The organism is Thiohalophilus sp., from assembly GCF_046483665.1.
Lineage (GTDB): Bacteria > Pseudomonadota > Gammaproteobacteria > UBA6429 > Thiohalophilaceae > Thiohalophilus.
In genome coordinates this window covers 1-41,630 of record NZ_JAWOCR010000031.1, presented here as the reverse complement: position 1 = coordinate 41,630, position 41,630 = coordinate 1, and the positions used below count along the sequence as shown (strand labels likewise).

Sequence of the window (41,630 nt, the reverse complement as noted above, 5' to 3'; positions counted from 1 at the left end):
TTTATTAATTCAAAATTTAACATTCAAAATTCAACATTGTCATACCCTCTGGGTTCCTTCCACTACTCTATCTAAGGATTCCGCGCTGGGAGCGGTTGAGGAAGTCGAGCATGGGTTGTACTTCGGGGTGTTGTTCGGTCAGGGGTTTGAGGTATTGCCGGGCTTCGTCGCTGGTATGGCCGGAGCGGTAGATAATTTTGTACGCATCCTTGATCGCCCTGATCGCTTCCTTACTGTATTCGTGGCGCTTGAGCCCTTCGCTGTTAATACCATAGGGACTGGCCGGGTTGCCGCTGACCATCACATAAGGGGGGATATCCTTGCTGATGGTACTACCCATACCACAGAAGGCATGATTACCTATCTTGGTAAACTGGTGAACCAGGGTAAAGCCACCGAGAATAACGTTGTCATCCACTTCCACATGACCTGCGAGCGAAGCACCGTTAGCGAAGATCGTGTTATTTTCCACCAGGCAATCATGCGCAATGTGGATATAAGCCATTAACCAGTTGTCGTTACCGATGCGGGTAACGCCGCCACCATCGTCGGTTCCACGATTGATCGTGACAAATTCACGGATGGTGTTGCCGTCACCAATCTCCAGGCGGGAGTTCTCACCGTGATATTTTTTATCCTGGGGTATCTCGCCGATGGAACTGAACTGAAAAAAATGATTATTACGCCCGATACGGGTGGGGCCATTGATGATCACATGCGGTCCGATTACCGTACCGGCTCCTATCTGGACATCCGGCCCGATAATACTGAACGCACCAATACTGACGTCATCGGCAATCCGTGCGGCAGGATCGACAATAGCGCGTTGATCAATACTCATTCTATCTCACGTTCAGCACACATCAGTTCCGCGCTACATACCACCTTGTCGTCAACTTTCGCGCGACCGTCAAACTTCCAGATACCGCGCATCTGGCGAGTGTATTCCACTTCAAGACGCAATTGATCGCCGGGAATAACCGGCTGTTTGAAACGGGCATTATCAATGCCAACAAAATAATAGAGCGAGGTACCATCGGGTTTACGACCGACCGTCTGGAAAGCCAGAATACCCGTTGCCTGGGCCAGTGCCTCAAGAATCAACACACCCGGCATAATCGGCCGGGTCGGGAAATGTCCGATAAAGTACGGCTCATTATGAGTGACGTTTTTAATGCCCACCAGGGACTTTCCCGGTTCACATTCCAGCACCTTGTCGATCAGCAAAAAGGGATAGCGATGCGGCAAATGCTCAAGAATTTCGTAGATGTTCAGCGCGACCAAAATTCAATCCTCAATAAACGGTGTCTTATTTTCCCTGCCGGGATTCCAATGATTTAATACGCCTTGCCATCTCATCCAACTGCTTGAATCTGACAGCATTTTTTCGCCATAGTCTGTTAGGTTCCAGTGTCGTGCCGGAAGAATAGATACCCGGCTCCCGGATGGAATGTGACACAATTGACATTGCCGTAACAGTGACATTGTCAGCAATTTCTATGTGACCGGCAATACCTACCATCCCGGCAATTGTGCAGTGCTTCCCTATTCGGGCACTTCCGGCAATGCCTGTACCGGAAGCCACAACCGTATGCGCTCCAAGGCGCACATTATGCGCTACCTGAATCAGATTATCGAGTTTCACGTTGTCGCCGATAATTGTATCTTCAATAGCTCCCCGGTCGATCGTGGTATTGGCGCCGATTTCGACATCATCCCCGATAATGACGCGCCCGATCTGAGGAATTTTCAGCCACACACCCTGATCGCTGGCCTGCCCGAAACCATCCCCGCCGATGACGACCCCGGGATGAATCACTGCCTTCTGACCTATCTGACACTCATGCAAAACAGTAACATTCGCTGCAAGACGACTGTTTGACCCGATATGAACTCCGGCTTCAATAATGCAGCCGGCTCCAATCGAAACCCCTTCTCCCAGACGTACCTCAGGTCCGACATAGCAATTGACACCTATAGACACTGATTGAGGAACCGTGGCGGAGTCCTCTACGACGGCCGAGGGATGGATTCCAGGTGGAGGGGTTACAGGCGGGTATAACAATGAGGCAATCCGGGCATAGGCTGCATGCGGATTATCGACAACCAGTGCGTTAACCGGGCAGTAGCTCACATCGACTTCTTGGAGAATCACTGCTGAAGCCGAGGTGTTTGCCAGATACTGGCGATAGGTGGCATTGGTTAAAAAAGAGATTGCACCGGAATCGGCACGTGTCAGGGTCGCGACACGTTCTATAACTGTTTGCGGATCACCAACAATCTGCCCACCTGTGTAATCAGCCAGTTCTTGCAAAGTATACTTCACAATCTCGTCCGTCAGTTCTGGGCATTGCCTGAATTCGGTTTATATTGCGAATCTAACCGCTCCAGGACCTGTTGACTCAAATCCACCGACTCCGCAGCATAGATAACATTATCGCCCACGACAAGGTCGTAATCTTTATCTTTAGCCAGTGTAACGATCGTGTCATAGACCAGTTTTTGCAGCCTGTTGAGTTCGTCGTTACGGCGGATATTAAGATCCTCATTAAATTCTTCCCGGGTCCGCTCTATTTCACGTTTCTCGAGTACAATTTGACGCTCTTTTTTCTTGCGAACCTCATCGCTCATAATATCTGCGTCTCTGGCCAGTTCCTCTTCGAGTTGTTTGAGTTTTTTCTGCATGGCGACGATTTTCTCATCACGGGGAGCAAACTCATTTTCCAGCTTCTTGCGCGCGGCATCCGCCTGAGGGGCATTTTTTAGGACCAGTGAAATATTAACAAAACCTATCCGCGTTTCTGCCTGTACTGCAGATACAACGAATAAAAGCATCGAAACCAGTAAGACATAATGTATCCAGGTTTTATGCAATGTAATCACCCCGAGTCTTATCATCAAGCTAGAAGGCCGAACCCATGGTGAACTGGAAGTTTTGCACATCATCACCCGGTTCGTCGTTCAGCGGAACAGCATAACTGAACCGCAATGTACCAATCGGCGCCAGCCACATAAATGCCAGACCTGCCGAAGTGCGCAATTCATTCATATCCACGCTCTGATCGGTGGCGAAAACATTCCCGGCGTCAAAAAAGGCCGCGATGCGAGTGGAATTGCTCTGCTCGGCAAAGATGTTCGGCAAAATCAGTTCCAGGCTACCGATGACTCGTTTACTGCCCCCGAGCGGATCATTAGTACAGTCTGACCTGATCACACCATTTTCATCGGGGTCACAATCATTCGGACCCAGGCTGTTGCTGTCATAACCGCGTACCGTTCGGCTACCACCGGCATAATAGCGCATATAGGGCGGCAGGCCTTCAAAGCCGGTATCCCCGAAACTGTCACCATAGCCAAGGTTCAGTTCGGTGGACAGGGTAATGTTCTCGGTCAGAGCGAAATATTTCTGGAACCGTGTATCAATTTTATAATATTCAAGATTGCTGCCCGGAATCGCCGAGGTCAGATTCACGGAAGTTACCGAACCGGAATCCGCCAGAATCGCCCGGTTACGACTGTCCCGACGCCAGCCCAGCGAGAGCTCGTAATTATCGTAGACACTACCATTTTCATCAATAAAATCAAGTATTTCCTGTGCCACATTAGCGCCGGGAATAATCTCGGTATTCTCATAACCAAGACTCAAATTCGCCCGGCTGATTTCCGACAGGGGCAGCCCGTAATTAATTGAAGCCCCTTTCGTATTGGTTGTAAACCGGGTCAATTGCGCTTCTTCGGCATCGACTTCCCGCCAGAAAACATTAAATCCCCGACTGACGCCGTCATCCGTGTAATAGGGGTTCGTGTAGCTCAGATTATAAAATTTGGTAACATCACTGTTATTCAGGTTCAGGCCCAGCCGTTTGCCAGTGCCAAGAAAGTTTTCCTGGCTGAGGCCAAAATTAATTAACGCACCCTGGGTGTCCGAGTAACCGATGCCCGCAGTTAGAGAGCCGGTCGGACGCTCCTTGACGTTGAAATTCACATCCACCTGATCGCTGGTGCCACTGACTGCCGGCGTTTCCACCGAGACCTGCTCGAAGAAACCCAGTCGATCAAGACGGGTACGGGACAGCGAGACTTTCTCCGTAGAAAGCCAGTCGCCTTCGTGTTGGCGCAATTCACGACGAATCACTTCGTCCCGGGTTTTGGTATTGCCGGTAATATTGATTCGACGCACATAGACACGCCGACCAGGATCCACCGACAGGGTCAGGGCAACGGTGCGGGAGTCCTTATCCAGCTCGGGGATCAGGTTCACATTGGCAAAGGCATAGCCTCTGGCCGCGAGCTTGTCACTGATGTTATTGGTGGTTTCTACACTCTTCTTATGCGAGTAAATTTCATCCACCTCAAGCGTAATCAGTTCCTTAACCTCTTCCAGCGGAATGATCGTATCACCGGTTACTTTTATATCGCTGACCGTATACTGTTCGCCTTCCGTGATATTTATCGTGATATAAACTTCCTGTTTGTCCGGTGTCAACGAAACCTGGCTAGAATCCGTATTGAAATTGATATAGCCGCGATCAAGGTAATAAGAACGCAATGCCTCGAGATCACCGCTGAATACCTGGCGTGAGTATTTCTCTCTGCCAAACATTGAGCTGTCGGCGAGAGAGATAGTCTTGAGCAGCTCCTCATCTTCAAAGGCCTTGTTGCCGACAATATTGACCGAGAAAATCTCGGCAGCCACACCTTCGGCAATCTTGATTTCAATATCAACACGGTTACGTTCAAGCGGCGTGGTAACAGTTTCAATTTCCACGCCGTATTTACCCTGCCCGTAATACTGTCGTTGCAGTTCCTGTGTAACTTTGTCCAGGGTTGAACGATCCAGAACCTGACCACGCACAAGTCCGATTTGTTGCAATGAAGACTCGAGTTGCTCATCGGGGATACTGTCGTTACCCTCAATACGAATATCGGCGATCGCCGCGCGTTCGGCAACGAAGACGACAAGAACATCGCCTTCACGTTCAAGCTCGACATCCTTGAAAAACCCGGTTTGGTAAAGTTCATGGATGGCACGGCTACTCAGCTCGGGATCCAGCCTGTCCCCTGCTTTGAGAGGCAGGTAATTGAAAACGGTACCGGCGGAAATACGCTGCAAGCCCTCCAGCCGGATATCTTTTATCTCAAATGGCTCGAATGCCTGTACAGGCAAGGCCATGCAGATCAAAATAAGTACAATAAAACTTTTTGTTTTCAAAAACATCATACAGATCTAGTTCCCAACAAATCGCATTATGTCGTTATAAAATGCCAGCCCCATAAGCATGATAAGCAGAAATATGCCAATCATACGCCCGGTTATCTCGGTCTGCTCAGATACGGGGCTGCCCTTGAATATTTCGACAAAATAAAACAGCAAATGGCCGCCATCGAGCATCGGGATCGGCAACAGGTTCAATATTCCCAGACTGATACTGACAATTGCCAGAAAGTTCAAAAACCGGTTTATGCCGGCACTTGCCGAGAGTCCGGCATGTCGAGCAATATTAATCGGCCCGCTGAGATTTTTGACAGAGATATCTCCGGTGACCAGCTTGCCCAGCATCTTGAGAGTTAACAGGGTCATATCACCGGTTTGCGTTATCGCCTTGCCAACCGCGCCGGGCACGGAGTAATCATAATAGACAACCATATCGTCCGGAATGTTTCCGGGATTCAGGGCGCCGATGCCGAGCTGACCAACTGATTTACCTTCATGTTCCACCATGCGCGGTGTTATGGTCAGGTTCAGAACCGAATCGCCACGGGCAATCCTGAATTCCAGCGGTACTCCAGGCCTTTGTCGTACATACTCCGACATATCGGTGAATAGCTCGATTTGTTGCTCATCGATTGCCAGAATCCGATCGCCTTTTTGCAAACCGGCCCGCTCTGCCGGAGACCCTTCCAGAATCTGGCCAACCTGTGCCTCGACCCGAGGTCGCCACGGTTCAAAACCGATCAATTCAAACAGATTATCCGGATCCAGTTCCCCATCGATTTGATCAAGCGGTAATTGATGCTGTGACACTGAACCGGAAGGGCTACGTAATGTCAGGCGAATCGATTCTCGATCAACGACCGCCGGTAACAGTCGCCCCATAGCCACTTCCCAGACCGGGGTCGGTTCATCATTAATTGCGATAATTTCATGTTCGGATTGCAGACCGGCAACCGCCGCAGGGGAGTTTTTCGCCACCTCGCCGATCACCGGTTTCAGTGCATTGGTACCGATAACGAACATCAGCCAGAATGCCACTATTGCAAACAGAAAGTTGAATGCCGGTCCGGCAGCCACAATAGAAAAACGCTTCCATACCGGTTGTCGATTAAACGCACGAGGTTTCTCCGCTTCTTTAACCTCGCCGTCCTTTTCATCCAGCATCTGAACATAACCGCCCAGAGGCAAAGCTGCGATAACATATTCTGTTCTGTCCGGACCGCGCACCGTGCGCCAGATGGGTCGCCCGAAACCAAGCGAATAGCGCAAAACCTTGACGCCGAGCTTTTTGGCTACCCAAAAATGACCAAACTCATGCACGGCGATCAAAATGCTGATCGCCACCAGAAAGGCCAGAGTGAAATAGGCAAACTCCAGCATTATTGCACCTTGCTGCGAGTCTGGTCGATGAACTCTCGCGCCTGCAGGCGGGCCTGTTCATCATCGTCGAGAATGGTCGCCAGATTCTCAGCACAACGGCCGGACATAACTCCCAGTACCGATTCGACGACTTCGGCGATTCCTGGAAAACCCAGTTCTTTATTCAGAAAAGCCTGCACGGCAACTTCATTAGCCGCGTTAAGAATCGCTGGTGTTGTGCCGCCCTCGCGTGCCGCCTGTTCTGCCAGTTGCAGACAAGGAAAACGTTCATAATCCGGCGGTACAAAATCCAGGTGCGCGACATCAAACAGATTCAGGCGTGCCACGCCCGAATCCATCCGTTTCGGCCAGGCCAGGGCATGGGCTATCGGGGTACGCATATCAGGTTGCCCCATCTGTGCCAGCACAGACCCATCGTCATATTCGACCATGGAGTGCACTACACTTTGCGGATGGACTACGATCTGGATGAAGTCGGGCGTGGTATCGAATAACCAGCAGGCTTCGATCAGCTCCAGGCCCTTGTTCATCATGGTGGCCGAATCAACCGAAATCTTCTGTCCCATATCCCAGTTAGGATGGGCCACCGCCTGTTCGGGGGTCACCGTTTGTAACCGGCTTAACGGCATTTGTCGAAACGGTCCGCCGGAACCGGTCAGTAAAATACGTTTGACACCCAGGTCGTGGATATTATCAGTTGGCTGACCTGGAAGGCATTGAAAAATAGCATTGTGTTCGCTATCGATCGGCAAAAGCTCCGCATCATTCTGCTTGATCGCATCCATGAACAGTTTACCGGACATCACCAGTGCTTCCTTGTTCGCCAACAGCACCCGCTTGCCTGCGCGGGCGGCTGCCAGCGTCGGTTGAAGACCGGCCGCACCGACGATAGCAGCCATCACGTAATCGGTATGAGCATGTGAGGCAACGTTAATCAACCCTTCAAGACCTGCAAGGACCCGGGTCTCAAGACCGTCCTGTTGCAGTTTGTTTTGCAGTTGTTCAGCCGCCTGGGCGTCAAACATCACGGCATAGACAGGTTGATATTGCCGGCATTGCTGATAGAGGCGCTCTACCTGGGTATTGGCTGTCAGGGCAAACACGGCAAATTGATCCTGATGACGAGCAAGCACATCCAGTGTACTCAGGCCGATTGAACCTGTAGCTCCCAGAATGGTGACCTGTTTCATGCGAACAGCCCCGCCAGATACAGACCACTGGCAAATACGGGGGCAGCAGCCGTCAGACTATCGATACGATCCAGTATGCCACCATGACCCGGCAGGATATGACCACTGTCTTTCATTCCCGCCTGACGTTTGAACAAGCTTTCAACCAGGTCACCTGCCACTGAAAACAACACAACAACCAGGCTGACAGCAACAAACCATATATAGTGTGTCATGCTCAGCTCAAACCACCAGCCGGCAACCACTGACAGTACCAGGCATCCCAACAGGCCACCCGCCACACCCTCCCAGCTTTTACCGGGGCTGACGTTATACAGGAGCTTATGCCTGCCAAAGGCGCGCCCGGCAAAATAGGCTGCACTATCCGCCAACCAGATCAGCAGCAGCAGATACATTACCCATTGCGGGCCAAAAGGTTCACGATGACGCAATACCAGTAACGCGACGAAAGGTCCGAGGATAATACCGATGCCTGCGAGTAATTTGAACAGGTTAAAACCGGAACGCTTCACCTCGTGATGCTGGTAATAAAAAAGCCCCGGCAAAGTAAGCAGCCACAATCCGCCTATAGCAAGATAGAGAATATCGATCAGCAATGGATGAGAGGCAAAAGCAAAACCGGTCACCCCCATCACCACAAACAGGATAACAACATAGAACAAACGGGATCCGGGTTGTGTCAGGCCAGACAAGCGACTCCACTCCCATGCAGCGATACTGAAAACGGTCAGCAGCAATACCACAAAGCCTGATTCAGGCAGGGAAAAAATCGCCCAGATTAACAGCGGCGCAAGGATCAGAGCGGTGATCATCCGCTGCTTAAGCATGTTTGAGCTGCTCCACCTGTTCACCGGTACGACCGAAACGACGCTGGCGACTGGCAAAAGAATCCAGTGCTTTTTCCAGCTCATTACGATCGAAATCCGGCCACAGAACATCGGTGAAATACAGTTCGGTATAAGCCAGTTGCCAGATAAGAAAGTTACTGATGCGTTGTTCGCCGCCGGTGCGGATAAACAGATCCGGCTCGGGCAAATCTTTCATGCTGAGATGCGCAGCAATATGCTGATCATTAATTTGCTCGGGAGTCAGTTCGCCCTGCTGAACCTTATTCGCAAGTTGCTGCACCGCCTGTGTGATATCCCATTTACCGCCATAATTGGCAGCGATATTCAACACCAGTTGATGATTATCGGCGGTAAGTGTTTCGGCCTGCTCAATACGTTTGCAAATTTTATCGGGAAAAGCGCTGGTATCGCCAATAATGCGCAATTGCACTTCGTTCTTGTGTAATTTTTTAATCTCGTGCTCAAGCGCCGTGAGAAACAAGTCCATCAATAATCCGACTTCTTTCTGCGGACGTCGCCAGTTTTCACTGGAGAAAGCAAACAGGGTCAGTATCTGAACACCCTTTTCACCACAACTTTTGACAACTTCTCGCACAGCCTCGACACCGGCTTTATGGCCGGCAAAACGCGGGAGATGCCGTTTCCGGGCCCAGCGGCCATTCCCATCCATAATGATGGCTACATGGCGGGGTATACCAACGTAACCATCCCGTTCTTCTCTGCTGATGTCCTGGGCTGTACTGCTCATAGAATTATAAAACTCCGCTGATCTTGACGATCGGCTCAGCCTCAAATCTCCATCAGGTCCTTTTCCTTGGCTTCCAGTGCCTCATCGACTTTCGCGATATATTTGTTAGTGAGCTTTTGCATATCTTCTTCAGCCTTATGTTCTTCGTCCTCGGTAATTTCCTTTTCCTTCAGCAGGCCTTTGAAATCACTAATGGCGTCGCGGCGAATATTACGAATTGCCACCTTGGCATTCTCTCCTTCCTGGCGTACAAGTTTAATCATATCCTTGCGACGTTCTTCGGTCAGCGCCGGTAGCGGCACCCTGATGATTTCGCCGGCAGTAGCCGGGTTCAATCCCAGATCAGACTCCAGAATCGCTTTCTCGACTTTTTGGACCATCGGTTTTTCCCAGGGTTGCACTGTGAGGGTTCGTGCATCTGCAACGGAAATATTGGCCACTTGATTCAGAGGTACCTGGGAACCGTAATATTCAACCATGACGTGATCAAGCAGACTGGTATGGGCCCGCCCGGTGCGCAATTTGGTCAGATCGGTTTTCAAGGATTCAACACTCTTGCCCATACGGGATTCAGCGTCTTTTTTAATATCATTAATCATTGATCATGCTCCCTATTCCACCAGCGTGCCTTCATTTTCACCCATTACCAGCCGCATCAACGCACCCTGTTTGGTCATGTTAAACACACGTATCGGGATATGATTATCCCGGCACAGAACGATTGCGGTGGTATCCATGACCGCCAGCTTCTGCTCAATAACCTGGTCATAGTCCAGTTTTTCAAAAAGTTTGGCCGACGGATCCTTGACCGGATCAGAGGAATACACCCCATCAACCTTGGTACCCTTGACTACAACATCAGCACCAATCTCGATACCGCGCAGACTGGCCGCCGTATCGGTCGTAAAAAACGGGTTACCGGTTCCGGCTGCGAATACCACGACACGCTGTTTTTCCAGGTGGCGAACCGCACGCAGGCGAATGTAATCCTCGCATACGGTATGGATTGGCAGGGCCGACATAACACGCACAAGTAATCCCTGGCTTTTTATCGCATCCTGCAAAGCCAGTGCGTTGATAACAGTTGCGAGCATGCCCATGTGATCGGCAGTAACCCGGTCCATCCCTTCCGAGGCAAGATTAACGCCCCGGAAGATATTCCCGCCGCCGATAACCATGGCCACCTGCACACCGGCCTGATTGAGTTCCTTGACATCAGCCGCAATCGAACTGATTACCGCCGGATCGATGCCATATTCATGATCGCCCATCAGGGCTTCACCGCTCAGCTTGAGCAGTATGCGTTTATATATAGGTGTCTTGGCCATACGTTATCGTTTTTATGTTGATGGTAAAAATCAGCTTTTGGCCTGAGCCATAACCTCCTCGGCGAAGTTCTCCTGTTTCTTCTCAATCCCTTCGCCAACTTCATAGCGAACAAACTGGTGAACGGTCGCGCCTGCGGACTTGAGCAGTTGCTCAACCGTCTGGTCCGGATCCTTAACAAAAGGCTGTCCCAGAAGAGTTACTTCCTTCATGAATTTTTTGATCCGGCCCTCGACCATTTTCTCGATGATTTCGGCCGGTTTGCCACTTTCAGCGGCCTGGGCGGAAAAGATATCTTTTTCCTTCTGGATAACATCACTCGGAACATGTTCTTCGGAAACACAGACCGGACGGCTGGCGGCAATATGCATAGCCAGGTCCTTGCCAAGCTGCTCATCGCCACCTTCAATATCAATCAACACACCGATACGGCTACCGTGCATGTAATGACTCAGCTTACCCCTGGCTTCGATGACTTCAAAACGACGAACCGCCATGTTTTCACCGATTTTCGCGATCAGGGTCTTGCGTGTATCTTCAATCGAGGTGTTGTCAGTGTCACTGATGGGCAGGGCCATCAACGTATCCAGATCGGCAGGCTTGTCTTTCAAAACGCGATTGGCCACGTTATCTACCAGCGTCTGAAAGTCTTCACCCTTGGTGACAAAGTCGGTTTCACAATTCACTTCAACAATGGCACCGGTTTTGCCATCGGGAGTCACTTTAATTGCCACCAGACCTTCGGCGGCGGTACGGCCGGCTTTCTTGTCGGCCTTGGCCATACCGGATTTGCGCATCTGCTCGATAGCCGCGTCGATATCACCATCGGTTTCCACCAATGTTTTTTTGCATTCCATCATGCCTGCGCCGGTACGTTCGCGCAGTTCCTTGACCAATGCTGCTGTAATTGCCATGAGTCTTGCCCTCTAATCAGTTCTTTAATCGATCATACTAAATCAGTTTGTAAAATCCGAAAAAGGGGGCAACGCCCCCTTTTTCGTTTTGCTTTTAACAGGTTGGCTAAAGCTCGTACCTTACTCGGAATCCGCCTCAGCCGAAGCGACTTCCGTTACTGTAGATTCGGCCACTGTGGACTCTGCCTCGTCTGTACCACTCGCCTCTGAACTCTTTGTCGCGGTTTTCTTTTTCGCAACTGTTTTCTTCTTGGCAGCGGTTTTCTTCTTGGCAGCGGTTTTCTTCCTGGCCGTTTTCTTCTTGCTGGCCGTATTCACTTCGCCTTCTTCGTTGAGTTCGACGAAATCATCGCCGGCGCCTTCACCGATGTGAGCGGAGGAAGCCTTGCCTTCAAGTACTGCCGCTGAGACGCCCTGGGTATAGAGCGTAATCGCGCGAATCGCATCATCATTTCCCGGAATGACGTAATCGATATTATCCGGACTATTATTGGTATCCACGACACCAATCACCGGAATCCCCAGCTTGACTGCTTCGGCGATCGCGATTTTTTCGTGTCCCACGTCGATGACGAACAGCGCATCTGGCAGGCCATTCATGTTCTTGATACCACCGAGACTGCGTTCCAGTTTTTCCTGTTCACGGCTCAGGCTGAGGACCTCGCGTTTGTTCAGGCCTTCGGTGGCGCCGCTTTCCATCATCGATTCAAGCTCCTTGAGGCGCTTGATGGACTGTTTGACAGTCTTGTAGTTGGTCAGCATACCGCCGAGCCAGCGATGATTCACAAATGGCATACCACAGCGTTCGGCTTCCTCACGGACCAGTTTCTGAGCAGCGCGCTTGGTGCCCACGAACATAATGGTGCCTTTGTTGGCCGCCAGCGAACTGATGAAATTCATCGCCTCGTTGTAGAGCGGCAGGCTCTTTTCCAGATTAATAATGTGGATTTTATTGCGGTCCCCGAAGATATAGGGGGCCATTTTAGGGTTCCAGAATCGGGTCTGATGCCCGAAATGCACGCCAGCCTCAAGCATCTGGCGCATCGTTACGTCAGCCATTATAGTATCTCCTGTATCGGGTTAGGCCTCCATGCATCCCATCTGCCAACCCGCCGGAGCGGGCACCCGGACAGATGTGCCGATGCATGTGTGTCAATTTTGACCGGGGCAAACCGCCGGCCGTTGGATTTGCTAAACAAGCGCGCGATTTATACCATAAAGCGCGCTTAACGACAACGAAACGGCCCGGTTTGTGCGCACAAAAACCCGTCCCAGGCCCTGACCGGGCACCATTCACGAATTTTTGCGACAGGAGCACCCTCACGCCTGTGGCGTGGAGAAAAATCAATGAGCGTCAGTATCAAAACAGCCGAACAGATTGAAAAAATGCGAGTCGCCGGACGTCTCGGCGCCGAAGTGCTGGAGATGATCGAACCCCATGTTCAGCCGGGCGTGACTACTGCCGAGCTGGACCGGATCTGCCACGATTATATCGTCAACGAGCAGCAGGCCGTACCTGCCCCGCTCAATTATCACGGCTTTCCCAAATCGGTCTGCACCTCGGTCAACCACGTGGTCTGCCACGGTATTCCGAATGAAAAACGCCTGAAAAAGGGGGATGTGATCAACATCGATGTGACCGTTATCAAGGACGGTTTTCACGGCGACACCAGCAAGATGTTCTTTGTCGGTGAACCCTCGATTCAGGCCCGCAGGCTGGCCAAAACCGCCTACGAATGTCTGCTTATCGGTATCGATCTGGTCGAACCGGGTCGGCCGCTGCGCGATATCGGACGCGCTATCCAGCAACATGCCGAGAAAAACAATTACAGCGTGGTGCGCGAATACTGCGGCCACGGTATCGGGGAGAATTTCCACGAGGAGCCCCAGGTCCTGCACTACGACGATGCCCGTACCTCGCTGAAGCTGGAAACGGGTATGACCTTTACCATCGAACCGATGGTCAACGCCGGCAAGCGGCAGACCAAGCTGCTCAAGGACGGCTGGACGGTGGTTACCAAGGACCATGCCCTCTCCGCCCAGTGGGAACATACCATCCTGGTCACAGACGACGGTCACGACGTACTGACCCGCCGCCGCGAGGAAAATTTCGGGCAATGAGCGTCTCACTGGTCCCGGTTGATGCGGACCTGTTCAACGCAGGGCAATTCGATACCGCGCTGCAGCAAGGCGAGCCCCCGCTGCCCCTGTTCAGGGACACGCTGAGCGCAGCCCACAAGGAACTGGCACGCCGTTTTTACGCCGGCCGTGCCGCCACTGAACTGGTCGCCTCCCGGGCCGGTCTGATCGACGCCCTGCTGCTACGGGCCTGGCGCCTGTACTTCGAGCCCGGGGATCCCGGTATCGCTCTGCTGGCCGTAGGTGGTTACGGTCGCGGAGAACTGCATCCGGCCTCGGATGTGGACCTGATGCTGTTACTGGCCGAAGCCCCGACGCCCTACCACAGTGCCATCGAAGGCTTTTTAACTTTCCTGTGGGATATCGGTCTGGAAGTCGGCCAGAGCGTGCGCACCCTCAGTGAATGCCAACAGGAGGCTGTACGCGACATCACTGTCGCCACCAATCTGCAGGAAGCCCGTTTACTGATCGGTCCGCCGTCACTGTTTGAACAACAGCGGCAACTGTGTGGACCTGAACAGATCTGGCCCAGTCGCAAGTTTTTCGAAGCCAAGCTGCAGGAACAGCAAAAACGGCATGAAAAATTTCATGACACTGCCTACAACCTCGAGCCCAATATCAAGGACGGCCCGGGCGGACTGCGTGATATTCAAATTATCGGTTGGGTTGCCAAACGCCACTATAATGCCGGGACCCTGTATCAGCTGGTTGACCACGGCTTTTTGACCAAAAACGAATACCGCACCCTGCATGAGGGTCAGGCCTTTCTCTGGCAAGTGCGTTTCGGCCTGCACCTGATCGCCGGCCGGCGCGAGGATCGTCTGTTGTTCGATCACCAGCGAGAACTGGCGCGTCATTTTGGCTATCGCGATAATTTCAAGGGACTCGCGGTAGAACAGTTCATGAAGCAGTATTATCGCACTATCACGGAACTGGGGCGGCTGAATGAAATGTTGCTGCAGCTGTTCAAGGAAGAGATTTTACTGGCCGAAGAGCAAGCCGAACCCATTTCTCTGAACAAACGCTTTCAGGCCCGCAAGGGTTATCTGGAAGTCAAGGACGACAATATCTTTGTTCATTACCCGTTTGCCTTGCTCGAAGTATTCCTGATCTTAATGCAGCATCCGCAACTCAATGGTGTACGTGCCAACACCATTCGCCTGATTCGCGATCACACCTGGCTGATTGACGGCAGCTTCCGGGCGGATCTGCGTAATCGCTCGCTGTTTATGGAAATCGTTCGTTACGGCCACGGTTTCACGCATGCCCTGCGACGCATGCATCGTTACGGGGTACTGGCAGCTTATCTGCCGCTTTTCGGGCGCATTGTCGGCCAGATGCAGCACGACCTGTTTCATGTCTATAGCGTCGACGAACACACCCTGATGGTGATACGCAACCTGCGGCGTTTTACGGTGCCGGAATATTTTCACGAATTCCCGCTATGCAGTGAGATCATGCAACGTATTCCCAAGCAGGAATTGTTACTGCTGGCCGCTCTGTTTCACGATATCGCCAAGGGCCGGGGGGGCGATCACTCCACCCTGGGTGCCAGCGATGCCCGTGAGTTTTCTCGCAACCACGGCCTGAGCCGTTATGACACCAATCTGGTCGTGTGGCTGGTAAAAAATCACCTGTTAATGTCTTCCACCGCGCAGCGCAAGGATATCAGCGATCCGGATATCGTGCATGAGTTCGCCGAGCAGGTTGGCGATATGGTGCACCTGAATTATCTCTATTTGCTGACCGTTGCCGATATTCGCGGTACCAGTGAGCATGTCTGGAACTCCTGGAAAGATGCACTACTCCAGGAACTGTATCATGCCAGCGTCCGTGCCCTGCGCCGGGGGTTGAAAAATCCCCTGGTCCAATCCGAGCTGGTCGCCGAACGCCGGGCAGCCGCTTCCGAACTGCTGGAATCAGACGACGAACACAATGTACTGATCAACCAGTTATGGGATAATCTTGGCGATGAATACTTCTTGCGTTACTTTCCCGACGAGATCGTCTGGCATACACAGGCCATCCTCAATACCGACCTGGAAGACCTGCCCGTCATCCTGTTTCGAGAACAGAGCCGTCGCGGCGGTACCGAGATATTTATTTATACAAGGGACCATCCAAACCTGTTTTCACTAATCACGTCTGTTCTGAGCCAGGCAGGCATGACCGTGGTGGATGCGCGCATCCTTGCCTCGCGCGACGGTTATACACTCGACACACTTCAGTACCTCGACAGTAGTGGCGAACCAGTAGTCGATTCCCAGCGTAACAGTGAGATTCGCAACAAACTCTATCATTTATTGCGCAACCCGGGACAGGAAGCGCCGGAGATAACCCGTCGCTTGCCACGTCAGGCCAAGCACTTCAAGATTCCGACCGTTATCTTTTTCGAAGATGATAGCGAACGAACTGTCATGCATGTTAAAACCTATGACAGACCGGGTCTGCTATCTAGTCTCGGTACCGCCTTTTACCAACACCACGTCCAGCTGTATAACGCCAAGATCGCCACTTTCGGGGAACGGGTCGAGGATATTTTCGAAATCACGACGCAGGATGATCAGCCACTCGATCCCGAGTTGAAGGAAACCCTGCGTCTCAGTGCGCTGGAGCAACTGGAAGATTAGAGATACAGCAATCTGCCGTTCAAACAGCCTCGATACATTCCATGGTATTACCATCAGGGTCGCGACAGAACAATGCCCGACGCCCTGATAGGCTGAGTGTAAAATCAATCCCCTGCTGTTCAAGCCTGGCACTCAATGCGTCCAGTGACTTTACGCTAACAGCCAGGTGTCGATCACGACCACCATGGGCCGGTCTGTCCGTCACCGGATCCGGATTGGGCAGTTCCAGTAAATGCAATTGCTGGTCACCAATTCGTAACCAGGCACCAGGATAGCCGAGATCGGGTCGTGTCTCATCGACAGGTAAACCCAGTACGTTCTTATAAAAATCGAGCGCGCGCGATGTATCACTGATAATCACGCTGACATGGTGAATTGATATTATATTGCTCATACGATCAGGTCTTTGTCGGGGTTTTGCAATTGCCGGCGTGCCGATAACCAGGCAGCAATAACTATTAATATCCCGCCGATCCATTCCTTGGGCAGAATGATTTCCTCGGTCAGCCATTGCGAAGAGGCTGCTCCAGCTACCAGCTCAAACAATAAAATTACCGAGGAACGATGAACCGGCATGTGGGTAACACCATAGACCACGCTAAATGTCATAATCACCATCATCAGGGCACCGATTAACCAGGCATAACCCACCACCTGAAAAGAAACCTCCGGCAAGCCCATATCGCTGAACACAATCAATGCGCCTGAAACCAGTATGGCTCCGAACCAGGTAACCGATGTTTTGACCGGTATCGATACCCTGTCGGTAAACCGCACCAGGGAGTTGAGAATCGCAAAGCTGACTCCAGCCACCAGTGCCAGCCAGTCACCTTTGCCGGCGGGCCAGGGATACCCCATGCCCGGATGCCAGAGCATGACGACGGCGCCGCCGATTGCCACAATCAATACCCCGATCGATAATATATGCAACTCTTCCTTGAGAAACAGCCAGCCAATCAGGGTTGCCCACAGGGGCGAGAGATAAAACAGCAACAATACCCGCATCACCTCACCTTCGAGCATTGCCAGAATAAAGGAGGTATTGCACACACCACTGGCCAGCACCATGAATAACAACGGCCAGGGCGCGAGCCGCAGCTCCCTGAAAAAATTCATTCCCTGGCGCCAGAGAAGTATAATGACCACCCAGAGGGTGCCAGTATAGATAAAAAAAGTTTGCCATAAACCGCTCAGGCCAGACTCTTCCAGCCAGCGCAATGGAAACCAGAACACCCCCCACAGGGTAGCGGCCAGTAACAAACCGAATACCGGTGTGGCTGCATGCAATTTGGCGGTCCGGTCTGAATCCCCTATACTACCCATCTTTCGTTCCTGCTGATGTCAATCCAACCCGTTTTACAGCCCACAGTATGAATCCGGACCTCGATAAATTACACCCCTATCCATTTGAAAAGCTCGCGCAGCTTAAAAACGGCGTAATACCGCCGGCAAATCTGGAACATATCGCCCTGTCCATCGGTGAACCCAAACACACTGCCCCGCAATTTGTGCTGGACGTGCTCCGCGATGCCCTGCCGACGCTGGCCAGCTACCCCCAGACGCGCGGTAGCGTGGCACTACGCGAAGCGATTGTCGGTTGGCTTAACAAACGCTTTGAGGTACCGGAGGGCAGCCTGGATGTGGAACGGCATATTCTCCCGGTCAATGGTACCCGCGAGGCACTGTTTGCCTTCGCCCAGGCAATGGTGGATCGCACACGTGACCCGCTGGTACTCATGCCCAATCCCTTTTACCAGATATACGAAGGAGCGGCTGTATTAGCCGGGGCCGAACCCGGTTATCTCAACTGCGAGGCCGCCAACGGTTTTATGCCCGACTTTGACTCTGTCAGTCAGCAAACCTGGCAACGCTGTCAGTTGCTGTATTTGTGTTCACCAGGTAATCCGACCGGTGCGGTACTGGATCTACCGACACTGACCCGCCTGATGGAACTGGCCGAACGTCATGATTTCATCATCGCGGCTGATGAATGTTATTCGGAAATCTATTTCGATGAATCAGCGCCGCCCGTTGGCCTGCTGCAAGCTGCGGCCGCGGCCGGCAATGATCAATTCAAACGCTGCGTGGTGTTCCATAGCCTGTCCAAGCGCTCCAACCTGCCCGGTCTGCGTTCCGGCTTTGTCGCCGGCGATGCAGCGATTCTTGACAGATTCCACCGTTATCGCACCTATCACGGCTGTGCCATGCCTCCTCATCACCAGCTGGCCAGCATGGCCGCCTGGGCCGATGAACAGCATGTGGAACAAAACCGGGAACTGTACCGGCAGAAATTCGATGCAGTGCTGTCCATTCTGCAGCCGGTCATGAGTGTCGAACGCCCCGCCGCCGGTTTCTACCTGTGGCCGCTAACACCGGCTGATGATACGAATTTCGCCCGTCGCCTGTACGGCGAACAAAATGTCACGGTGCTGCCGGGGCAATACCTGTCACGCGACAGCGAACAGCGGAATCCCGGGCGCAACCGGGTGCGTATGGCACTGGTGGCCGGGCCGGACGAATGCGTAGAGGCCGCCGGACGTATAAAAAACCTTATCGAACAGTGGTGAAAAGCTGCGTGAACGGGTTCGGCCCGGTATAATCGCCCCCAGTTGTGGCCAGGCGGCCACCCGGCGAATCAAGAATGCGGAGAATTTCATGAGTGACATTATCAATATCATCGACAACGCCTTCGAAAACCGTGCCGATATTACCCCGCGCAGCGTGGATACGATCGTCAAGGAAGCGGTCAGCGAGGCCCTTGCCATGCTCGATAAGGGCGAAGCCCGGGTTGCAGAAAAAGAAAATGGCGACTGGGTGGTGAATGAATGGCTGAAAAAAGCCGTCCTGCTCTCGTTCCGCATCCACGACAATGAATTTATGAAGGGTGGCTTTACCAATTATTTTGACAAGGTGCCGGCCAAATACAACGAATACAACTCACGCGACTTTCGCGCCGACGGTGTGCGCGTGGTTCCACCGGCCACCGTGCGCCGTGGCGCCTATATTGCCCCCAGCGTGGTGCTGATGCCTTCGTATGTCAATATCGGCGCTTATGTGGACTCCGGAACAATGGTCGACACCTGGGCCACGGTCGGTTCCTGTGCCCAGATTGGCAAGAACGTGCATCTGTCCGGCGGCGTCGGGATCGGGGGTGTACTGGAACCGCTGCAGGCTGCACCGACCATCATCGAGGACAACTGTTTTATCGGCGCCCGCTCCGAGGTAGTCGAAGGCGTAATCGTCGAAGAGGGTTCGGTTATCTCCATGGGCGTTTACCTGGGACAGAGTACCCGAATCTACAACCGCATGACCGATGAAATCACCTACGGGCGTATCCCGGCCGGTTCGGTGGTGGTCTCCGGCAACCTGCCATCCGGGGACGGAAAGTACAGCCTTTATTGTGCGGTTATTGTCAAACAGGTCGATGAGAAGACCCGGGGCAAGGTCGGTCTCAACGAACTTCTGCGCGATATCTGAATCGTCCGATGCTGTTCCTGTACGGCATCAAAAACTGCGATACGGTCAAAAAGGCGCGTCGCTGGCTGGAAGAACATGAACTTGAGTATACCTTTCATGACTTCCGCCAGGACGGTCTGGATTATGACCGACTCAACGACTGGGCCGGGCAGCTCGGCTGGGAAGCCCTGCTCAACCGGCGCAGTACTACCTGGCGCCAGCTTGACGAAAGCCAGCGATCCAATCTTGACCAATCAGCCGCCCTCTCTCTGATGAAGGCCCACCCCACACTGATTCGCCGACCGGTGCTGGATACCAGCTCACAGCTTGTTATTGGTTTTTCCAAAAATGACTACCTGAGATTGCTTAAATAAATAACCTCTGATACAAGAAGGTTAATTTCATACGGATTCTGCCGATATAGACTTCATCGCGACGGGAAAATAAACAGAACAACACTAACCGTAGTAACTGGACAAATGCCAAAATCTTCAACCGTGTTGTCACCTACACTTTGCCGAGCATTTCTTTTCCTGCTGATACTGGCAAGCGGGCTGCTGTCCGGATGTGAGCGCGACTCGGCCCCGATCTATAAACCAGAATACAGCAAAAAAGCTCCGGACAAGGATCCTGTTTACCTGTTTGGCGTTCACCCCCTGCACAATCCAAATCGACTTTATCTCACATTCGGACCACTGGTGGATTACCTCAACCAGCATATAGAGGGTATACGTTTCAAACTGGAAGCGTCACGCAATTATGCGGCTTATGACAAAAAACTTTATGCCGGACGATTCCATTTCGCACTGCCCAACCCCTACCAGACAGTCAACTCACTGAAACATAACTACCAGGTGTTTGGCAAAATGGCGGACGACCATAACTTCCGTGGAATCATCCTGGCTCGCAAAGATAAAAACATACAAAATGTGGCACAGTTAAAAGGAAGCGCAGTCAGTTTCCCCGCCCCCACCGCGCTTGCCGCGACGATGATGCCGCAATTTTATCTGCAGACCAACGGACTGGATGTGATGAAAGAGATCGATATCCATTATGTCGGATCACAAGAGTCCTCGGTCATGAATGTATATCTGGGCAACACTCTCGCCGGAGCAACCTGGCCGCCTCCATGGCATGCACTCAGCAAGGAGCGACCCGAACTGGCGCAGGAGCTGGAGATAGTGTGGGAAACAGAGCCTCTGCCCAACAACGGCCTGGTTGTTCGGAATGACATTGACCCGGAAATCGTCGAACAGGTCGCTAATTTATTATTCAAACTGCATACCCATGAACAAGGGGCAAAAATTCTCGATGAAATCGAATTGAGCAAGTTCGAACCGGCACGAGATGAAACTTACAAACCGGTGGTTGAATTCCTGATAAAATTCCATCGTCAGGTACGGCCAATCTACTGATATGACCAACTTTATCAGTACAATCAGAAAACTCTGGACGGCGTCAATTCGGCGTCAATTGATGCTCGGAATTGCACTCATTCATGCCGTATTGATGAGCATCTTCGTCTATGATCTCGTCGATCGACAGAGTGATTTTCTGCATCAACAGAGTCTTGAACAGGCCAGCAGCCTGGCACGCAGCCTGGCGAACAATAGCACATCCTGGGTACTTTCCAATGACGTAATTGGCCTGGAAGAGATTATCAGTAGCCAGTCAGCTTACCCGACAATGGAATATGCCATGGTAATCAGCCCCGACGGGCGGGTTCTGGGACATACTGATACAGATAAAACCGGACTTTATCTGACTGATAACGTCAGTAAGCGACTTCAGAAGAGCAGTAACCTGCAGATTCTGGTGGACAACAACCGTCTCGTTGATATCGCGGCTCCGGTAATGAGCAACGGGAATCTTATTGGCTGGGCCCGTATCGGCCTGAGCCAGGAACGTATCAGCGAAGGTCTGCAGATCGTGACATTAAACGGTCTGATCTATACGTTAATAGCCATTGCAGTGGGGATCCTGTTTGCCTATTTCATGGCACGGGGGCTGACCGCAGGCCTGCATCAACTGCTCACCATTGCCGACGGCATCACCCACGGTCAACGCCATGTTCGCGCCAGCATCGATCGGCATGACGAACTGGGCCAACTTGCCCGGGATTTCAACCAGATGCTGGACACACTGAATGAGCATGAGTTCAAAATCTGGCTGGCACAGGAAAAGCTGGTTGAAAGCGAAGAACGTTTCAACCTTGCCATGCAGGGAACTACTGACGGACTGTGGGATTGGGACATCAAATCCCATACAGTCTATTACTCCCCGCGCTGGAAGCAGATGCTCGGATACAGTGACAAAGAAATTACAGAATCACGGGACGAATGGATCTCTCGTGTACATCCCGATGATCTACCGCTCGTCGAACAGCATGTACAGGATTATCTCGACAGTAAAATCGAGCATTATGAACAGATTTTACGTATGCGCCATAAAAATGGTGAATATCGCTGGCATATGGAACGCGGTATCGCTGTCAGACACGAGGATGGCACCGGTTATCGACTTGTTGGTACGAGTACTGATATTACGGAACAAAAAGAGGTCGAGAGACAGCTGTTTGATGAAAAAGAGCGAGCCATGGTTACCCTGCACTCCATTGGTGACGGTGTGATTACAACCGATGAGCAAGGGCGCATTAATTTCATGAACCCGGTCGCGGAAAGTGTACTCGGCTACAGTACCGAAGAAGTCCTGGGAAAGAAACTCGACGAAATCACAAGTCTGAAAAACGAGGAAACCGGAGAACCCGTCGAAAATCCGATTCAACGCTGCTTGTCACAGGGAGTCGTGGTCGAACTCGACCCGGATACTCTGCTGATCAATCAGCGGGGGACAGAACACGCCATTGAGGATTCCGCGGCACCAATCCGCGATCAAGAAAACCGTCTGATTGGTGCAATCATGGTTTTCCATGATGTAGCTGTTACCCGCCAATTAACCCGGGAAATGAGCTGGCAGGCGAGTCATGACGTGTTGACCGGCCTGTATAATCGCAGCGAACTGGAAAACCGTCTGAAAAAGATGCTGGACAATGCCCGAAAAGAAGACGAAGTGCATGCATTCCTGTATCTGGACCTTGACCAGTTCAAAGTTGTCAACGACACCAGTGGACACATAGCAGGCGACGAACTGTTAAAACAACTTTCCTTCTTGCTTCAGCAGCAAGTCCGGGAAACCGACACTCTCGCCAGACTTGGCGGTGACGAATTCGGCGTCCTGCTTAGCCGCTGCAACAAGGAAAAAGCAAAGGAGATCGCCAACAAACTGCGTGCCACGGTTAACGACTTTCGTTTTATATGGAAAGACAAGGCTTTTGATACCGGCGTAAGCATCGGTATTATCGAAATCAATGCCCAGAGCCGCGATGTTACCGACATTCTCAGTTCAGCGGATATTGCCTGCTATGCCGCCAAGGATCTCGGGCGAAATCGAATTCACGTTTATCAACCGGACGATGAAGAACTCGCTACAAGACATAGCGAAATGCAGTGGGTCACTCACATCAAGAAAGCCCTGGAAGAAGATCGTTTTATTTTATACGCCCAATCGATTGTTCCGGTCGCAACGGATTCCGGTTATGCCGAACACAAAGAAATCCTGGTCAGAATGCTTGATGCGGATAATAATATTATACCACCCTTTACTTTTATTCCGTCCGCCGAGCGTTATAACCTGATGCCGGCAATCGACAAATGGGTAATTGATCATGCTTTCTTATATCTTCAGGATCACCCCTCCTCGATTACCATTAATATCTCCGGCAATAGTCTGGGGGATAGTGATTTCCTCGATTACGTCAAACACAAACTGAATGAGTATCGTCTTGAACCGTCCAACATCTGTTTTGAAATCACCGAAACTTCCGCTATCACTCACCTGACAACCGCGGAACGTTTCATTCGTGAGCTGAAAAAACTCGGTTGCCGTTTCGCGCTTGACGACTTTGGCAGCGGCTTGAGTTCCTTTACCTATCTCAAAAATCTTTCCGTGGATTATCTTAAAATTGATGGCAGCTTTGTCAGGGAAATCAATCAGAATCCGATCGACTACGTAATGGTCAAGGCCATCAATGAAGTTGGCCATGCCATGGGCATCACTACCATTGCAGAATTCGTCGAAAACGATGAAATCCTCAGGACCCTGCGCAATATCGGGGTCGATTTCGCGCAGGGCTACGGTATCGACAGACCCACCCCTCTTCTCGACTAATCCCGCTGCGTTTCCAGCCTGTCTTGTATATAATCAGGGGCTGACGCTTTACCGGTTGAATTCAATGTCTGCCACACTGGAACTTGCCAAGGAACTGATCGCTCGCCCCTCGGTTACCCCCGACGATGAGGGTTGCCAGCTGTTGCTGGGAGCACGGCTCAAAGCACTGGGATTCTCTCTCGAATCGATGCGTTTCGACGAGGTAGACAATCTTTGGGCACGGCGCGGAGATCAGGGGCCGTTGTTGGTGTTTGCCGGACATACCGACGTGGTCCCTACCGGCCCCGAAGCGAACTGGCAATTCCCGCCGTTCACCCCTACCAAGCATGAAGGGCAACTCTACGGCCGGGGTGCGGCTGATATGAAAAGTTCCATCGCCGCGATGGTCACCGCCTGCGAACGCTTCGTGCAACAATATCCCCAACATGCCGGATCTATTGGTTTCTTGATCACCAGTGACGAGGAAGGCCCCTCGATCAACGGCACTGTCAGGGTCGTCGAGACGCTGGAAAAACGCGAAGAAAAAATCGACTGGTGTCTGGTCGGCGAACCTTCCAGCACCGACAAGGTGGGCGATGTGATCAAAAACGGGCGTCGGGGTTCCCTCGGAGCGATTCTCAGCGTGCACGGCAAGCAGGGGCATGTCGCCTACCCCCATCTGGCGAAAAACCCGGTGCATCTTTTTGCCCCGGCGCTGCAGGAGCTGGTAAACAGCGAATGGGATCAGGGTAACGAACACTTCCCGCCCACGACCTTCCAGATCAGCAACATCCACGCCGGAACCGGGGCTAACAATGTCATCCCCGGCGAGCTGGAGGTACAGTTCAACTTTCGCTTCTCTACCGAAGTGACCGACGCGCAATTACGTCAGCAGGTCGAAACGATCCTGGATAAACACGCGTTGGATTATGACATCAACTGGACGTTGTCCGGCCAGCCGTTTCTGACGCCCGAAGGCGAACTGGTGGAAGCGGTACAACAAGCGATTGAGGCCGTGGCCGGTTATCCCACCCGACTGTCCACTGCCGGCGGCACCTCCGACGGCCGCTTCATCGCCCCCACCGGCGCCCAGGTCGTTGAACTCGGCCCCCTCAACACCACCATCCACCAGATCGACGAACATACCGACATCGCCGAACTCGATACCCTCTCCGCCATCTACGAACAGATCCTCGTCAATCTGCTGGTATCGAAATAAAACCCAATGCAGAGGCGCAAAGAGCGCAGAGAAAATTATATAATAGTTTATTAACCAGCAGACCACGAAGGCGAGAATAAACTGCTTTTCTGGAACTTTGTTAGTTTTTGCGAAATCTGTATGGGATGCAGATATCAAATCGTACAACGCACAAGCTGCGCCTTTGCGTTAATCTCTTTGTTTAATAAAACACAATCCGTTCGATAGTATTGATGACGTCGTTTTCGAGTTCGGTGGCGATTTTTTGGGCGGGGCTATTGGCCGCGACGGCGGAGGGGCGAGTGAACAGCAGGGTGGTCATGTCGTCCTTGTAGGTAAAGGTGAGATGTAATGGCGAGAGCGCCAGTAGTTCGGGATCGGCGTTACTGATCTGATTGACGTACCAGGCGTTGCTGAAAATCAGGCTGCGAATTTCCTCGATCCTGTTTTTATTATAATCATCGCCCCAGCGCTGGGCGAAGTGTTCCAGATTTTTCCCGAGATTGGGTTCAAACAGAACAAAATAGCCGCCGTTTTCCATGGCAGTGAACACCTTGCTGTAGACTTCCGGTAACGGTTTTTTGACTTTTTTGACGTAGACCCGGGACTCGCTTTGCGTCCTGTCTTTTACTTCCTGGGCATGGATCGAAGCGCCGCCGAGAAACAGGCACAACGCCAGTAACGGGTAAATTATCCGGGTGGGTAAGGTTGTCATCACGGCGTCCCTCTTTGATTTAACAGGCATCCTGTTAAAGAAGCGCCAAGCCTACCAAGGCCGCGAAACCGGCTCAAGTCAGCCGGTCACTTTATTGCGCAAATAGACCGGTTCTGCCAACTCGACTGCCATCGCCCGCTCGGCACTGGCGGCAGCCAGTTCGACGATATATTCGGCACGGGGATAACGTAAAAGTTCATCCTCGATAAGCCGGCTATAACCGGCCTGGCGCAACTCATTTGTACAGGCACTCACGCCGCTGCCAATCAGTTGGCAGTTTTCACAGAAAGGTATCGCCGCCAGCGGCGCCACACTCTCCCTGTCCTGCAATTGCATCACGCCGTCCTGTTGCCGGTAGATACCCCAGTAGAGTTCGTTCATGCGTGCATCGATCAAGCTCAGAACCTGCTGTGCACCATGTATCCGATACGCCGACTGGGCCAGAGCTGCCAGGCTGGAGATACCCAGTACCGGCAGGCGGGCGGCAAAGGCCAGACCCTGCAGCACACTCATGGTCACCCGGATTCCGGTAAAGGAGCCCGGCCCCTGATCGAAGGCGATGAAATCCAGATCGGTCAGCTTCAAATCCGTCGTGTGCAGCAGTTCATCCACCATGGGCAGGATCAGCCGGGTATGTTCGCGCGGCGCCACGGCATAGCGCTGTTGTATTTCACCGTCGATCCACAGTGCCGCCGAACAGGCCTCGGTCACCGCATCCAGGGCCAGAATCTTCATGCCGGCGCCGCCTGTTTCTGTCGCTGTTTGAAAAAGTCGCGCACCTCGCGCAGGGAACGGGTTTGCGGCATGGGCGGCAGGGATTGTAAAAAGACCCGGCCATACGGCTTGTTGTGCAGGCGGGGATCGCAGATCATCAACAGACCGTAATCATTCACATCGCGAATCAATCGCCCCGCCCCCTGTTTCAGGGTGATCACCGCCGCCGGTAACTGAAAGTTCATAAACGCATTGATGCCCTGTTTTTGTAACGCCTCGATCCGCGCCTGCAGCACCGGATCGCCCGGCGAGGCAAACGGCAGCTTGTCGATAATCACACAGGAGAGTGCCTCCCCGCGCACATCCACGCCTTCCCAGAAACTGCTGGTGCCAAGCAACACCCCGTTGCCGGCGCGCCGAAACTGTTCCAGCAAAACATCGCGCGGTGCCTCGCCCTGGACAAACAGTGGCCACGGCAGCCGGTCGCGTAGCAGGCCGGCCGCCTCCTGCAAGGCACGGTGGCTGGTAAACAGCATGAACGCCCGCCCCCCGGTGACCGACAGCACCTGGCGGGCCTGTTCAACCACGCTGGCGGTGTAATCCGGGGCGTTCGGTGCCGGCATTGCCTGGGGCAGATACAACAGCGTCTGTCGGGCAAAGTCGAACGGGCTCTCCCAGCGCGCGGTATCAGCCTCTTCCAGTCCCAGCCGCTGCTGATAATGTTCAAACCGATCGGCCACCGCCAGAGTGGCCGAGGTAAAGATCCAGCTGGCCGATGAGGAGGCCAGTTGCTCACGAAAGTTGCCGGCGATATCCAGCGGGGTCAGGTGCAGGATAAAGCTGCGCTGATGGACCTCGTACCAGTGAATATCATCACTGTCGTGCACAGCAGTGAGTAATTCGAAGCGCTCGGTCAGTTCCCGCGCCCGTTGATAACATTTCTCCAGTGCCTTGCTACGCAGCGCGCAGGGTTCCAGGGCGTTTTGCAGATCATCGAGCCGCTGGTTGATCTGGGTAGTAACTTCCTGCATGTCGGCACGGCTGGCCAGTTCCTTCCAGTTACCGCGCTGCCCCGGCTGCCTGAACAGCAGGCGCATGTCGCGCACGGCCTTCTCCAATTGATCGGCGACGCGAGGCACTTCCCGATCTTCGTTAATCTCATTGATATATTCATCGCGGCTATCACGCGCCAGCTCCAGCAGCTGGTTGGCGCTCAGGGCAGTACCAAAAAAGCCGGAGGCCACTTCCGGTAATTGATGGGCCTCGTCAATAATAAACGCCTCGGCCGTGGGCAACAGTTCGCCAAACCCGGTCTCGCGTAACGCCATGTCGGCAAACAGCAGATGGTGATTGATCACCACTACTTCGGCTGCCTGCGCCTCGCGCCGCGCCTCGACCAGATGGCAGTGATCGAAAAACTCGCACTCCTGCCCAAGACAGTTGTCGGCGGTGGAAGTGACCCTGGCCCAGATCATGTCCTGCTCATCGACCTCGGGCAATTCGGCGATATCGCCACGGCGGGTCCGTCCGGCCCAGTCGCGTATGCGCTGCAGTTTTTTCGTCTCGGCCGGATTCTGGTTGACCATTTCCTCGGCCAGTTGCAGGCGATGCAGACACAGGTAATTGCTGCGACCTTTTAACAACGCCACGTTGACCGACACCTGCAGGGCCTGGCGCACCAGCGGCAGATCTCGATGAAACAGCTGATCCTGCAGATTGCGCGTGCCGGTAGAAACTACCACCTTGCGCCCCGACAATAACGCCGGTACCAGATAGGCAAACGTCTTGCCGGTACCCGTGCCCGCCTCGACGATCAGGTGGTGCCCCGTTTCTAACGCCCCGGCGACCGCCCCGGCCATGGCCTGCTGCTCGGCACGCGGAGCAAAGTTGTCCACCTCGCGGGCGAAAGGGCCATACTGACCGAGAATCTCGTCGGGGCTATCCACAGCATCGTTACTCAGGGTTGTTGAATGGGAGCCGGGACGCCTCTTCGAGACGTCCCTCCTCCCTGGTCCAGACCAGTCGGGCAATATTGCGAAAACGGGCCACTGACATGGCACCCCGTTTGTTGCGCGGGCTGTCATGCAGGGCGTCAATCACCTCGTCCCGTCGGGCCTGATAAATTTCGAAACTGTCGAATTCCTCATCCATCAGTACCAGTACCACGGCATCCCAGTCCTGTTCCAGCTTGAGCTGGCCAATACGCTGCCCCGATTTACTCTCATCGAAGATCGCCCGGCCCTTGATCTGGATGCGCTGTTCGCTCCCGTCACGACTGATAGCATCGTAACCGGCCGCTTCCTGCTCGCAGGGCTCCAGTTCCAGATGCACACAGGCATCGTGCCTGGCAATTTCGCTGCTGATAGGGAGCGATTTGCCGGTAGCACGGCGATACTCGGCGGCCAGTCGGCGCGCTTCACTGATCAGTTTATCAACGGCAAAAACAGACACACCGGCCACACCCGCTCACAGAAGATGTTGTCATTGTAACGCACTCTGCCACGCTTGGGGCGTGTGCGGCATCGGCTACGGGCATCGCTGGAATGGAAACAGGCATTGCGGATAGCCGGCAGACATGAGACGCGGCAGCGTCGATGAAAACCGGGCAGGGGAAACAATCGATTCAGTGCTCGTTCGATAACAACCTGACGCGTTGCTCGGCATCCCGGGCGCCGGACTCATCCCCCGTACGGTGACGGGCATGGGCAATGATGCGCCAGTTATCCGCCTGGAGCTCTCGATTATTGCGCCGGTCCAGGCTGTTGGATTTGGCGGCCAGCCCGGCCGCTTCCTCCAGCCGTCCCTGATGTAAGCGGAGTTTGGCCAGGTAATACCACAACACGGCATTACGCGGCTCGATACGCAGGGCCCGTTCCAGGCGCGCCTCGGCGACCGCCAGTTCGCCCTGGCGTGCGGCATGGTTGGCCTGCTCGAGCAGGGCCAGAACCGGCCGGCTGGTGCCGGCCGCGGGGTGTACCTGGGTGGTGCGCGGTTCCCCGATCTCCACCTCCAACCCCGGTTCTGATTCAGGGGCGCTGGTACAGGCCCCCAGCAGCGCGATCAGCAGGAGTAACAACAGCGGTCGGATCGTGTTCATTGAAACAGCCCCTTGAACCAGTTAAACGGATTGTTCGATTGGCGGCGCTTGCCCCCGCCGGCACAGTCACTTTTTTTCTGTGGCGCGGTGCCCTTGATAAAGGCCAGATAGGCTGCCCCGGGACACCCTGGCTCGCTGATCCGGCCGGAGCGGGGATCAATCCAGTGATACTCGAGCTCTTTGTGCGGCAGCGGTTCCAGTGGCTGCCCCGGCAGCTCGGCAAAAATCTCACCCCAGACCTGCAACGCCCCGCTGGCCCCGGTCAGACCGGTGGGCTGGTTATCATCCCGCCCCAGCCAGACCACCCCAAGATGGCTGGCATTGAAGCCGGCGAACCAGCTGTCGCGCAAATCATCGGTCGTCCCGGTCTTGCCTGCCACACGCAAACCTTCCGGCGAGTCATTCCGTAGTGCCCGCGCGGTTCCCTGGCGCGGCACCTCCTGCAGGGCACTGTTCAGTATCTGCACCGTCTTCCCGTCCAGGGTCTGTTCCACCTGGACCGGATAACGACGCAGCGGCTCACCGTCGGCGGTAAGCACCTCGCGGATCACGCGCAAGGGGCTGCGAAAACCGCCGGCCGCCAGGGTCTGATACATCCCGGCCACCTCATAGGGCGTGAAATTAACCGCGCCAAGCAACATGGAAGGATACGCCGGAATATCGCGCGTCGCGCCGAGCCGGCGCAGGGTCGCGGCAATCGGCTCAAATCCCAGGGCCATGCCAAGGCGCACGGTCGCCTGGTTATACGAATTGATCAGGGCCGTGAACAGCGGCACCTGACCGTGCGACTCACCGCTGTAGTTACGCGGCGACCAGCGCGTCCCGTTGTCCGCCTGCAAGGTAATGGGGGAATCGTCGATCAAGGTGGCCAGCGTATAGTCCTGCGATTGCGACAGCGCGGTCAGATAGACCGCCGGTTTGATCAACGAGCCAATCGGACGGGTCGCGTCCAGCGCCCGGTTGAAGCCAGTGAAACGGGCATGGCGATCGCCGACCAGGGCCAGGATTTCCCCACCGCCGGCGCGGGTGATCACCACAGCCCCCTGTAACGAGCCCGACAGATTGCGTTGTTGATCCAGCCGGGCAATCTGCCGGCTCAGGCTCTGTTCCGCTGTCTGCTGGATGGCCGGATCCAGCGTGGTGAAAATTTGCAGCCCTTCGGAGGTGAGATCCTCCTGATGATACTGCTCGCGCAATTGCCGGCGGACCAGATCCATGAAGGCGGGATGATCGGAAATCGCCCCCGGTTTGCCGGGAACCACGCCCAGCGGGGCCTGGCGGGCCCGGCGCGCAATAGCCGGATCGAGCCCCCCGTCCTGTTCCAGAATATCGATAACCCGGTTGCGACGCGCCAGCAAACGATGCGGATGGCGTTCGGGGTGGTAATAGGAGGGTCCTCGCGCCAGCGCCACGAGAGTGGCGATCTCGTTCGCCGCCAGTGCCGCCAGCGGTTTGTCGAAATAAAACCGCGCCGCCAGACCAAAACCGTGAATCGCGCGATCGCCGTCCTGGCCCAGGTAGATTTCGTTGATATAGGCTTCGAGGATCTCGGTCTTGGGATAGTGCCACTCCAGCAGCAAGGCCATGACCGCCTCATTGGCCTTGCGCCACAGGCTACGTTCGTTGGTCAAAAAGAAGTTTTTCACCAGTTGCTGGGTCAGTGTGCTGCCACCCTGGACGGTACGCCCGGCGCGCAGATTGGCCAGCAGGGCCCGGGCGATCGCCCGGAAATCGAGTCCCCGGTGTTCATAAAACTGGCGGTCCTCCACCGCCACCAGTGCCTGTTGCAGCAGGGGCGGTACTTCGAGCAGACGCACCAGCACCCGTTCCTCACGGTGATGGGGATAGATGCCACCAATGGCCGGCGGTTCAAGACGCAACAGGTTCAATTCCGCCCCGTATTGATCCTGAAGGTGCACGATCGTCCCGTTATCGAACCGTACCCTCACCTGTCGCGAGGGTTCCCGCCCATCCCAGAACTGAAATGCCCGGGTGGTAAAACGGAGTTGATCGCCACGGCGGGTGTAATTGCCCGCCGCCTGACTGGCGGCATTGTCACGATAACCGAGTAACGTCAGTTCACGCTCCAGTTGCGTCGGTGTCAGGCTCTGGCCCGGATAAATCTCCAGTGCCCGGGCATACACCCTGGCCGGTAATGCCCAGCGCTTGCCTTCGAACTGAGTGCGAATGGTGAAATCGAGATAGACCCCATAGCCGAGCAGGCCGATCAGCAAACCGACGAACAGATAACGCCAGCGAAAACGCCCCGGCGTTTTACGCGCGGGACTCTTGCGCGAGCGTTTGGACCGGGAGGAAGGTTTACGGCGTCGGGCAACAGATTTACGGCGTGGCATAAGCGACTAACAGCCCCCAACAGGCTCCTTCGATCCGGCGCAGGAACGCCCCGGATAAGCAAAAGCACTCAGTATAAAGCATATCCGGCCGCCGGGGCTGTGATGGAAATGGAAAATAGCGCGCGATTTGCGCTCGCACTCAGACGACCAGATCCAGCTCAGAGCGGCTGGCGGCGGTCTCCCGGGTTGAGGCGAAGGAGTCCAATCGTTTCGCCTGTTCAGGGACATAGGTGCGGGCAATTTTTTCACGCATCAGATTACTGCGCGCCTGTTCGGTATCGGTAATCGGGCCGTGAGCAGGCCCCAACCGGACCAGACGGCCGTCCAGCCGGCGTTCGGGCCGCCACAGTTCCTGATTCTGTGAGGCGCGCGTCGCCTCAGAAGCGCGTTCACGGACCTCGGCCTGTTGCAGCTGCTCCTGCATGTCGCGACCCTGATCGCGACGCTGCTGATCAGAGCCGCGCGCCGGATTTACCTGGCGCGGGAACAGATTGTGCTGGAGGCTGTTGATATCCATACATTTTCTATTTTAGCGCAAAAACTGCTCAATTGAGTACGCTAACGGCCGCTAATTTGAGTTCGGGCAACTAAAACTGACACGCGTCACAGTTTCTAGAGTACGTTAAAAATCGACTTGAAGTCTCTGATTATGCTCAAAATAATTGACCCCAGCCGCCGGATGGGCTAAAAACAGGGTCTGGAGAAAGAGAATGCAATTGCGATACTCACACCCTGCCCCGCCGACCGGACTGCGCGCCCTGCTGCTGGCGACCCTGGCGTTGTTGCTCCTGTCCGCCTGCGGTATGCCACTGCATCGCAGTGTCGACAACGGTGCCGATCGGACAAAAGTGGTGGAGATCGCGCGCGAGATGCTCGGCACGCCCTATCGTTATGGCGGCGAGTCTCCCCGCCACGGTTTTGATTGCAGCGGCCTGGTCCAATACGCTTATCAGCAGGCCGGCCTTGAGATAGCGCGCACTACCGGCCAGCAATATCGCCAGGTCCAGGCCATCCCTACCCGGTTTCTGCGGCCCGGGGATCTGGTCTTCTTCAGCACCAAATACAACCGCTTCGTCTCCCACGTCGGCATCTACCTCGGGGACAACCGATTCATCCACGCCCCTTCCAGCGGCAAAACCGTCAGTGTCGCCAACCTGCGCGATCCCTACTGGCGCCGCCACTTTGCCTCGGCCGGACGACTCTGAATAACAAAAACCAACGCAGAGAGGCGAAGAGAAAAGATAATTTTGAATTCTGAATGTTGAATGTTGAATTAACGGCCTATCTGCAATTCAAAATTCAGCATTAAAAATTATTTCTTTGCGTTCTCTGCGCCTCTGCGTTGAGTCTTTATCTCAAAGACAATCACGTTTTGCGGGATTTGTACGCCTCGGCCTCGAGGAACACCTTGAACAGCTTGCCGTCCAGTTTGCCGGCTTTGACCTGATCGTCGATGATGGCCAGGGCCTGTTCGGAATTGACGCCGTCGCGGTAGGGCCGGTCGCCGGCGGTCAGGGCATCGTAGATGTCGGCGATGGTCATGATGCGCGAGGGCAACGGGATCGCTTCGGCCTGCAAGCCACGCGGATAACCGGTGCCATCGAGTTTTTCATGATGGGCGTGGGCGATATCCGGAATGCCGGCAAATTTCTCGGTCCAGGGAATCAGGCGCAGAAAATCAAAGGTGTGACTGACATGGGATTCGATCTCCCGGCGCTCTTCCGGATTGAGGCTGCCGCGGGCGTGACTGAGCACCGAAAACTCGAAAGAGTCCAGCAGGGGCAACGGCTCCTCATGCACATCCCGGAAACGATAATCGGCAATCTGCGACAAGTGCGCCTCGTACTGGCCAGGGTCGGCATCCGGTTCAATGGCGGCCATAATAGCCTGGAAAAAATGATTCAATTCGGTGATCTGTTGCTGTAATTCCGCCTCTTTTTCCTCCTTCAACCGCTTGAAGGATCGGTTGTCCAGCTCCTCGCGGCTCTGGCGCTCCACCAGTTCCTGATAGACCTGGCGTTCGATGCAAGCGCGCGCATAGCGAAAACGCTGGCGCATCAGCCGGATTTCATAGGGATAGAATCGCTTGGCCTTGGTCAGTACATGTTCGCGCACACCGACCTTGCCAAAATCGTGCAGCAGGGCCGCGTAACGCAATTCCTGCAATTTGTCGCGATCGAAACGAATCGAGCGAAAGTCAGTCTCGCTGCTGCGATCCACCGCCCGCGCCAGGTTTTCGGTGTATTCCGCGACCCGAAAAGAGTGCCCGGCCGTACCCGGATCCCGCGCTTCGATAGCCTGCACCGAGGCCCGCACGAAACCCTCGAACAGTTTTTCGATCTCCTGATAGAAATGAGAATTTTTCATGGACACCGCAATCTGGGCGGAAATCGCGGTCAACAGTTCCAGATCGTCGTGGATAAACATTTGCGAGGCCGAGGAACTGTCTACCTGTAACAGACCCAGCACCTTGCCTCCATAGAGGAGCGGCGCACACATGACACTGCGAATGGACAGATTGACTACAGAATCCTGCACGCCGAAGCGGCGATCGCCCATGGCATCCTTGAGCAACAGGGCATTCTGATTACGGATGACCGATTCAATAATGGTGGTCGACAGGGCAATGGCCTCGTCATTTTTCAGCTCCCGCCCATCCTGGTAGCGCAGCATCAGCGGCTGATATTGTTCCTGCTTTTCATCGACAGCCACCACGAAAGCCCGCTCGGCCCCGGGGAATAACTCAAAGACAAAATCCATGATGCGGGAGAGCAAGGCATCCAGATCGGTCACCACCCCCAGCGACAGGCTGAGCTGGATCATCGCCTGCATCCGTTTCACTAGATCCACTTCCTGCCCCTGCCCGGCGAGTTCCGACTTGCCCTGCAAGGCCTCGATAAAACGGGTCGCGTCGATAGACATACTCACATCGGGCTGCTGCTCCTCGGCCGAAACCACCTGCACCGAGGCGGAAGCCCGGGAGAGATTGGCCAGATCGAAATCCGGGCTCTCGAAGGTCGGTTCCGGGCTGCCCGGCAGATGGAATGCCTCATCGCCCGCCGCGAAACGCAGGACAGTACTGCCCAGCTGTAATTTCTCATCGTTTTGCAGGGGATAGGCCACTCCCGGCTGCAGGGTCAGGCCGCTCAGGGCGCTGCCGTTGGTAGAGCCCAGCTCCTCCACATACCACTGCCCCTGATCCAGAAACAGCCGCAGATGACGGCGGCTGACCTCGGGATCCTCCAGCAACAGATAATCATCCTCTTTCAAGTGCTGTTCGCGGGAACGCCCCAGGGTAACGGCGGTTGCCAGCAGGGGATAGTGACGCCCGGAATGGGGTCCTTCGGTGACGATCAATTCAGCCATGATGTTCCAGTCTGGTGCACGACAACAGAGACAGCGTGTAACGCAGCAACAAACCCACTTGAGAAAATGTTGCTGTTATCATATTACTTTAATGAATGAGGATATCACGTCAAAATAGGTTTAAAATAATCACCGAATAATTCCAATAACCTTAATTAGGGTAAACCCTTATATCGGGGAGTGGCGCGGCAGATTAACATTTCAGGAACAATTCCTTGAATTATCGCAACTCTGTATTTTTTATAATTTCAAAGTCCGGTAACAATAGCAACACGCAGCAATTCAATAAGAATTAAAGGAGTAGGCGTGAAGGCCAGGATTCTCAAAGTCCCGAAAACCGAAAAAGAGGTCTCGCTCTGGGTCAATCCCGACGGGCTGGTCAAAGGTTCGCTGTTCCTGCTGGAACAGAGCCATGAACACGCCGGTGAGGAAGAGCCCATCGAAGTGCTGAACCAGGACAGCCCGTTTCTCGTGGTGCGGCTGCATAACCCGGAACAATTGCGCTTTTACAACCGCACCACCCTCATCCGGGTGCAATACGAACAAGAGGAGGAAAACGGTACTCTTGGCGAGCAAACCATTATTCCTTGCGCCATTCACCTGATGGATGGTTCAATACTCGAAGGAACAATTCGCGAAACACTCCCGCCCGAACGGGCCAGGCTGTTCGATTATCTGAACAGGGAAAAAGCCCGCTTCATTCGGTTGTATCTTTCCGACACGGAAGTCTGCTTGATCAACAAGGCATTTATCAATTACGTCAGTCCGTCGGATGAGACCCACTGACATAATCAACTATAATGGCCAATGAGTGACCGTGTATAATGGGTCTGTTTAACTCGCTAAAAGCCAACAAGGCAATCGACGTACTGGTTTCCGGCCAGCACCCCAGCTCGCTCGAATTCAAGGAAGCCTTCCGCGATCTCAAGGAAGCCGGCCCATCAGTCATCGACAAGCTGATCGATGCCTTCGATGAATCCTATCCCAATCCGGCTATCGCGACACTGCTGCTTAACCAGCTGGATAACAAGACACTGAAAAAGTACGTCGATGCGCTTACCGACGACAGCAAGCGTATCGTGGCCGGCGTCACCAGCGTCATGAGCCAGTCCAGCCGCTACGATCCGAACAAGTTGCTTGATCTGTTAACCGATCCGGATATTCCCAAGGCTGCCCTGCTCAAAATCCTGCATGCCCAGCGCAAGCAACTGGATCGCAAGAAACTGCTCAAACAGCTGGATAAATCAGACCGCAATACCCAGCAACTGGTATTTCATATACTCAATGATGTCGCCGATCACAGCATGCAGACGGATCTGATCAACACACTCGATCATGAGGACCAGTATGTCCGCCAGCAAATAGCTATTATATTGGGACGCTTTGATAATGAGCGATCCCGAGATGTGTTACTGGATCGGCTACAGGATCCCAGCAAGTCGGTCCGGCTGGCCGCCCTCACCTCACTGGGAAATCTCAGCGTGCCGGTTTCAGCCCGACCCATCACCCAGATGCTCAGGGATCCTGATTTCAATATACAGAGCAAGGCAATCGAGGCTCTAAGCCACATCAACGATCCGAACATCGTCAAATATCTTATTGAAATGCTGCAGGACGATTCGGAAGATATTCGTCGTGCGGCGGTGGAAGTATTGAATAATATCGGCAGCGACGCCGCTATCACCGATTTGTTCAATGCCCTGCGCGACCAGGACTGGTGGGTCCGTTCGCGTGCCGCCGATGCGCTGGCCACGATCGGCGGCGACAATGTTATCAACGCGGTACTCGGCCTGATCAAAAGCGACGACGAATTCCTGCGCCGTTCGGCGGTGGAAATCATGAACAAGCTCAAGGACGACCGGGCCGTCAATCACCTGCTTGAAGCCCTCAAGGACACTGACTGGTGGGTACGCGAACGTGCCGCCGATGCGCTGGCCGATATGGAAGAGCCGCGCGCTCTGCCTCTGATGCTGGAAGTGTTACAGAAGTATCCCGACTCCTCGCCGGGCATGATCCAGTCCATTGCCCGGCTTGGCGGTCAGGAGGCCGTCAAGCCCTTACTCGCGGCCCTGCAAAACAACCAGGTGAAAAACAAAAAAGCCATCGTCCGCGCCCTCGAAACGCTAATCAGCAGCCACAATATCGATGACATCGAGGCAGCTCTGACCATCGTCGCCAATACCGGCGATCAGGAAACCCAGGATGTGGCGAATCAGACCATGCAAACCCTGATCACCCGGCGCAATGAGCCGGGCAGCAGTCCCCAGCCCTCTTCCATGGGCGCCAGCAGGCCCTCAACAGCCGGCCCGACCCGGGTGGCCAGCGAAAACCAGTATATCGACCCGGAGATCCTCGAACCGGACAGCATTCTGGCCGGTCGCTACAAGGTCATTTGCCAGGTTGGCAAAGGCGCCTTTGGTGTGGTTATCCTGGTCGAGGATCAAATGGTCCATGAACAGATTATTCTCAAATTCCTCAATCCGCACATGGCTTCCGATGACAGCGTCATCCAGCGTTTTGTGCACGAGATGCGCTATACACGCAGAATCACCCACCCTAACGTGATTCGGATTTATGATTTTCTGACCTTCGGCAAGTCCTACGCCATCAGCATGGAATATTTCGACAGTCACTCTCTGGCCCATGAGATCAAGCAGAAGAAAAACCGCGATTTCAAGCGCAACCTGAAATTGCTGGTGGATGTCTGCAAGGGGCTGACCATTGCACATAATCTCAAGATCGTGCACCGGGATATCAAACCGGCAAACATCCTGATCGATAATAACGATGTGGTCAAAATCGTAGACTTCGGCCTGGCCTCGGCGGTCAGTCAGAGTGATTCACGTCTGACCAAGAGCGGCATTCTGGTTGGCACCCCGACCTACATGGCCCCGGAGCAGGTGCGCGGACGCAAGATCGACATTCGTACCGACATCTATAGTCTGGGTATCGTGATGTATGAGCTGTTCACCGGCAAACCGCCCTACAAGGACAAAGACCACATGGCCACCCTGTTCCAGCATGTCGAAGGCAAGGCAAAACCGCCGAGCGAACTCAATCCGGTAATCTCCGGGAATCTGGATCAGTTAATCATGCGCGCAATCAACGTCGACCCGGAAAAACGCTATCAGCATATCGAGCAATTGCAACATGATATAGAAAAACTGTTACAGGAGGCGGCAGCATAATATGGCCCGCATCGATGCTTTTTTAAAGCTGGGTCGCGAACAGGGGGCCTCTGATGTGCATCTGGCCGTCGGCGTCCCGCCGAAGATCCGGCTGTACGGCGATCTTGAACCCATCAAGTACCGCGAGCTGAGTCATGATGAACTTGGCAGTCTGATCGACGAGATCCTGACCGAGGATCAACGCAGTATCTATCAGCAGGGGCGTGATCTGGATATTTCCTATCAAAGCAGCGAAGGCGAGCGTTACCGTGTCAACCTGTTTCATAAACTGAGTGGTCCCGGCGGGGTGTTCCGGATTATTCCGCCGAGCATACCGAGCATGAAAGATCTCGATGTACCCGAAATTGTCGAAAAAATGTTGCATGCCCATCAGGGTATGCTGCTGGTCACCGGTGCCACCGGCACCGGCAAGTCCACTACCCTCGCCTCAATGATCGACTGGCTGAATGCCAATCGCAAGTTCAATATCATCACCCTCGAGGACCCGGTCGAATATCTACATCAGAGCAAACAGTCGCTGGTTATCCAGCGTAGCGTCGGCAATCATGTCAAAAGCTTCGCCGCGGGCCTGCATGCCGCCCTGCGCGAGGATCCGGATGTGATTCTGGTTGGCGAGCTACGCGATCCGGAAACCATCTCCATGGCCATGACGGCTGCGGAAACAGGCCATCTGGTACTGGGCACCCTGCACACTACCTCGGCGGTCAAAACCCTGGATCGCATCATCGACGCCATGCCGACCGAACAAAAAAGTCTGACTGCCACATTCCTGGCTCAGCATCTAAAAGGCGTCATCAGTCAGCGCCTGGTCCGCACCGCAGATGGACGCGGGCGCAAAGCGATTCTCGAAATAATGCTCAATACCCCCGCGATCGCCAACCTGATTTTGCATCGCAAAATATTCCAGATCCCTTCCCTGTTGCAGACTGGCCGGGAACAGGGCATGCAGTTAATGGATCAGGCACTGATGGAAGCCCTGAAGAACAAGCAAATCGATCCGGATGACGCCTATATCAACGCCCAGGACAAGAAGCCGTTCCAGCGTTTCGTGACCAATCCCGATCTGCTGCCGCAGGTTAACCTGGCCGTCGGTGGATAGTGGATATGGCGAGGATCGATACATTTCTGGAACTGGTCGTTAAACAAAACGGTTCCGATCTGCACATCGTGGCCGGTAACCCGCCGCGCGTGCGGATCAACGGTGATACTTTTGCGATCAAATACCGTGAACTCAGCGCCGACGAAACCCAGGACCTGATTTACGAAATCATGTCCGACACGCAAAAAGAATATTTCCTTGAAAATAACGGCGTCGATTTCGCCTATGAAGCGGAAAATCTCGCCCGCTTTCGTGTCAATATCTTTCAACATCTGTCCGGAATTGGCGCTGTATTTCGGGTCATTCCTTCCGAGATCAAATCACTCAATGACCTGGGCCTGCCGCCGGTGCTTAAAAACCTCGCCCGCCAGCGCAAGGGACTGATTCTGGTCACCGGTCCAACCGGCTCGGGTAAATCGACCTCGCTGGCCGCGATGGTTGATTTCATCAACACCGAACGCAAGGGTCACATCCTGACCATCGAAGATCCCATCGAATTTGTTCATAAGGATAAGCAGTGCCTGATCAGCCAACGCGAGGTCGGCGAGCACACGCCGAAATTTGCCAACGCCCTGCATTCGGCGCTGCGCGAGGACCCGGATGTGATCCTGGTCGGCGAATTGCGTGATCTGGAAACCATCCACCTGGCCATAACCGCAGCGGAAATGGGCATTCTGGTCATGGCGACCCTGCATACCAGTACTGCCGCCTCCTCCGTGGATCGTATTCTCAACGTTTTCCCCTCCGGGGAAGAGGCCTACGTCCGTACCATGCTTTCTACCTCGCTGGTGGGAATTATCTCTCAGCAACTGGTACGCCGGAGTGATGGCAAGGGCCGGGTTGCTGCACTCGAGATCATGATTAACAATCCTGCGATTGCCAATGTGCTGCGCGAAGGCAAGACCGAGCAACTGGAGAACATCATCCAGGGCGGTGCGATGCAGGGCATGCAGCTGATTGACACCGCACTGCAACGACTGGTCGATTCGCAACTGATTACTGGCGAAGATGCCTATATGAAGGCCCGTAACAAATCCCTGTTTGCCAAATATGTGGATGAGTATGATGAAGCGTTCGAGGACTTGATCGACGAGACACACACTGAATACTCCAACGATGAGATGGAAGAAATTGTCCTCTCATCGGAACCCGATTTGAAATAAAATCCAGGTAAAGGAAATACAATCGATGGGCAGCAAGTTAATCATGACTCTGGATGGGGCAGTCATCCGGGAATATCCAATTGACCGGGACAGTATCAGTATCGGCCGCAAGCACGGCAATGATATTCAACTGAATGATTTAACAGTCAGCGGTCGCCATGCCCTGATCGTGACCATGGGTGAACATGTTTATGTTGACGATCTGGGCAGCACCAACGGAACCCTGCTCAATGGCTCGCGTATCACCAAAACCCTGCTCAAGCAGAATGACGTCATCCAGGTCGGCAACTACCAGTTGACCTACTTTGACGATGAAGAACAGGAGTACGAGCCGACCATGTTTATTCAGGCCGAAATCGAAGATACCCAGGTCATGGACACAAAAACACCGGGGCCAGTCAGCCTGAAAGGCGAAAAACTGGCCGGCGTCAAGATTCTTAACGGACCGCTGGCCAAAAAAGTGCTGGAACTGCGTAAACCGTTCAATACCATTGGGTTCAACGGAATCAAAATGGCCATGATCGCGCGTAACACCAATAATTACACCATATCCTCCTTGCGCAGCAGCAAACTGCGCCGCGCCTCCGACACTCCCATGATCAACGGTAAACCGCTGACCACCGAAGCCATCACGCTCAAGGATCAGGATGTCATCGAACTGGCCGGCACCCAGATGAAGTTTTT

37 protein-coding genes are annotated in these 41,630 nt (G+C 53.9%); 14 read left to right on the top strand and 23 right to left on the bottom strand.

Annotated elements, in window-relative coordinates:
• Nucleotides 1–67: 67 nt before the first annotated feature.
• The 13 genes from lpxA to rpsB all read right to left on the bottom strand — a co-directional run bounded on the left by lpxA (nt 68) and on the right by rpsB (nt 12,680).
• Nucleotides 68–841 carry an acyl-ACP--UDP-N-acetylglucosamine O-acyltransferase gene (lpxA, locus tag R6U90_RS07435; protein WP_410352038.1) on the bottom strand — a complete coding sequence of 258 codons (774 nt, stop codon included), beginning with the start codon at nt 839–841 and terminating at the stop codon, nt 68–70.
• A complete protein-coding gene (gene fabZ / locus R6U90_RS07430) occupies nt 838–1,284 on the bottom strand; it encodes a 3-hydroxyacyl-ACP dehydratase FabZ (protein WP_310692322.1) in 447 nt (148 codons plus the stop codon). Before fabZ ends, lpxA begins: the two co-directional genes overlap by 4 nt.
• A 25-nt stretch (nt 1,285–1,309) precedes the next feature.
• A complete protein-coding gene (gene lpxD / locus R6U90_RS07425) occupies nt 1,310–2,326 on the bottom strand; it encodes a UDP-3-O-(3-hydroxymyristoyl)glucosamine N-acyltransferase (protein WP_410352037.1) in 1,017 nt (338 codons plus the stop codon).
• An 11-nt stretch (nt 2,327–2,337) separates the two neighbouring features.
• Nucleotides 2,338–2,874, bottom strand: a complete 537-nt coding sequence (locus R6U90_RS07420; protein WP_410352036.1) for an OmpH family outer membrane protein — start codon at nt 2,872–2,874, stop codon at nt 2,338–2,340.
• A gap of 28 nt (nt 2,875–2,902) precedes the next feature.
• A complete protein-coding gene (gene bamA / locus R6U90_RS07415) occupies nt 2,903–5,173 on the bottom strand; it encodes an outer membrane protein assembly factor BamA (protein WP_410352035.1) in 2,271 nt (756 codons plus the stop codon).
• 54 nt (nt 5,174–5,227) lie between these two features.
• Complete coding sequence (rseP, locus tag R6U90_RS07410) at nt 5,228–6,595, bottom strand: RIP metalloprotease RseP (RefSeq protein WP_410352034.1); 1,368 nt, start codon at nt 6,593–6,595, stop codon at nt 5,228–5,230.
• Nucleotides 6,595–7,785 carry a 1-deoxy-D-xylulose-5-phosphate reductoisomerase gene (gene ispC, locus R6U90_RS07405; RefSeq protein ID WP_410352033.1) on the bottom strand — a complete coding sequence of 397 codons (1,191 nt, stop codon included), beginning with the start codon at nt 7,783–7,785 and terminating at the stop codon, nt 6,595–6,597. Before ispC ends, rseP begins: the two co-directional genes overlap by 1 nt.
• Nucleotides 7,782–8,612 carry a phosphatidate cytidylyltransferase gene (locus R6U90_RS07400; RefSeq protein WP_410352032.1) on the bottom strand — a complete coding sequence of 277 codons (831 nt, stop codon included), beginning with the start codon at nt 8,610–8,612 and terminating at the stop codon, nt 7,782–7,784. Before R6U90_RS07400 ends, ispC begins: the two co-directional genes overlap by 4 nt.
• Nucleotides 8,605–9,381 (bottom strand): isoprenyl transferase, encoded by a 777-nt coding sequence (locus tag R6U90_RS07395; RefSeq protein WP_410352031.1) that lies wholly within the window; start codon nt 9,379–9,381, stop codon nt 8,605–8,607. The genes R6U90_RS07400 and R6U90_RS07395 overlap by 8 nt, the downstream gene beginning before the upstream one ends.
• A gap of 41 nt (nt 9,382–9,422) precedes the next feature.
• Nucleotides 9,423–9,980 carry a ribosome recycling factor gene (frr, locus tag R6U90_RS07390; protein ID WP_410352030.1) on the bottom strand — a complete coding sequence of 186 codons (558 nt, stop codon included), beginning with the start codon at nt 9,978–9,980 and terminating at the stop codon, nt 9,423–9,425.
• A gap of 12 nt (nt 9,981–9,992) precedes the next feature.
• A complete protein-coding gene (gene pyrH, locus R6U90_RS07385; protein WP_410352029.1) occupies nt 9,993–10,709 on the bottom strand; it encodes a UMP kinase in 717 nt (238 codons plus the stop codon).
• A gap of 30 nt (nt 10,710–10,739) precedes the next feature.
• Nucleotides 10,740–11,621, bottom strand: a complete 882-nt coding sequence (gene tsf / locus R6U90_RS07380; RefSeq protein WP_410352028.1) for a translation elongation factor Ts — start codon at nt 11,619–11,621, stop codon at nt 10,740–10,742.
• 120 nt (nt 11,622–11,741) lie between these two features.
• Nucleotides 11,742–12,680, bottom strand: coding sequence for a 30S ribosomal protein S2 (gene rpsB, locus R6U90_RS07375; RefSeq protein ID WP_410352027.1), 939 nt, complete (start codon nt 12,678–12,680; stop codon nt 11,742–11,744).
• 288 nt (nt 12,681–12,968) lie between these two features.
• Here rpsB and map point away from each other — a divergent pair, with 288 nt between their 5' ends.
• Together map and glnD are read left to right on the top strand one after the other, a co-directional pair.
• Nucleotides 12,969–13,742 carry a type I methionyl aminopeptidase gene (map, locus tag R6U90_RS07370; RefSeq protein WP_410352026.1) on the top strand — a complete coding sequence of 258 codons (774 nt, stop codon included), beginning with the start codon at nt 12,969–12,971 and terminating at the stop codon, nt 13,740–13,742.
• Nucleotides 13,739–16,390, top strand: a complete 2,652-nt coding sequence (glnD, locus tag R6U90_RS07365; RefSeq protein ID WP_410352025.1) for a [protein-PII] uridylyltransferase — start codon at nt 13,739–13,741, stop codon at nt 16,388–16,390. Before map ends, glnD begins: the two co-directional genes overlap by 4 nt.
• Nucleotides 16,391–16,409: 19 nt before the next feature.
• On the opposite strand, the gene R6U90_RS07360 is transcribed toward glnD, so the two are convergent.
• Together R6U90_RS07360 and R6U90_RS07355 are read right to left on the bottom strand one after the other, a co-directional pair.
• The gene (locus R6U90_RS07360; RefSeq protein ID WP_410352024.1) at nt 16,410–16,784 is read right to left on the bottom strand and encodes a VOC family protein; all 375 of its coding nucleotides are present in this window, start codon (nt 16,782–16,784) and stop codon (nt 16,410–16,412) included.
• Nucleotides 16,781–17,713 carry a DMT family transporter gene (locus tag R6U90_RS07355; RefSeq protein WP_410352023.1) on the bottom strand — a complete coding sequence of 311 codons (933 nt, stop codon included), beginning with the start codon at nt 17,711–17,713 and terminating at the stop codon, nt 16,781–16,783. The genes R6U90_RS07360 and R6U90_RS07355 overlap by 4 nt, the downstream gene beginning before the upstream one ends.
• Before the next feature lie 47 nt (nt 17,714–17,760).
• Between R6U90_RS07355 and dapC the strand changes: the two genes are divergently transcribed.
• The 6 genes from dapC to dapE all read left to right on the top strand — a co-directional run bounded on the left by dapC (nt 17,761) and on the right by dapE (nt 25,271).
• The gene (dapC, locus tag R6U90_RS07350) at nt 17,761–18,957 is read left to right on the top strand and encodes a succinyldiaminopimelate transaminase (protein WP_410352022.1); all 1,197 of its coding nucleotides are present in this window, start codon (nt 17,761–17,763) and stop codon (nt 18,955–18,957) included.
• A gap of 88 nt (nt 18,958–19,045) precedes the next feature.
• A complete protein-coding gene (gene dapD / locus R6U90_RS07345) occupies nt 19,046–19,867 on the top strand; it encodes a 2,3,4,5-tetrahydropyridine-2,6-dicarboxylate N-succinyltransferase (protein WP_410352021.1) in 822 nt (273 codons plus the stop codon).
• Nucleotides 19,868–19,875: 8 nt separating this feature from the next.
• Nucleotides 19,876–20,220 (top strand): ArsC family reductase, encoded by a 345-nt coding sequence (locus tag R6U90_RS07340; protein ID WP_410352020.1) that lies wholly within the window; start codon nt 19,876–19,878, stop codon nt 20,218–20,220.
• A 105-nt stretch (nt 20,221–20,325) separates the two neighbouring features.
• Complete coding sequence (locus R6U90_RS07335; RefSeq protein ID WP_410352019.1) at nt 20,326–21,261, top strand: phosphate/phosphite/phosphonate ABC transporter substrate-binding protein; 936 nt, start codon at nt 20,326–20,328, stop codon at nt 21,259–21,261.
• A 61-nt stretch (nt 21,262–21,322) separates the two neighbouring features.
• A complete protein-coding gene (locus R6U90_RS07330; RefSeq protein ID WP_410352018.1) occupies nt 21,323–24,073 on the top strand; it encodes an EAL domain-containing protein in 2,751 nt (916 codons plus the stop codon).
• A 64-nt stretch (nt 24,074–24,137) separates the two neighbouring features.
• Entirely contained in the window at nt 24,138–25,271 is a 1,134-nt protein-coding gene (gene dapE, locus R6U90_RS07325; RefSeq protein WP_410352017.1) for a succinyl-diaminopimelate desuccinylase, read from the top strand.
• 181 nt (nt 25,272–25,452) lie between these two features.
• Here the strand turns inward: dapE and R6U90_RS07320 are convergent, their stop codons facing one another.
• The 7 genes from R6U90_RS07320 to R6U90_RS07290 form a co-directional block, all read right to left on the bottom strand.
• On the bottom strand, nt 25,453–25,965 hold the full coding sequence (locus R6U90_RS07320) for a hypothetical protein (RefSeq protein WP_410352016.1): 513 nt from the start codon (nt 25,963–25,965) through the stop codon (nt 25,453–25,455).
• A 78-nt stretch (nt 25,966–26,043) separates the two neighbouring features.
• Nucleotides 26,044–26,700 (bottom strand): tRNA (adenosine(37)-N6)-threonylcarbamoyltransferase complex dimerization subunit type 1 TsaB, encoded by a 657-nt coding sequence (tsaB, locus tag R6U90_RS07315; RefSeq protein ID WP_410352015.1) that lies wholly within the window; start codon nt 26,698–26,700, stop codon nt 26,044–26,046.
• A complete protein-coding gene (locus R6U90_RS07310) occupies nt 26,697–28,625 on the bottom strand; it encodes an ATP-dependent DNA helicase (protein WP_410352014.1) in 1,929 nt (642 codons plus the stop codon). The genes tsaB and R6U90_RS07310 overlap by 4 nt, the downstream gene beginning before the upstream one ends.
• Before the next feature lie 7 nt (nt 28,626–28,632).
• The gene (locus tag R6U90_RS07305) at nt 28,633–29,130 is read right to left on the bottom strand and encodes a hypothetical protein (RefSeq protein WP_410352013.1); all 498 of its coding nucleotides are present in this window, start codon (nt 29,128–29,130) and stop codon (nt 28,633–28,635) included.
• Between the two features lie 172 nt (nt 29,131–29,302).
• On the bottom strand, nt 29,303–29,776 hold the full coding sequence (locus R6U90_RS07300; RefSeq protein WP_410352012.1) for a tetratricopeptide repeat protein: 474 nt from the start codon (nt 29,774–29,776) through the stop codon (nt 29,303–29,305).
• Nucleotides 29,773–32,130 (bottom strand): penicillin-binding protein 1B, encoded by a 2,358-nt coding sequence (mrcB, locus tag R6U90_RS07295; protein WP_410352011.1) that lies wholly within the window; start codon nt 32,128–32,130, stop codon nt 29,773–29,775. Before mrcB ends, R6U90_RS07300 begins: the two co-directional genes overlap by 4 nt.
• Nucleotides 32,131–32,269: 139 nt before the next feature.
• On the bottom strand, nt 32,270–32,647 hold the full coding sequence (locus tag R6U90_RS07290) for a hypothetical protein (protein ID WP_410352010.1): 378 nt from the start codon (nt 32,645–32,647) through the stop codon (nt 32,270–32,272).
• 193 nt (nt 32,648–32,840) lie between these two features.
• Between R6U90_RS07290 and R6U90_RS07285 the strand changes: the two genes are divergently transcribed.
• Nucleotides 32,841–33,335 carry a C40 family peptidase gene (locus tag R6U90_RS07285; protein ID WP_410352009.1) on the top strand — a complete coding sequence of 165 codons (495 nt, stop codon included), beginning with the start codon at nt 32,841–32,843 and terminating at the stop codon, nt 33,333–33,335.
• A 160-nt stretch (nt 33,336–33,495) separates the two neighbouring features.
• On the opposite strand, the gene R6U90_RS07280 is transcribed toward R6U90_RS07285, so the two are convergent.
• On the bottom strand, nt 33,496–35,496 hold the full coding sequence (locus R6U90_RS07280) for an HD domain-containing phosphohydrolase (protein ID WP_410352008.1): 2,001 nt from the start codon (nt 35,494–35,496) through the stop codon (nt 33,496–33,498).
• A gap of 306 nt (nt 35,497–35,802) precedes the next feature.
• On the opposite strand from R6U90_RS07280, the gene R6U90_RS07275 reads away from it, so the two are divergent.
• From R6U90_RS07275 to R6U90_RS07255, 5 genes are all read left to right on the top strand, one after another.
• The gene (locus tag R6U90_RS07275) at nt 35,803–36,282 is read left to right on the top strand and encodes a hypothetical protein (protein ID WP_410352007.1); all 480 of its coding nucleotides are present in this window, start codon (nt 35,803–35,805) and stop codon (nt 36,280–36,282) included.
• A 38-nt stretch (nt 36,283–36,320) separates the two neighbouring features.
• Complete coding sequence (locus tag R6U90_RS07270; protein ID WP_410352006.1) at nt 36,321–38,684, top strand: HEAT repeat domain-containing protein; 2,364 nt, start codon at nt 36,321–36,323, stop codon at nt 38,682–38,684.
• 1 nt (nt 38,685) lies between these two features.
• Complete coding sequence (locus R6U90_RS07265; protein WP_410352005.1) at nt 38,686–39,783, top strand: type IV pilus twitching motility protein PilT; 1,098 nt, start codon at nt 38,686–38,688, stop codon at nt 39,781–39,783.
• A gap of 5 nt (nt 39,784–39,788) precedes the next feature.
• Nucleotides 39,789–40,946 (top strand): type IV pilus twitching motility protein PilT, encoded by a 1,158-nt coding sequence (locus R6U90_RS07260; protein WP_410352004.1) that lies wholly within the window; start codon nt 39,789–39,791, stop codon nt 40,944–40,946.
• Nucleotides 40,947–40,971: 25 nt separating this feature from the next.
• The coding region (locus tag R6U90_RS07255; protein ID WP_410352003.1) for an FHA domain-containing protein at nt 40,972–41,630 on the top strand (659 nt) is incomplete at its 3' end.

Bases quoted from the DNA above. Each gene is read 5' to 3' on its own strand.
- lpxA (WP_410352038.1), bottom strand. From the start codon at position 841: ATGAGTATTGATCAACGCGCTATTGTCGATCCTGCCGCACGGATTGCC.
- bamA (WP_410352035.1), bottom strand. From the start codon at position 5,173: ATGGCCTTGCCTGTACAGGCATTCGAGCCATTTGAGATAAAAGATATC.
- rseP (WP_410352034.1), bottom strand. From the start codon at position 6,595: ATGCTGGAGTTTGCCTATTTCACTCTGGCCTTTCTGGTGGCGATCAGC.
- ispC (WP_410352033.1), bottom strand. From the start codon at position 7,785: ATGAAACAGGTCACCATTCTGGGAGCTACAGGTTCAATCGGCCTGAGT.
- R6U90_RS07400 (WP_410352032.1), bottom strand. From the start codon at position 8,612: ATGCTTAAGCAGCGGATGATCACCGCTCTGATCCTTGCGCCGCTGTTA.
- R6U90_RS07395 (WP_410352031.1), bottom strand. From the start codon at position 9,381: ATGAGCAGTACAGCCCAGGACATCAGCAGAGAAGAACGGGATGGTTAC.
- frr (WP_410352030.1), bottom strand. From the start codon at position 9,980: ATGATTAATGATATTAAAAAAGACGCTGAATCCCGTATGGGCAAGAGT.
- pyrH (WP_410352029.1), bottom strand. From the start codon at position 10,709: ATGGCCAAGACACCTATATATAAACGCATACTGCTCAAGCTGAGCGGT.
- tsf (WP_410352028.1), bottom strand. From the start codon at position 11,621: ATGGCAATTACAGCAGCATTGGTCAAGGAACTGCGCGAACGTACCGGC.
- rpsB (WP_410352027.1), bottom strand. From the start codon at position 12,680: ATGGCTGACGTAACGATGCGCCAGATGCTTGAGGCTGGCGTGCATTTC.
- map (WP_410352026.1), top strand. From the start codon at position 12,969: ATGAGCGTCAGTATCAAAACAGCCGAACAGATTGAAAAAATGCGAGTC.
- glnD (WP_410352025.1), top strand. From the start codon at position 13,739: ATGAGCGTCTCACTGGTCCCGGTTGATGCGGACCTGTTCAACGCAGGG.
- R6U90_RS07360 (WP_410352024.1), bottom strand. From the start codon at position 16,784: ATGAGCAATATAATATCAATTCACCATGTCAGCGTGATTATCAGTGAT.
- R6U90_RS07355 (WP_410352023.1), bottom strand. From the start codon at position 17,713: ATGGGTAGTATAGGGGATTCAGACCGGACCGCCAAATTGCATGCAGCC.
- dapC (WP_410352022.1), top strand. From the start codon at position 17,761: ATGAATCCGGACCTCGATAAATTACACCCCTATCCATTTGAAAAGCTC.
- dapD (WP_410352021.1), top strand. From the start codon at position 19,046: ATGAGTGACATTATCAATATCATCGACAACGCCTTCGAAAACCGTGCC.
- R6U90_RS07340 (WP_410352020.1), top strand. From the start codon at position 19,876: ATGCTGTTCCTGTACGGCATCAAAAACTGCGATACGGTCAAAAAGGCG.
- R6U90_RS07335 (WP_410352019.1), top strand. From the start codon at position 20,326: ATGCCAAAATCTTCAACCGTGTTGTCACCTACACTTTGCCGAGCATTT.
- R6U90_RS07330 (WP_410352018.1), top strand. From the start codon at position 21,323: ATGCTCGGAATTGCACTCATTCATGCCGTATTGATGAGCATCTTCGTC.
- dapE (WP_410352017.1), top strand. From the start codon at position 24,138: ATGTCTGCCACACTGGAACTTGCCAAGGAACTGATCGCTCGCCCCTCG.
- R6U90_RS07320 (WP_410352016.1), bottom strand. From the start codon at position 25,965: ATGACAACCTTACCCACCCGGATAATTTACCCGTTACTGGCGTTGTGC.
- tsaB (WP_410352015.1), bottom strand. From the start codon at position 26,700: ATGAAGATTCTGGCCCTGGATGCGGTGACCGAGGCCTGTTCGGCGGCA.
- R6U90_RS07300 (WP_410352012.1), bottom strand. From the start codon at position 29,776: ATGAACACGATCCGACCGCTGTTGTTACTCCTGCTGATCGCGCTGCTG.
- mrcB (WP_410352011.1), bottom strand. From the start codon at position 32,130: ATGCCACGCCGTAAATCTGTTGCCCGACGCCGTAAACCTTCCTCCCGG.
- R6U90_RS07290 (WP_410352010.1), bottom strand. From the start codon at position 32,647: ATGGATATCAACAGCCTCCAGCACAATCTGTTCCCGCGCCAGGTAAAT.
- R6U90_RS07285 (WP_410352009.1), top strand. From the start codon at position 32,841: ATGCAATTGCGATACTCACACCCTGCCCCGCCGACCGGACTGCGCGCC.
- R6U90_RS07280 (WP_410352008.1), bottom strand. From the start codon at position 35,496: ATGGCTGAATTGATCGTCACCGAAGGACCCCATTCCGGGCGTCACTAT.
- R6U90_RS07270 (WP_410352006.1), top strand. From the start codon at position 36,321: ATGGGTCTGTTTAACTCGCTAAAAGCCAACAAGGCAATCGACGTACTG.
- R6U90_RS07265 (WP_410352005.1), top strand. From the start codon at position 38,686: ATGGCCCGCATCGATGCTTTTTTAAAGCTGGGTCGCGAACAGGGGGCC.
- R6U90_RS07260 (WP_410352004.1), top strand. From the start codon at position 39,789: ATGGCGAGGATCGATACATTTCTGGAACTGGTCGTTAAACAAAACGGT.